45 protein-coding genes and 1 tRNA gene (1 of these 46 cut by a window edge) are annotated in these 57,671 nt (G+C 55.5%); 20 read left to right on the forward strand and 26 right to left on the reverse strand.

Annotation, left to right across the window (positions count from 1 at the left end; genetic code table 11):
- The 3 genes from HALO_RS06530 to HALO_RS06540 form a co-directional block, all read left to right on the forward strand.
- Nucleotides 1-789: the 3' portion of a FecCD family ABC transporter permease gene (locus tag HALO_RS06530; RefSeq protein ID WP_050714129.1), read on the forward strand. Its footprint begins 309 nt before the window's first position; 789 of the gene's 1,098 nt are visible here — the last part of the coding sequence; its start codon lies beyond the left edge, outside the window; the stop codon is at nucleotides 787-789.
- Nucleotides 786-1,601: an ABC transporter ATP-binding protein gene (locus tag HALO_RS06535; RefSeq protein WP_035584993.1), complete on the forward strand. Its 816-nt coding sequence runs from the start codon at nucleotides 786-788 to the stop codon at nucleotides 1,599-1,601. The genes HALO_RS06530 and HALO_RS06535 overlap by 4 nt, the downstream gene beginning before the upstream one ends.
- Nucleotides 1,602-1,688: 87 nt before the next feature.
- Entirely contained in the window at nucleotides 1,689-3,518 is a 1,830-nt protein-coding gene (locus tag HALO_RS06540; protein WP_050713203.1) for an ABC transporter ATP-binding protein, read from the forward strand.
- A gap of 31 nt (nucleotides 3,519-3,549) precedes the next feature.
- On the opposite strand, the gene HALO_RS06545 is transcribed toward HALO_RS06540, so the two are convergent.
- Nucleotides 3,550-4,140, reverse strand: a complete 591-nt coding sequence (locus HALO_RS06545) for a hypothetical protein (RefSeq protein ID WP_035584989.1) — start codon at nucleotides 4,138-4,140, stop codon at nucleotides 3,550-3,552.
- 112 nt (nucleotides 4,141-4,252) lie between these two features.
- Between HALO_RS06545 and HALO_RS06550 the strand changes: the two genes are divergently transcribed.
- A tRNA-Ile gene (locus HALO_RS06550) sits at nucleotides 4,253-4,329 on the forward strand.
- Nucleotides 4,330-4,439: 110 nt separating this feature from the next.
- Here HALO_RS06550 and HALO_RS06555 read toward each other — a convergent pair.
- Together HALO_RS06555 and HALO_RS06560 are read right to left on the reverse strand one after the other, a co-directional pair.
- A complete protein-coding gene (locus HALO_RS06555) occupies nucleotides 4,440-4,751 on the reverse strand; it encodes an AzlD family protein (RefSeq protein WP_035584979.1) in 312 nt (103 codons plus the stop codon).
- On the reverse strand, nucleotides 4,748-5,470 hold the full coding sequence (locus HALO_RS06560; protein WP_050713204.1) for an AzlC family ABC transporter permease: 723 nt from the start codon (nucleotides 5,468-5,470) through the stop codon (nucleotides 4,748-4,750). Before HALO_RS06560 ends, HALO_RS06555 begins: the two co-directional genes overlap by 4 nt.
- A gap of 174 nt (nucleotides 5,471-5,644) precedes the next feature.
- On the opposite strand from HALO_RS06560, the gene HALO_RS06565 reads away from it, so the two are divergent.
- The 5 genes from HALO_RS06565 to HALO_RS06585 are packed head-to-tail and all read left to right on the forward strand — an operon-like array spanning nucleotide 5,645 to nucleotide 10,544.
- Nucleotides 5,645-6,781: a C4-dicarboxylate TRAP transporter substrate-binding protein gene (locus tag HALO_RS06565; RefSeq protein ID WP_035584972.1), complete on the forward strand. Its 1,137-nt coding sequence runs from the start codon at nucleotides 5,645-5,647 to the stop codon at nucleotides 6,779-6,781.
- Nucleotides 6,782-6,837: 56 nt separating this feature from the next.
- The gene (locus HALO_RS06570; RefSeq protein WP_022522413.1) at nucleotides 6,838-7,467 is read left to right on the forward strand and encodes a TetR/AcrR family transcriptional regulator; all 630 of its coding nucleotides are present in this window, start codon (nucleotides 6,838-6,840) and stop codon (nucleotides 7,465-7,467) included.
- Nucleotides 7,464-7,964 carry a TRAP transporter small permease gene (locus HALO_RS06575; RefSeq protein WP_035584970.1) on the forward strand — a complete coding sequence of 167 codons (501 nt, stop codon included), beginning with the start codon at nucleotides 7,464-7,466 and terminating at the stop codon, nucleotides 7,962-7,964. Before HALO_RS06570 ends, HALO_RS06575 begins: the two co-directional genes overlap by 4 nt.
- Nucleotides 7,965-7,974: 10 nt before the next feature.
- Complete coding sequence (locus tag HALO_RS06580) at nucleotides 7,975-9,282, forward strand: TRAP transporter large permease (protein WP_022522415.1); 1,308 nt, start codon at nucleotides 7,975-7,977, stop codon at nucleotides 9,280-9,282.
- 35 nt (nucleotides 9,283-9,317) lie between these two features.
- A complete protein-coding gene (locus HALO_RS06585) occupies nucleotides 9,318-10,544 on the forward strand; it encodes a metal-dependent hydrolase family protein (protein WP_035584969.1) in 1,227 nt (408 codons plus the stop codon).
- Nucleotides 10,545-10,662: 118 nt separating this feature from the next.
- Here HALO_RS06585 and HALO_RS06590 read toward each other — a convergent pair whose 3' ends face one another.
- Together HALO_RS06590 and HALO_RS06595 are read right to left on the reverse strand one after the other, a co-directional pair.
- Complete coding sequence (locus HALO_RS06590; RefSeq protein ID WP_035584967.1) at nucleotides 10,663-11,376, reverse strand: Crp/Fnr family transcriptional regulator; 714 nt, start codon at nucleotides 11,374-11,376, stop codon at nucleotides 10,663-10,665.
- Nucleotides 11,377-11,574: 198 nt separating this feature from the next.
- Complete coding sequence (locus tag HALO_RS06595) at nucleotides 11,575-12,285, reverse strand: Crp/Fnr family transcriptional regulator (protein ID WP_050713205.1); 711 nt, start codon at nucleotides 12,283-12,285, stop codon at nucleotides 11,575-11,577.
- Nucleotides 12,286-12,859: 574 nt separating this feature from the next.
- Here HALO_RS06595 and HALO_RS06600 point away from each other — a divergent pair.
- Nucleotides 12,860-14,908 carry a TonB-dependent siderophore receptor gene (locus tag HALO_RS06600; RefSeq protein ID WP_035584960.1) on the forward strand — a complete coding sequence of 683 codons (2,049 nt, stop codon included), beginning with the start codon at nucleotides 12,860-12,862 and terminating at the stop codon, nucleotides 14,906-14,908.
- A 69-nt stretch (nucleotides 14,909-14,977) separates the two neighbouring features.
- Here the strand turns inward: HALO_RS06600 and HALO_RS06605 are convergent, their stop codons facing one another.
- The 9 genes from HALO_RS06605 to HALO_RS06645 form a co-directional block, all read right to left on the reverse strand.
- Nucleotides 14,978-15,700 carry an amino acid ABC transporter ATP-binding protein gene (locus HALO_RS06605; protein WP_035584957.1) on the reverse strand — a complete coding sequence of 241 codons (723 nt, stop codon included), beginning with the start codon at nucleotides 15,698-15,700 and terminating at the stop codon, nucleotides 14,978-14,980.
- A complete protein-coding gene (locus HALO_RS06610; protein WP_050713206.1) occupies nucleotides 15,693-16,343 on the reverse strand; it encodes an amino acid ABC transporter permease in 651 nt (216 codons plus the stop codon). The genes HALO_RS06605 and HALO_RS06610 overlap by 8 nt, the downstream gene beginning before the upstream one ends.
- A 10-nt stretch (nucleotides 16,344-16,353) precedes the next feature.
- Nucleotides 16,354-17,019 carry an amino acid ABC transporter permease gene (locus HALO_RS06615; RefSeq protein WP_050713207.1) on the reverse strand — a complete coding sequence of 222 codons (666 nt, stop codon included), beginning with the start codon at nucleotides 17,017-17,019 and terminating at the stop codon, nucleotides 16,354-16,356.
- A gap of 3 nt (nucleotides 17,020-17,022) precedes the next feature.
- A complete protein-coding gene (gene lhpI, locus HALO_RS06620; protein WP_035584947.1) occupies nucleotides 17,023-18,816 on the reverse strand; it encodes a cis-3-hydroxy-L-proline dehydratase in 1,794 nt (597 codons plus the stop codon).
- Between the two features lie 84 nt (nucleotides 18,817-18,900).
- On the reverse strand, nucleotides 18,901-19,713 hold the full coding sequence (locus tag HALO_RS06625; protein ID WP_035584945.1) for an ABC transporter substrate-binding protein: 813 nt from the start codon (nucleotides 19,711-19,713) through the stop codon (nucleotides 18,901-18,903).
- A 356-nt stretch (nucleotides 19,714-20,069) separates the two neighbouring features.
- Nucleotides 20,070-20,735, reverse strand: a complete 666-nt coding sequence (locus HALO_RS06630; protein WP_050713208.1) for a GntR family transcriptional regulator — start codon at nucleotides 20,733-20,735, stop codon at nucleotides 20,070-20,072.
- Between the two features lie 140 nt (nucleotides 20,736-20,875).
- Nucleotides 20,876-22,162: an NAD(P)/FAD-dependent oxidoreductase gene (locus HALO_RS06635; RefSeq protein WP_050713209.1), complete on the reverse strand. Its 1,287-nt coding sequence runs from the start codon at nucleotides 22,160-22,162 to the stop codon at nucleotides 20,876-20,878.
- Nucleotides 22,163-22,227: 65 nt separating this feature from the next.
- On the reverse strand, nucleotides 22,228-23,175 hold the full coding sequence (locus tag HALO_RS06640; protein WP_050713210.1) for a dihydrodipicolinate synthase family protein: 948 nt from the start codon (nucleotides 23,173-23,175) through the stop codon (nucleotides 22,228-22,230).
- Nucleotides 23,176-23,254: 79 nt separating this feature from the next.
- Entirely contained in the window at nucleotides 23,255-24,190 is a 936-nt protein-coding gene (locus tag HALO_RS06645; RefSeq protein ID WP_035584938.1) for a 4-hydroxyproline epimerase, read from the reverse strand.
- A gap of 349 nt (nucleotides 24,191-24,539) precedes the next feature.
- On the opposite strand from HALO_RS06645, the gene dctP reads away from it, so the two are divergent.
- The 3 genes from dctP to HALO_RS06660 all read left to right on the forward strand — a co-directional run bounded on the left by dctP (nucleotide 24,540) and on the right by HALO_RS06660 (nucleotide 27,520).
- Nucleotides 24,540-25,613, forward strand: coding sequence for a TRAP transporter substrate-binding protein DctP (gene dctP / locus HALO_RS06650; RefSeq protein WP_231896841.1), 1,074 nt, complete (start codon nucleotides 24,540-24,542; stop codon nucleotides 25,611-25,613).
- Between the two features lie 83 nt (nucleotides 25,614-25,696).
- On the forward strand, nucleotides 25,697-26,200 hold the full coding sequence (locus tag HALO_RS06655; RefSeq protein WP_050713211.1) for a TRAP transporter small permease subunit: 504 nt from the start codon (nucleotides 25,697-25,699) through the stop codon (nucleotides 26,198-26,200).
- Nucleotides 26,201-27,520 carry a TRAP transporter large permease gene (locus HALO_RS06660; RefSeq protein ID WP_050713212.1) on the forward strand — a complete coding sequence of 440 codons (1,320 nt, stop codon included), beginning with the start codon at nucleotides 26,201-26,203 and terminating at the stop codon, nucleotides 27,518-27,520.
- A gap of 215 nt (nucleotides 27,521-27,735) precedes the next feature.
- Here HALO_RS06660 and HALO_RS06665 read toward each other — a convergent pair whose 3' ends face one another.
- The gene (locus HALO_RS06665; RefSeq protein WP_050713213.1) at nucleotides 27,736-28,572 is read right to left on the reverse strand and encodes an ABC transporter ATP-binding protein; all 837 of its coding nucleotides are present in this window, start codon (nucleotides 28,570-28,572) and stop codon (nucleotides 27,736-27,738) included.
- A 283-nt stretch (nucleotides 28,573-28,855) separates the two neighbouring features.
- Here HALO_RS06665 and HALO_RS06670 point away from each other — a divergent pair, with 283 nt between their 5' ends.
- On the forward strand, nucleotides 28,856-30,994 hold the full coding sequence (locus tag HALO_RS06670) for a TonB-dependent receptor (RefSeq protein WP_035584930.1): 2,139 nt from the start codon (nucleotides 28,856-28,858) through the stop codon (nucleotides 30,992-30,994).
- 85 nt (nucleotides 30,995-31,079) lie between these two features.
- Here the strand turns inward: HALO_RS06670 and HALO_RS06675 are convergent, their stop codons facing one another.
- From HALO_RS06675 to HALO_RS06700, 6 genes are all read right to left on the reverse strand, one after another.
- Nucleotides 31,080-32,117 carry a FecCD family ABC transporter permease gene (locus HALO_RS06675; protein WP_035584929.1) on the reverse strand — a complete coding sequence of 346 codons (1,038 nt, stop codon included), beginning with the start codon at nucleotides 32,115-32,117 and terminating at the stop codon, nucleotides 31,080-31,082.
- The gene (locus tag HALO_RS06680; protein WP_035584926.1) at nucleotides 32,114-33,118 is read right to left on the reverse strand and encodes a FecCD family ABC transporter permease; all 1,005 of its coding nucleotides are present in this window, start codon (nucleotides 33,116-33,118) and stop codon (nucleotides 32,114-32,116) included. Before HALO_RS06680 ends, HALO_RS06675 begins: the two co-directional genes overlap by 4 nt.
- Complete coding sequence (locus tag HALO_RS06685) at nucleotides 33,112-34,092, reverse strand: ABC transporter substrate-binding protein (protein ID WP_035584924.1); 981 nt, start codon at nucleotides 34,090-34,092, stop codon at nucleotides 33,112-33,114. Before HALO_RS06685 ends, HALO_RS06680 begins: the two co-directional genes overlap by 7 nt.
- A 72-nt stretch (nucleotides 34,093-34,164) precedes the next feature.
- Entirely contained in the window at nucleotides 34,165-34,500 is a 336-nt protein-coding gene (locus tag HALO_RS06690; RefSeq protein ID WP_035584923.1) for an AzlD domain-containing protein, read from the reverse strand.
- Entirely contained in the window at nucleotides 34,497-35,219 is a 723-nt protein-coding gene (locus HALO_RS06695; protein ID WP_035584922.1) for an AzlC family ABC transporter permease, read from the reverse strand. The genes HALO_RS06690 and HALO_RS06695 overlap by 4 nt, the downstream gene beginning before the upstream one ends.
- Nucleotides 35,216-35,746, reverse strand: a complete 531-nt coding sequence (locus HALO_RS06700; RefSeq protein WP_035584921.1) for a helix-turn-helix domain-containing protein — start codon at nucleotides 35,744-35,746, stop codon at nucleotides 35,216-35,218. The genes HALO_RS06695 and HALO_RS06700 overlap by 4 nt, the downstream gene beginning before the upstream one ends.
- Nucleotides 35,747-35,875: 129 nt before the next feature.
- On the opposite strand from HALO_RS06700, the gene HALO_RS06705 reads away from it, so the two are divergent.
- Nucleotides 35,876-37,180, forward strand: coding sequence for an MFS transporter (locus HALO_RS06705; RefSeq protein ID WP_050713214.1), 1,305 nt, complete (start codon nucleotides 35,876-35,878; stop codon nucleotides 37,178-37,180).
- Nucleotides 37,181-37,249: 69 nt separating this feature from the next.
- Here the strand turns inward: HALO_RS06705 and sstT are convergent, their stop codons facing one another.
- The 4 genes from sstT to HALO_RS06725 form a co-directional block, all read right to left on the reverse strand.
- Entirely contained in the window at nucleotides 37,250-38,470 is a 1,221-nt protein-coding gene (gene sstT, locus HALO_RS06710) for a serine/threonine transporter SstT (RefSeq protein ID WP_050713215.1), read from the reverse strand.
- A gap of 260 nt (nucleotides 38,471-38,730) precedes the next feature.
- Entirely contained in the window at nucleotides 38,731-39,051 is a 321-nt protein-coding gene (locus HALO_RS06715; RefSeq protein ID WP_050713216.1) for a hypothetical protein, read from the reverse strand.
- A 145-nt stretch (nucleotides 39,052-39,196) separates the two neighbouring features.
- The gene (locus HALO_RS06720; protein WP_050714131.1) at nucleotides 39,197-47,800 is read right to left on the reverse strand and encodes a GH36-type glycosyl hydrolase domain-containing protein; all 8,604 of its coding nucleotides are present in this window, start codon (nucleotides 47,798-47,800) and stop codon (nucleotides 39,197-39,199) included.
- A gap of 153 nt (nucleotides 47,801-47,953) precedes the next feature.
- Nucleotides 47,954-48,580 carry a CDP-alcohol phosphatidyltransferase family protein gene (locus HALO_RS06725; RefSeq protein ID WP_035584910.1) on the reverse strand — a complete coding sequence of 209 codons (627 nt, stop codon included), beginning with the start codon at nucleotides 48,578-48,580 and terminating at the stop codon, nucleotides 47,954-47,956.
- Nucleotides 48,581-48,874: 294 nt separating this feature from the next.
- Here HALO_RS06725 and HALO_RS06730 point away from each other — a divergent pair, with 294 nt between their 5' ends.
- From HALO_RS06730 to HALO_RS06750, 5 genes are all read left to right on the forward strand, one after another.
- On the forward strand, nucleotides 48,875-50,506 hold the full coding sequence (locus HALO_RS06730) for a DASS family sodium-coupled anion symporter (protein WP_035585709.1): 1,632 nt from the start codon (nucleotides 48,875-48,877) through the stop codon (nucleotides 50,504-50,506).
- A gap of 126 nt (nucleotides 50,507-50,632) precedes the next feature.
- Nucleotides 50,633-51,778 carry an exonuclease SbcCD subunit D gene (locus HALO_RS06735; protein WP_035584907.1) on the forward strand — a complete coding sequence of 382 codons (1,146 nt, stop codon included), beginning with the start codon at nucleotides 50,633-50,635 and terminating at the stop codon, nucleotides 51,776-51,778.
- Nucleotides 51,775-54,840 carry an AAA family ATPase gene (locus HALO_RS06740; protein ID WP_050713217.1) on the forward strand — a complete coding sequence of 1,022 codons (3,066 nt, stop codon included), beginning with the start codon at nucleotides 51,775-51,777 and terminating at the stop codon, nucleotides 54,838-54,840. The genes HALO_RS06735 and HALO_RS06740 overlap by 4 nt, the downstream gene beginning before the upstream one ends.
- Before the next feature lie 105 nt (nucleotides 54,841-54,945).
- Entirely contained in the window at nucleotides 54,946-55,686 is a 741-nt protein-coding gene (locus HALO_RS06745) for a tellurite resistance TerB family protein (RefSeq protein ID WP_035584902.1), read from the forward strand.
- Nucleotides 55,686-56,189 carry a phosphatidylglycerophosphatase A family protein gene (locus HALO_RS06750; RefSeq protein WP_035584899.1) on the forward strand — a complete coding sequence of 168 codons (504 nt, stop codon included), beginning with the start codon at nucleotides 55,686-55,688 and terminating at the stop codon, nucleotides 56,187-56,189. The genes HALO_RS06745 and HALO_RS06750 overlap by 1 nt, the downstream gene beginning before the upstream one ends.
- Nucleotides 56,190-56,278: 89 nt before the next feature.
- Here the strand turns inward: HALO_RS06750 and HALO_RS06755 are convergent, their stop codons facing one another.
- Nucleotides 56,279-57,661: an NAD-dependent succinate-semialdehyde dehydrogenase gene (locus tag HALO_RS06755; RefSeq protein WP_035584895.1), complete on the reverse strand. Its 1,383-nt coding sequence runs from the start codon at nucleotides 57,659-57,661 to the stop codon at nucleotides 56,279-56,281.
- Nucleotides 57,662-57,671: the final 10 nt, after the last annotated feature.

Raw genomic sequence — 57,671 nt, forward strand, 5'->3', positions numbered from 1 at the left:
ACCGGGGCGGCCTTCGCATTAGCGGGTATCCTAATGCAAACCCTGGCCCGCAATCGCCTGGCGACGCCCGGGATTATCGGCATTGATAATGGCGCAACGGCGTTTGCGGTGGCCTCCATCGTGGGTATTGGCGTTTCTATCGCGCCGCCTGCCATGGCGCTAGCCGGGGCGACCACCGCCGCGGTACTCACCTTTGGCTTAGCCGCGGGCAGCGGTACCCAGGGCTATCGGTTTATCGTCGCGGGCATTGGCGTGGGCGCGGTGTTTGGCGCGATAACGCAACTGATGCTGGCGCGAGTCGCGATTGATACTGCCAATACCGCCTATCCATGGACAGTGGGGTCGCTCAATGCCCGCCCCAGCGGCGCGCTTCAATTACTCATGCTCGGGTTGGCGTTAGGGCTTGCTGCTGCCATGGCGTTAGCCCGTTCGCTAACGCTACTGCGTTTCAAGGATGCTACTGCCAGCGGGCTAGGCGTGAACGTCAAGCGGCGACGGTTGGAAGTGCTGCTGCTATCTGTCGCGTTAACTGGTTTGGCGGTAGCTGTGGCAGGCCCGGTGGGCATGGTGGGGTTGATTGGCCCGGAGATTGCCCGGTCAATGTCGAGCTCTCGTAGCGTGCCGGTTTTGGCGGCAACGCTGGCGGGGGCGCTGGTCATGGTACTCGCCGACTTGGCCGGGCGTACGCTGCTGGCGCCGATCGAGATTCCGGTGGGTATCGTTACCGCCGTAGTCGGCGGGCCCTGGTTACTTTGGATATTAATGCGTCCCCAACGGAGTTTTACATGAGCCAATTCCCAGCGTCGCCAATTCCTTCTCTGGCTACCCAGGCACTGGGCATGAGTTATGGCACCCGGCAGGTGATTGATGGCTTGGATATCAGCCTGCCCAGCGGCCAAGTTACCGCCATTGTGGGCCCTAACGGCTGCGGAAAATCAACGTTATTGGCCGGTCTTGCYCGGTTGCACAAACCCGATAGCGGTGCCGTATTGCTGGATGGCGCCGATATTCAGCGCCTGCCCACCCGCCAACTCGCTACGCAACTGGCGCTACTGCCTCAGGAGGCCGTCGCGCCGGAAGGGCTCACCGTGACCGAGCTGATTCGCTTTGGCCGCCAGCCCCACCAAGGCTGGTTGCGCCAGTGGTCAGCAGAAGACCAGCGCGTGGTGCAGCACGCGCTAGCGGCGGCAGGGCTTGAACAACTCGCTGACAGACCGATTGATGCGCTCTCCGGTGGCCAGCGGCAGCGCGCCTGGATCGCCATGACCATCGCCCAACAAACCCCGCTGTTGTTGCTGGATGAACCCACCTCTGCGCTGGACCTTGGCCACCAGATTGAAGTGTTCGAGCTGGTACGTGACCTGGCCTGCCATGGTCGCACCGTTGTGATGGTGCTCCACGATCTCGCCAGCGCCTGCCGCTATGCCGACCATCTCATCGCCATGCGCGAAGGGCAGATTGTGGCGGAAGGGCCGCCCGCTCAGGTGGTGACGCCCGATCTGGTGCGTACGCTCTATCAAGTAGAGTGCACGCTGCTGCTAGATCCCGATACCGGCAGCCCGCTGTTGGCCAATGTGCGCCGGTCCCCGGCGCCCGCTTAACTCCCCAAGCATTAACGCGTTGAGCCTGAGCATTGAATTCATTACGCTAGCGCCTACCTAATTGGCCTACAACAACCTCAGTAAGGAATGCTCGTGGCTCCTTCTCCGCCCCGTTCTAAGAATCAGAGCTTTCAAGCCCTGGTGCGACTACTCCGCTACGCCAAAGGCTATCGACGGCGCATTATTGCTGCCACTACCTGTTCAGTCATCAACAAGCTGTTTGATATTGCTCCGGAAATTCTGATTGGTGTGGCCATCGATGTAGTGGTCAACCAAGAGCAGAGCTTTGTGGCCAGCCTGGGGTTTGAAACGCCCCAACAGCAGATCACCATGCTGGCGGTGCTGACGTTTGTTATCTGGGCGGGGGAATCGCTGTTTGAGTACCTGTTCCAAATTCTTTGGCGTAACTTAGCCCAACGCTTACAAGCGGATATGCGCCAAGATACCTACGAGCACGCTCAGCGGCTGGATATGGCGTTTTTCGAGTCGAAAAGCTCTGGCCAGTTGGTGGCCACCATGAACGATGACGTCAACCAGCTTGAGCGTTTTCTGGACGGCGGGGCTAATTCGATTATTCAGGTGGTGGTCACCGTGGTAGCAGTGGGCGCAGTCTTCTTTGTGCTTTCGCCATTGATTGCGCTGCTGGCGTTTACACCTATCCCGCTGATCATTTGGGGCGCGTTCTTCTTCCAGCGTAAAGCCGGGCCGCTGTATAGCGATGTGCGTGAAAAGGTCGGGGATCTAGCCAGCCGCTTATCCAATAACCTGAGCGGCATTGCGACAATTAAAAGCTTTACCAGCGAAGACCGCGAAGCCGAGCGCCTGCGTGATGCCAGCGAAGCCTATGTAGACGCCAACAGACGGGCGATCAAGGTTAGCTCCGCGTTTATTCCGGTCATCCGCATGGCGATTTTGGCCGGTTTTCTTGCCACCTTTACCGTTGGCGGCATGATGGCACTCAACGGCTCGCTAAACGTGGGGGCATACGGCGTGCTGGTGTTTTTGACCCAGCGCCTGCTCTGGCCGCTCACCGGCCTGGCTCAAGTGATCGACCTGTTCGAACGCGCTATGGCCAGCACACGACGGATTCTCGATCTGCTCGAAGTGCCGATTACCGTTAAAGATGACAGCACCACGCCGCTCACCCAGCCGGTGCGCGGCGAGGTGACGGTAGATAATGTGAGCTTTCACTATGCCACCAGCGGCGTCGGGGTGGATGGCATTCACCTGCAGGTGCCCGCAGGTAATACCTTGGCGCTGGTGGGAGCGACTGGGTCGGGGAAATCCACCCTGATCAAACTGCTGCTGCGCTTTTACGACCCTGAAAACGGCCGCGTGCTCATTGATGGGCAGCCCATCACCGAAGTGAGTATGAACTCACTTCGCCAATCGATTGGCCTGGTCAGTCAGGATGTTTACCTGTTTGAAGGCAGCATTCGTGACAATATCGCCTACGGTAAGCCGGACGCTGACGAAGCCGCGATTACCGATGCCGCCAAAACCGCCGAAGCGTGGAGCTTTATTGAAACGCTGCCCCAAGGCTTAGACACACCGGTAGGCGAACGGGGCGTGCGGCTTTCCGGCGGCCAGCGCCAACGGCTTTCACTAGCCAGGGCGCTGCTTAAAGACCCGCCTATTCTGGTGCTGGATGAGGCCACCAGCGCAGTGGACAACGAAACCGAAGCGGCCATTCAGCGTTCGCTCAAGCGCATTGCCCATGGCCGTACGGTGATTATGATTGCCCACCGGCTCTCTACCATCGTGCATGCCGATGAGATCGTAGTGATCGAGAAAGGCCAAGTGGCCGAGCGCGGTACTCATTCAAGCCTACTGGCAGCTAACGGCCACTACGCCGCCCAGTGGCGGGTGCAAACCGGTGAGGCCCAGGTGGGGGATATGGAAGTACTCAGTCGTTAATCTTTAACAGTTAATGACTACCGATTAACTATTACCTATTAACTAGGAGCGCATTGAGGGTGACGGGCACATGCTCGTCAATCTCCTTATAGCCCAGCAACGATAGTACGGTGCGCACCGTGGTGTTGGCCATCAGCGCTCTGCCGTCCATCGCCATGGGCTCGGCGTGTGTTACACGTATCTCGTTCAAGCCTTCACGGGTGAACCGCAGCGGCACGGATTCCTGCTGGTTAACCATGTCTGATTGAACGCTAAAGGTCAGCGTCTCTACCAGTGATTCGCCAATATCCAAACCGTCCAACCGCTCTGGCGGCATTTGCGCCTCTAGCGTCACCAAGGTGGTGTTCGCCAGCAAACCTATCCACGGCGGCAGCTCGCCAAAGCGTTCCAGCACATCCGTTTGGCTGAGCTTTAACGGCAAACGCAGGGTGCCATCGCTGGAGATATCACCCTGCAGATCGCGCACCTGATGGTGATGAGTTTGCGGTGCTTCGCCGTTTAACTGCGTAATCGACGCCTGCACCCGCGACTGGCCAGGATCAAGCTGCCAGTCAGCGTGCACGGGCAGCGCCAACAATAAGGGGAATAGAGCAATCAATGCTTTCACAGCGCGTCTCCGCATAAAGAACTACTCACCAGACTGCCCAATCCCCATAAAGTGCCGTAATGACATCAAGATAGCGCAAAGGGGCTAGCCTCACTCGGCCACATTCGCTATGATATGCACGCTTTTCGGGCCTATAGCTCAGTTGGTTAGAGCAGGGGACTCATAATCCCTTGGTCGTAGGTTCAAGTCCTACTGGGCCCACCATTTCTATATTTACCTATTTCAAAAGCAGGGAGTAATTAGTCTCTGGAGCTGCGGTATATCTGATTCTAGTGACGCCCTGCGCACGTCTAAAACTTTCAAGTCCCCCAATATTACCCAACCCACCAGCGCCAACCCGCAGCGCAAAGCATACCCATGGCAATCGATACCAGCGGGCTTCTCAATACTACCGCCACCGTGCCAGCGGCAATGGCCGCGAGCCGAACGCCGCCGTCACCATGCACGATGATGGGCGTAATAACGGCAATCAGAACTGAGCTAGACATGGCATCGACGAATCGCCGAACGCGTGGGCCTAGCGGCACACGTGACATGATTAGCAGCCCCAGCACTCTGGAGCCATAAGCAATCACCACCATTAGCGTGATGGCTATCAACGACTGCCACACTGATGATGAGCTCATAAGGCGCTTTCCCTTAACCAGCGCCCGGGTAACAATACGGCCACTACGCCACCGGTAATGGCGCCCACCATCACATGTAGGTAAGGCGGCAGCCACCAGTACGCCATTAATGCACTCGCCGCTGCTGCCAGCCAGGGTAGGGCCATTGCTGCTCGTGGGKTTCCACCGACAACGATCATCAGCAGAAAGCACAGCATGATCACATCAAGGCCGAAGCGTTCAGGTTCGGTAATGCCTCCACCAAAGGCTAGCCCTATCGCAGTGCCTCCGACCCAGGCGCCCCACAGCGCGATACCGCCACCTAGAAGAATGCCCAGGTTTCGCTCGCCGCGTTGATACTCGCCCAGTGCCATTGCCCAGTTGGAGTCGGTTAGCAGAATCACCATAGCGAATTGCTGGCGTTGAGGTAATGCCTTGAGCCAGGGGTAGAGCGCCGCACTCATCAGCATGTGCCGGGTATGAATCGCGAGTGTGACCGCCGCCAGAGCAAGCAGTGGCAGAGGCGAATGCCACATCTCGAGGGCAGCAAATTGCGATGGAGCTGCGAAGACAAACAGACTCATTAACATTGCTTCCCAACCTGCCAACCCTTGGTGCACAGCGGCTACGCCAAATGCCAACCCAAAAGCGATCGTAAAAACCGCCAAAGGTAGCATCATACGAATCCCTTGCCAGGTACCCGCAATATCCAGCCGAGTAGGATTTTCTTTTATTTTCATTGCTTAACCTTTCTGCGTGAAGCTGGCCGTATTAAAAACAAACAGACCTGCTTGTTTTTTTATTATTTGAAGTCTAGATTGAATTATGTACACGCGCCACATCGGGTGACGTGTCAACAATACAAAGCGATACAACAGAAAAAAACAGCCGATTAAATCGGCCCGGGAAACTATATGAACTTCACTCGTAATACGCTGACACTCGCCGTTGGAGCGCTGGTCTTGCCTGTCGTTGCTTCTTCGGCCCATGCCGCAACTTCCTTTATTGCCAATTCGTTCTACGACCAGCAACACCCCCACTCCCGTTACGGTTACATCGAGTGGGCAGAAATGGTCAAGGAACTCTCGAACGGTGAACTGCAACCCGAGGTTTATACCGGCACCGTACTGCTGGCACCACGCGCTAACCTGCAGGGTATCCAGGATAACGTGGTTCAGGTTGCTCACCACGCGGCTATTTACACACCTTCTGAAATGCCGGTAGCGAATGCCGTGCAGGAGTTAGGGTTTAACTATGATGACCCGCTGATTGGCATMCTGGCGGTGACAGACTTCAGCCTTAATAATCCCACTCAGCTAGCCGAGTGGGAGGAGCTGGATATTGTCTACCTGGGCGCCTATAACACGCCTTCTTATGTGCTGTTCTGCCGCGAACCAGTCCGCAATCTTGAAGAGCTGCGGGGTAAGCGTATTCGTACCGCAGGCTCGACTGTTTCTGCCTGGGTCGAGCAAGCTGGGGGAACACCCGTCAATGTGCCTTCCAGTGAGATGTACAGCGGCCTCGATCGTGGCTCGTTGGACTGCGCCTCAAATGCAGCTAACGACTTGATTGACCGCTCATTGTGGGAGGTTGCCGAGCACACCACACTGCTGCCGACCGGTATGTATTGGTCTGGCCCTCAGTGGGGTTTCAACTCGGGCTTTTGGGCTAGCCTCAGCGATGAGGAGCGCGATGTCTTCAAAGAAGCGACGGCCAAAGCAATGACCCGCATGATTGTCCAGTATCTGGGCGCTTCTGAAGCCGCACTGGAAGAAGCCGCCTCCCACGGCAACAACATCTACGAGCCCGAAGAGGATCTGATGGCTTCCGTGGAGGCTTTCCGCGATGAGGCCTTGGCCAATGTCTACGATAAGGCCCGCGATGAGTATGGCGTTGAAGACCCCGAGGCGCTGATTGATGATTTTATCGCGACCTACGAAAAGTGGGATGCCTTAATCAGCGAAGTTGATCGCGAAGACGAAGAGGCCCTGGCCGAACTGGCCATGGAAGAGATCTACAATAAGCTTCCTGCTGACTACGGAATCTATTAACGCTGCAACACTGAGGCCGCCGCATTGAGGCGGCCTAGGCCAAATAAGGGTTCGCTATGACGAAGCGACAGAATCAAGAAGAACGCTCACGCCAAACCCAGGCTCGGGTGACGCAAGCGACTATCGAGTGCATTCTCGAGAAGGGCATTCGTGCCACTTCAACCGTGGATGTCGCACGTCTGGCGGGCGTTTCCCGTGGCGCTTTAGTTCACCACTATCCTTCCAAGACATTATTGATGCAGGCGGCGCTTGAGGACTTGCTGAGTCGCGAAGTCGAAAGCGTAAGAGAGATGGCCGTGAAGGTTAAAGCAGGCGAGCTTAACTTTGACAACTTACTGAAAGCACTGCATGAGCACTTCAAGGGTGACCTTTATATGGTGACCCTCGAATACCTCACTAACGCGCGTACCGACCCCGACATAATGAAAGTGTTAGTGCCGCTGGCAGCCAATTTCAATGACTCTTTGGAGCAGATTTGGGAGCAGTTAGTCGCCAGCGCCAAGCACACGTCACATCAGAATCGCGTCGCCCTGAATGCCACCTTGTGCATGATGCGGGGTATGGGGGCGCAAAGCATCTGGCGAGATGACCCCGAACTCTACCGCGACATGCTGCTGTTCTGGAAAGAGACCCTGTTAGAACTGGGCTTTTCTGCCCCGGATGCGCAGAGGAGTGAGCCCGCATGATGGCCAAACACTTCGAATCACTGAGCCAGTGGGTTGCCAAAAGTGCCATGGTGCTGGCGGCCCTCTTTCTGGTGCTTATGGCACTGCATGTCTCACTCGATGTTGGGCTGCGCTACTTATTCGGAAAGTCGTTTACCGGCACCTTGGAGTTTGTGTCTTTTTACTACATGGTCGCCGTCGTCTTTCTGCCGCTCGCTTATGTCGAGCTTAAGCGGGAACACATCAGCGTGGATGTGCTGGTGGGAAGGCTTCCGCCTAGCGTCCAACTGGTGCTTTACTTGTTTGCCAGCACCCTTGGGCTCCTCTATTTCGGCATGCTCTGTTACCAGAGCTATCTAGATGCAGTGCGCGCTACGGTTCGAATGGAAACGGCCATGGCCAATTTTACCTTCTATCTATGGCCCAGTCGCTGGGCGTTACCGGTTGGCTTCGCAGCCATGTGCCTGGCCATCATCGCCAACATGATTAAGGCGCTGCAACAACGCCAAGCCCTGTAGGAGTTTCCTAATGAGTAATATCGAGATAGGCGTGGCAGGCATTGCCATCGCCTTGGCCCTGATCGCCCTGCGCGTGCCAATCGGCGTTGCACTGGGTTTGGTGTCGATCATTGGCATTGGTGAAATGACCAGCATGCGTGTGGCCTGGGGGATGATTTCTGCCACTCCTTTTGACTTTGCAGGTACCTGGGAACTGACCGCTGCACCTATGTTCCTGTTCATGGGCTATTTGTGTACCAGCACTAATATGACCCAAGGCCTGTTTCATGCCATGCGCCTTTATCTGGCGCGCTTGCCAGGCGGCCTGGCTGTTTCCAGTGTCATGGCCTCTGCCTTCTTTGCTGCAGCCTCCGGCTCTAGCGTCGCAACATCGGCGGCCATGTCGCGGATTGCCGTGCCCGAAATGCTCAAGCATAACTACGACAAGGGGCTGGCCACCGGTACCGTCGCCGCATCTGGAACACTCGGCTCGCTGATTCCCCCAAGCGTGTTGCTGGTGCTCTATGGTGTTTACGCCCAGGTGTCGGTGGGTCAGCTGTTTATGGCGGGTTTCATTCCCGGTGTGCTTTCAGCGCTGCTTTATATCGCCATGATCATGGTGCGAACCAAGCTTAACCCCAGTTTGGCGGGCAACACGGATGTACGCTCTAGCTGGGACGAGAAGTGGGATGCCTTTAAGCATATCTGGCCGTTGCCGTTGCTGATCGGCTCAGTTCTTGGCGGGATTTTTCTGGGTGTTTTCTCACCTACCGAAGCAGGGGCGGTGGGTACCTCCATTGCCGCTCTGATCGCCTTGGCACGTCGCACGCTAACCTTTTCAGCCATTCGGGAAGCGCTGATTCGCACTGCGGTGAGCACGGCAAGCATCTTTATTATTCTCATTGGGTCGCTGTTTTTCACCCGCTTTCTAGCCATGAGTGGCGTGCCTGCTGCTTTCTCCGAAATAATCCTCGGCGTCAGTACCGAGACCTGGTGGATCATTCTTGCTGTGGCAGTGATCTACCTTGTGCTGGGTATGTTCATCGACTCCATCGGCTTACTACTACTCACTCTGCCGCTAATCCTGCCCTTAGTAGAAGGTGCAGACCTTAACTTGATCTGGTTCGGCATCATCGTCGTCAAGCTGCTTGAAGTGGGTCTGGTTACCCCGCCTATCGGGCTCAATGTTTATGTCATTAAAGGTGCCCTGGGCAATAGCGTCACACTGTCTGAAGTGTTCAAGGGCGTCGCCTGGTTCATCGTCATGGATATTGTTGCCCTATTGCTAATCGTGCTGATTCCAGCGCTTTCGCTTTACCTTCCGCAAAAGATGTTTTAACGCCACTCTCACAAGAACTCTCACAAGGAACACTCATGACAACGACACGCTTTATAAATGCCAACGTTATCGACACGCGCAACGGAAAAGTACTCGCCAACCAGCAGGTACGCATTCAGGATGGCCGTATCGTCGATGTGAGCGATTCGACGCTAGAGGGCAGTGATGATCACGTCATCGATATTCAGGGCCACTTTCTGATGCCCGGTCTGGTTGATTCACATGTGCACGTCACAGCAATTACACCCAATTTTGCTCTGCTTGAGACGCTTTCTCCTTTCTATGTCGGTGCCAAATCAAGTGAACTATTGGAAGCCATGTTGATGCGCGGATTCACTACCGTGCGCGACGCTGGCGGTGCAGATTACGGTCTAGCCAAGGCTGTCGATGAAGGTGCTCTGGTCGGCCCGCGCATCATGTACGCCGGGAATGCACTCTCCCAGACCGGCGGCCACGCCGATATGCGCGGCCCAGGCCAACAAACCTTTGAAGGCTGCTTCTGCTGCGCTGGTTTAGGTCGTGTTTGCGATGGTGTAAGCGAAGTACGCCGGGCCGCACGGGACGAGATCAGAAAGGGAGCCACCCAGATCAAGATTATGGCGTCTGGAGGCGTTTCTTCACCTACCGACCGTATAGACAGCACTCAGTTTTCGCTTGAGGAAATTGATGCCATTGTGGAAGAGGCCACCGCCGCCAATATTCATACCATGGCCCATGCTTATACGGCGCGCGCTATCAACCGGCTTATCCCCAGAGGCGTCAAGACCATTGAGCACGGCAACCTCATGGACGAGGAGAGCTGCCGATTATTTCTTGAGCACAATGCCTACCTAACGCCGACTCTCTGCACTTACGATGCCTTAGCGAAGGAGGGCGTTGAAGCGGGCATGGCCGAGCACCTACAACGCAAGGTTTATGATGTGCTGGATGCTGGCGGTAAGGCACTGGAAATGGCTCAACGTCATGGGGTTAAAATGCTATACGGCTCTGACTTACTCGGTCGGATGCAGCGCCATCAGCTTAACGAGTTTAATTTACGTAAAGACGTGGTGCCCACCGACGAGCTGATTCGTGCAGCGACAAGCCACGCCGCCGACGCTTATGGCCATACCGGTGATTTTGGCGAGATTATCCCAGGCGCAAGGGGGGACGTAATCGTGCTTAAAGACAATCCTTTGGACGACATTAATGTTCTTACTCAACCGGATGAGCAGCTCATGCTGATTATGAAAGGGGGAGTGGCTTACAAAAACGTACTTTAGTCGGGCTTAATGCTGCGTAATAAAGAGGCCAGTTAATGGTCTCTTTATACATAGTCAATTGACGCTAAAGAGGGGGCTTACTTATTATACGCTTGATCGAGGATTAGGTTTTCTTTGTCTATAGCACCGGCAACATTTTGGCGTATAACGCACAATCATCGCTATAGCACTCGCAGGAGGCCTCGATTAGGCCTAGTCGATCAAGCACAGTGATGGTTCCACGCTGGTAGCGGATTAGGCCACGGGCCTGCAGGGCTATCGCCGCCAGGGTAATGCCTGCACGTCTAACCCCGAGCATCATAGCCAGAAACTCATGAGTCAGATTCAACTGATCGGTACCAGCGCGATCCTGAGTCATCAGTAGCCAGCGGGCGAGGCGCTCTTCAATTCGATGAAAATGATTACACGCCGCAGATGTCGCCAGTTGCTTCATCACGACATAGATATATCGCTTTAGTCGCTGATGTAATACCGGAGTGCTAAGGAGTAGTTGTTGAAAGGCTCCAGCGTCAATACGTAGGGCCGAACCTGCCCCTTGAACCAGCGCGAGTAGTGGCGCCTCATCAATGCCTAGCACTAAGGAGCTGCCCAGCATTCCTTCCCGACCCGCCATCGCGACTTCCAGCCGTTTGTCAGTATCGATGACGACAATCAGTGAAATGAAGCTATCGATGGGAAAATAGACGTGGGTAAATGTCTCTGTGGGCTGTAGCAGCACTTTACCAAAGCTAAGCTCCACGGTGTCGCAGGCAGCCATAAAGGCATTTCGCTCGACTTCCGGCAGCTCAACAAGCAGTTGATTGGCAGCGGGAACGTTCAAAATAGACGTCATGTGCCTCTCCGGTTATAAGAACCTGGCAAACGGCACAATGAAGGTGTAAATCATTTCGATGTCGGCTGCAGATAGGCCATCATCAGCGTTATTGACGGATTATCTGCATATTAACATTGGGTAAATCAGTCGTCGGCACGCTAGCGTACATAGCATGGAATGTTGGTTACAGGGAGGTTGATGGTGTGGGCTGAAGGATTACATTACGTTATGGTGGTTGAGTAGGCGGTCGTACTCGCGCTTAACCACCGCGTAACACTCACAGACCCGCTTCTCTAGCCCAGGCCTGTCAATGACAGTGATATGCCCGCGGTTGTAAGAGATCAATCCTGCTCGCTGGAGTTTCCCTGCGGACTCGGTCACGCCTTCACGCCGCACACCCAGCATATTGGCAATTAACTCTTGGGTCATAATCAGTTTGTCACCCGGTAGCCGGTCGAGGCTGAGCAGCAGCCAGCGACATAGCTGCTGATCGACGCTGTGATGGCGATTGCATACCGCTGTCTGTGCCATCTGCGTCAGCAAGGCCTGGGTATAGCGCAGAAGTAGTCGCTGCATGGGGCCAGCGCGATAGAATTCGTTTTTGAGTAATTGCCCCTTAAGGCGGTAAGCCGTCCCTGCACTCTGCACAATCGCTCGGCTGGGGGTGGKCTCTCCGCCCATGAACAACGAAACACCCACTACGCCTTCATAACCCACCACGGCGATTTCCGTTGAGGCGCCATTTTCCATTACGCACAGCAGCGAGACGATTGAATCTACTGGAAAATAGACATGGCTCATTTGCCGTCCGGATTCGCTGAGTGACTGACCCAAGGTCAATGTAACCTGCTCAAGATGAGGCAAGAGAAGTGCCAGGTCTTCTTCGGGTAACAAGCCAAGCAGAGCGTTCTGCTGGGGTTCTAGCATCGTGCATCTCCCCCCTGTTGCTGGCTGACGCGCAGCTATTGATCACAATTGTCTGAGTAAGATGTTCTTTTTTGGTGCTTTTTACTGTCATCCCAAATCTTTATACAGATATCGTTCAAGTATAGGCTATAGAAAGGCAAGCTCTGTACGTTAACGCACATAAGCCTCTTGGGGCAGGCGTAGAAACCGCGCCTTGTATAAGAGAGAAAAGTTAAAGAGGGGGCAAGTGCGGGAGCTGTTCACCCGTGTTCTCCAGCGCACAGCCAACTGCTAGCTGATTGTTTTAACGTAGCTATAAATGTGGCAATTGAAATGTCTCAACAAGATGTTGCGCTTTGCGCTGCAGGGAACGCAGCGCTTCTCTTCTCAAATCTCAACTGCTAAAGCATCTAAGCAGTTGAGATGCATTGGGTACAGTCTGTTGGTGTCGTGCTCAGTCAGCGTTGAAAACCCCCGTATTAGGCCATTGAAAGCATCTATTCAAAAGCGCTATCATGAATGCTAATAACAACGATTATCATGATTCTTATTTCTCTGCTTCCTCTTTGCTCCTAATTCCAACTGAGACTCTATCATGCCTCGTCTGCCGTTTGCTCGTCGTCCCTTGGCGCGCTCAATTTCCGCGTTGATTCCCGTTACCGCGGTGCTCTTTTGCGCATCCGCCTATGCGCAAGAAGAATCCGTTAACAACGACACCGTTGTCGTTACGGCCACTGCTCTTAAGGTCGATACTCCGCTGGTGGAAACGCCTCGTCCCGTTTCAAGCGTTGACCGTGAAGAGCTGGAAACCCGCAACGTTCAGCAGCTTGATGAAACCTTCCGCTACCGTGCGGGCGTGCTTTCGGGCCATTACGGCAGCGATAACAACACCGATTGGTTCAAGGTGCGCGGGTTTGATCAATCGACGTATCAAGATGGTCTACGTATCTACCGCGAAGGGTTTTATCAGTGGTTGCCCGAGCCTTATGGCTTGGAACGAGTGGATGTCTTCAAAGGGCCCTCATCGATTCTTTACGGCGAGGCGCCATCCGGTGGACTGATCAATGCTGTTAGCAAACGCCCCACTGCTGAGGAACGTGGTGAGATCGAAATTCAGGCCGGCAACCGGAATCACCGCCAGTTGGGGGTCGATACTTCGGGGCCGGTCACCGAAAGCGGCGATGTGCGCTATCGTTTTGTAGGGCTTTATAAGGAGCGTGATGGTGATCTGGATGGTACTGATAACGAGCGTTATTACTTTGCGCCGAGTCTTGAGTGGGATATTTCCGATGACACCCAGGTGACTGTGCTAGCCAGCTTTCAACGGGATGATGGCATTCCTGTTAATCCGTTCAAGCTGAGCTATGGCACGGTGCTTGATACGCCCTTTGGTAATGTGGATCCTCACACCAATTACGGTGCGCCGAACTACGACAAGGACGAGCATACCCAAGCGGCCATCGGTTATGAATTCAAGCATCAGCTTGATGATACTTGGAAATTCGAGCAGGATTTTCGCTACAGCCATCTCGACCTAGATTTACGCAGTACCTACATGATGATGGAAACTGGCGATGGTCAGACTGCTTATCGTGGACATCTACAGCGCAATGGAGATATTGATAGCTTCACTATCGACAACCGAATGGTAGGTAAGTGGTATACTGACCGCACGGAGAATACGCTACTTCTCGGGCTGGATTACCAGGATCTCAGTCTCGAGGGTAAAGAGTTCGATAACTACTTCTACGATGTCGTCGATATCTTCAATCCTCAGGGGGATATCGTCCCGGTCCCCGGCGATCAACTGACTCGGCGCCGGATCGATAAGGATCAGTTGGGTCTATACGTACAAAACCAGTTGCGTATCGACGACCGCTGGGTGCTGCTGGGTGCGGGGCGATATGACAGTGCTGATGTTAGAAACGAGTCCGAGCGTGATAACAACACCGTAGATGAAACGCAGGCCGCGACTTCCTGGTCCGGTGGCATCATGTACCTCGGCGACAACGGCCTCAACCCTTACCTCAGCTACACTGAATCCTTCCGACCAGCTGCACAAACCAATCCTGACGGTGCCATCTTCGAGGAGATAGAAGGTGAGCAATGGGAGCTGGGCGTCAAGTTCGCTCCGTTTAACTGGGATGGCTACGTCACGGCGGCAGTCTTCGATATCAACGAATCCAACTCCTATGCAACGGCGCCCGGCGGATACCAAACGCAGGAGGGTGAGACAGCCTCCAGTGGGTTTGAACTTGAAGGTGTGGGGTATGTCACGGATGCTCTCAAGTTAACAGCAGCCTATACTTACACAGATGCGCGCGATGTGTATGACAATCGTAAAGCGCTGATTCCCCGCCATATGACTTCCGCATGGGTGGACTATGACTTTGGAGGGGGGGCTCTGAATGGCCTGAAAGTTGGTGCAGGCGTTCGCCATGTAGGAGAGACGGTTGATGGGAGTATAGTCGTGCCTGACTATACCGTTGGCGATGTTATGGCTAGCTATGACATCAACAGTAGTTGGACGGCACAGCTCAATGTTAACAACGTAACTGATGAAGAGTACGTTGCGAGCTGTGATTTCTGGTGCTACTACGGCGAATCCCGCAGTGTGATTGGCAGTGTGAAATATAGCTGGTAAGACTTTCGATCTAGGTAAAACACCCACGACCTGTGGTTTGCGCAGGTCGTGGGTGGGGTTAATAGCCGACTAAACTACCGACTTTAGAAAAGCAGCGGTTTCTGGTTTCTGTGGGTTATCGATCACCTGGTCGGGAGGGCCAATCTCGTGAACTAAGCCTTCACGGAAAAAGGCCACGCGATCTGATACGTCTCGTGCGAATGGGATCTCATGGGTAACCAGAATCATCGTCATGCCGTCTTCAGCCAGTAGGCGCATGGTGTCGAGTACTTCACCTACCAGTTGTGGGTCTAGCGCAGAAGTGGCTTCGTCGAAGAGCATATAATCAGGCGTCATAGCCAGCGCCCGGGCAATCGCCATGCGCTGCTGCTGGCCACCAGAGAGCTTGCCGGGAAACACTTTGAGCTTATCAGCAAGGCCCACATGGGTGAGTTGCTTCACAGCTAACTCTTCGGCTTCAGCACGGCTTTTGCCCTGAACTTTGCGCGGCGCCAACATAACGTTCTCTAATACATTCAAGTGGGGAAAGGCGTTCCACTGCTGGAAGACAATGCCAATTTTCTGGCGTAACTGATTGATGTCAGTGCCCTTAGCATGCACCTCGGTGCCGTCGACTTTAATCGATCCACTTTGGATATTTTCCAAGCCGTTGATGCACATCAGCAAGGTTGATTTCCCCGAGCCGGAGCCTCCCACTATGGAGACCACCTCGCCTTTTTGTACCGTCAGGTCAACCCCTTTGATCACTTCTAAATCTTTAAAGGATTTATGTACTTTTTCGATCTCAATCATTCTGCTGCCACCTTTTTTCCACTTGGGCACCTAGGCGGGATACCACCAAGCTAATGAGGTAATAAATAAGCCCTGCGATGCATAGCACCAGCAGTGGCTCCTGAATGCGCGTGACGATGGCTTGGGAGGCACGTAGTAACTCAATGATGCCGATCCACATCACCAGCGCCGTATCCTTCATGGCTGAGAGGGAGAGGTTGAGCCAGCCGGGAAAGGCCACCCTGGTCGCTAGCGGCATTACCACGTAACGCAGGTCTTGCCAGTAAGTCATGCCCAGCGAACGGCTGGCTAACCGTAGGTTCTGAGGTACCGAGAGCACACCGCTGCGTACAATCTCGGKGCAGAAGGCAGCCACATAGACCCCCAGTACCACACAGCCAACTGTGAAGGCGCTCCAGTCCAGCCCCACAATGCTCTTGAGCGAGTTGAACAGTACAAACTGGATGAGCAGAGGTACGCTACGAAAAATATCCAAAAACCAACCCAGCGGGATAGAGGCTCGAGGCAGTAAGGCGCGCAGTAATCCGCAGGAGACGCCCATAAAGGTACCTAGCAGCATCGACCAGAAGGTCAGTAGCAGAGTGACCCAGGCCCCTTGAAGAAGAAATAGCAAGTCGTTCCAGGTGAAACTGGTTGAAAACATAGTCAGGCCCTCAATAGCGGAATAAGCGCCAGGCCAACAGCCGGGCTATCGCTACGATTAGTTTGGCGATCAGGTAATAGATCACCGCTGCCAGCGCAAACAGTTCAAAAGTGCGGAACGTTCTGACGTTGTAATCCTGGGTCACCCCGGTGAGGTCGTTATTTAGGCCAACGATTACCCCTAACGACGTCATTAATACCGCCCACACCATCTGGTTGGTGATGGGGTAAAACACGATCCGCAGTAGTTGCGGCACCACCACCAGGCGATACGCCTGGAAGCTGCTCATTCCCAAGGAGCGGGCCGCACGGACTTGGGTATCGGGTATTGCTTTGAGGCCGCCACGAAAATTTTCAGCCAAGTAGCCAGCGTTATTGAAGGTGATACCGGCTAACAGGGCAGCCCAGGAACTGACATGCAAACCGATAGCGCCTAGGCCGAAATAGACGATGTAGATCTGGAACAGCGCAGGGGTGTTGCGAGCGATTGMCACCCAGGTACCTGCCAATGCCCGCGTAGCAAGGTTGGGGGTCTCCCGCATCGCCAGCAAGGCAAGAGCGATTAAGACACCGAAGATCATCGATAGCGCCGCGGTCTCAAAGGTGACAACAGCGCCTTCGAGCATATCCGGCAGGGCTCTTAAGGCAGTACGCCACTGGAAGGTGTAATCAAACATGGCTCAGTGTGCTCCTTGACGAGTTGCAACGCCTGTTAGCCAGGTAGGTAGCCGGCCACTGGCCTCTCCGCTGCAGGCGGTTTCGACACACTCAGCAAGGTTGCCGAAGTGCACCTGACGACCGACTAACCCGGGGGCGTAGTGGGCATATTTCCCCGAGTTAGTCATTAGGGTGCGCGCCGTTGGCGGCACCACAGGCTCACCCAGCATGCACCAGCAGGTATCGTTGATAAGCTGGGCACCGAAACGCTCCAGGGTAGTGACGTACCCCGCCGCGCTAGCGTCGGCATAAACTGCCCGCCCGAGCGTTACTGCCATGGCGACATCTGGATGTTTATGGCGTCCAGCACAGAGCTCCGCCAGCGCCGCGCATTCGCTTAGCGAAAAGTGCGGATTGCCCAAGGAGACAAGGCCGACCTGACGCGCCTCAGCGTGATCCAGTTCATACCAGCTAGTGAGTAGATCCGCGGGTTCAACAGTTAGCTGTCGTAAAGGGGGTAGTTCCCCCAGGGCCTGGGATTCACTCATCGCTTCAGGGGTAATCTTGCTGATGTGGAACATCGGTGCAGCGGAGGTAGTAGCGAAGGCCGCACCGAATGCTTTGAGATCATCGCGGCTGGGAGCTGTCTCTTCCAGTCCGCAAAGCAGGGGAATCTCACTGCCGCAGAGCAGTCCGACGTGATACCCCAACAACGGCCAGAAAGCGTCATCCAGTGTATCGAGTGGCTTAATGTCAATACGCAGCGTGGCAATACGCCCCTGGTCTCGATGAGCGCCAATATAGGGAGCCCGCCCCGTTAAGGCGATGCAAATATCCAGATAATCAGGGTATTTCAGCGTTCGTGCCGCGAGCACACTGTTGGCATAAACGACGGCGTTAGACTCGGCCCAGACGATCTGTTCGCCTGCCTTAGGGGCGCTGTCGAGTAAATAGGGTGCGCAGGTGTAACTGAGTTGCGCGCCCATGGCCATATAGGCGTTGCCTAGCGCACTGGCAGGTTCGCCGAAAGCGGGGTCGATGCCCTGGGCCCGCCAGCGGCACTGGTCAACAGAAATAGCATTGAGGGTGGTGGGAACACTCACCTGTGCCCCCCATTCAACTAGCTGCTCAGCGAAACGCAAACTGGCGGGGCCGGTGTAAATACAGCCATCTATATGCGCTTGGCTGATGTCTATCAGTTGGTCTGCGCCCTGAAGCTCAGCCATTCGTAACACTATGCGCATCGCCTCCTGAGCCGCTTTGCCATGATGACCACTAAGGAAAGCCTGGTCGCTTTCGCTGAGCGATACGCGGGAGAGGGTTGGGCTGAAGGGCGCTGGTGTAGATGTGGGAGAGTCGGTGTTGTTCACCTTTGCCGCCCAATCTCCTAAGGGAGGAGTATCGAAAAAGCTTATTGTTTCATTTTCAATACGCGCAAAGCGCCTTTGGCGCAGCGTGGTAAACAGTTCTGGGCCGACGCACACTACTGGAATCGAGGATTTAAACAGTGTTTCGGCGATGATGACCCCTAGGGTCAGGATCTCTTCTTGATCGGCGAATATTAGCGCGGCGGGGGCGTTGTCGCCGGTAAGCAGTTCAAGTAGCACGCTGCTACCGGTGCAGGAGCCGCGTCCACTAGGCAGTGCGAGTATGCGCCCGGCAATACACTGGCCTCTCAACGGGTGATGACAGTCAATAATCTCGCCACTGAACGGATCGACACCACCCCAAAAGCTCAAGCCAACGTCGGTATACAGTAGTTCGCCCTGGGCTGAACCACAAACCAAACTACGACCGGTGAGCGAAATATCAGACATAGCGTCATCTCGTTCGTTGGAAAGGGCGCGCCGCTCGGGCGGCGCGCGATACATGGTTGTGATTGGATTTGTGTTACGTGGCTATTAGTAATAAACGCCGGGTACGGTCAGGTCGACGGGTTCGCCGCCCACCCACTTGTCGTAGAGTTCCGCATAACGCCCAGTGCGTACTTGCTGGTTGACGAATAGATTTAGGTAATTCAGTAGGCCGTATTCGGTGCGATTGGCTGCCAGTGATACGTAATCAATGACATAGGGCGCTTCGCCAGCAATTTTAAGACCTTCATATTTGCCGGACTCAAGGGTCGAGGATGCCACTGTGTTGGTGACCACGGTTGCATCAATATGGCCTTGGGCGACAGCGAGAATAGTATCGTTCTGGGTTTGATAAGCACGGAAGCTGCCATCACCCCACTCATCAACATCTTTCTCCAGTGCCATGGCTTCGTAGGTACCGCTGGTATTGCCAACAGGGCGACCCTGCAAATCATCATATTGATCGATACCAGTGTCGTCACGGGTTAGGACGACCATCTGGAAAGCAAAGTAGGGAATGGACATGCCAACGGTTTTGGCGCGCCCCAAGGTGTCAGAAGTGGAGGCCACGATCACATCAGCACGCCCGGAGACCAGCGCGGGAATGCGGTCGGGGAAGGGGGTTTCAACTATTTCAGCATCGACTTCGAGGACATTGGCCAGATCGTTACAGTAGTCGACATCGAAACCGGCAGGCTGGTTGTCATCGTCTCGAAATCCCATGGGGGGAAAATCCAGGGTGACAGCACAACGTAGGGTGCCTGAGCTAATTATTTCATCGAGTTTGTCAGCCTGCGCCTGACCGATGACGGATACACTCAAGATAGCGGAAAGCGCTAATGGGGCTGTCTTGTTTATCATTCTTGACCTCCTAGGTGGGCTTTGCTTGGCTGTAAGAAACAGCAAACTTAGTATTTATTATTTCGGATACGATTTGCAAGTTTTGCAGTCATTAATTATTATTTATAACTAAAGTGTTGTTTTCTTTGTTTTAAATAGAAATTTCGAGTAACGGTGCAAGGTGGGGTGATCATGATAATGAGGTAATAGGCCGCTATATCACCGCTTTAGAGCCGCAGCGTTGAAACAGATCACGCAAGAATCAAACACAAGATACTGCCGGGTTGGGCAGCGAGAGTATCGCTGCCCTTATTAGTTGAATTCAGGGATTAAGAGGGCGGGGGTTTGTGATCCAAGCGTGGCTGAAAAGTCAGCGGCTATTCGGCAAGTCGGTTAGGCAGGTGATCGTAAAGTGTCCGACACACACCGATGATATGGCGTTCAACCAGTGCCGCTGCTTCGTCGGCGTCGCCTGTACGGCAAGCGGCAATAATCGCGCGATGCTCAGTGTCGGCACGAGCCTTTCCCTGGGATAAGCTTAGCTGTAAGCGAAGGTAGCGCTCCACCTTATCGTGGATAGATCGAATCAAACTCATCATAAAGGGGCGCTGCGCAGGCTCGTAGAGACAGGCGKGGAACTCCCAATTTAAGGCGGCCCAGCGGCCCACGTCGTCCTCACGGTTGAACTCGTCGCAGATGCGTTCGGCATTATCGAAGGTTGCCAAGCCCATGTTGGGTACCGCGAGGCGGATGGCCTCTACTTCCAGCAATACACGTACTTCGAACATCTGGGCAAGCTCGGGTTCGGAGATTTTGGTTACCACGGCGCCTTTGTTGCGCTGGAACAGTACCAAGCCCTCCGCTTCCAGGCGTTTGAGCGCCTCCCGTACCGGGATTTTGCTAACATTGAACTTGTTGGCTATGTCATCCTGGCGAATCGGCTCCCCCTCTTCGATTTGGCCAGCAATAATGGCTTCGCGCAGGTGTTTGACGATCACCTCAGAAGTTGAAGGGGTAATGCCAAGGTTAGGTGCGTTAAACATGGTAAATGACAACTATAAGAATCCGTAGGTGAGAGAAATATATGAGATATTGTATACCAACTTAGCATTTTGCAATTCTTTTTCGCCTCAACTGCGTAGCTTAATATTTAAGCTGTTTGGAATGTTGACGATTTTTCCTGTCAGGTAAAACGGCTTAACCGGTAGGGCGATAAGTTAGCCACCGGCTGAGAATGAGAGCACGCTGCCAGGTCGGCAATAATCTCTGCAGTCAGCGCTGCCTGGGTTAAGCCAAGGTGGTGATGCCCGAAGGCCAGTAAAACCTTGCCATCTTTGACGCTGTCGATGATCGGCAGGGAATCGGGCAGAGAGGGGCGAAAGCCCATCCAGGGTTTGGCCCCAGTGGCATCCAGCTCATTTCTAAATAGCCCTTGGCTGAGCTTATGTAGCTGCCAAGCGCGCTGCATATTGGCTGGTCGTTGAAGCCCAGCAAACTCAACTGTCCCTGCCAAACGTAGCCCTTCATCCATTGGCGTCATGATAAAGCGACGCTCCAACGACGTAACCGCCACCGGTAGGCGTCCTCGTTCATTTGGCAGCATCAGGKGGTAGCCCCGCTCGGTATCCAGCGGAATACGTATACCCGTTAGTGCGGCGGCCAACTTGGCCGAGTGGGCGCCGCAGGCTAACACTACTTTGCTGGCCGTCATGGGCGATGCGTTGTCAGTCTGTAGAGTGACGCCTTGATCATTGACATATCCCGTTAGCACCGTGGACTGCCTGAACTCTACCCCGTTCGTTTCAGCGGCCTGCACCAGCCAGTTAACTACCTGCCAGGGGTTGATAACATGGGCGGTACCTGGGAAAAACAGACCCCCTTGCATGGAGTTAGACAACTCGGGGGCAACGTCTCGAATGGCACTGCCTGACCAGCTTTCTACCGGGRCTTGCTGCTCSGCCATCCGTGCCCGCAGCACCTCCAGTTCGTGGGCAGCGTTGGCCTTTTCGTATACCAGGAAAGAGCCTTCTTCTTTCAATAAGTGTCTGCCATTGATGCTGTCGAGAAGTCGCTGCCAGGCAGTCAAACTGTGTTCATTCAGGGCGCTAATGCCCGCCACGCTAGTTTGATAAGGGGCTTGGCGTAGATTCCAGAGTAACCGAGTGAACCAGGGCAGCGCTTTAGGCATATAGCGCCAATCCAGCCGCAATGGCCCCATGGGGTCGAGCAGCATCTTAGGCAGCTGTTTTACGATGGCGGCATCGGCAATGGGGAAGACCTGCTCCGTTGCCATATGCCCAGCATTCCCATAGGAGGCTCCCATCCCAGGGAGCTGGCTATCCAGCACCACGACGCGCAAGCCTTGTTGACTTAAAGCCAAGGCGCAAGCGGTGCCGATAATACCAGCACCAATAACGACGATATCAGCCGCTACATTGGGATGGCTTACTGCCTGTGGGTTTGTTTCCATGGAAATTCCCGGTTTTTACGAAAGAGCGCTTCGGCTGGATACACAGCCAACGTGTGGCTAGGTTATTAGCGATTATCTAGCGAAGCAGACCAGCTCGAATACCAACTACGGAAGAGCGCGTACTGGGACTCCACATAGTGACGTTGTGAATCGCTGAGCGCGTCGGTTTCATTAAAGTGCAGGGCGTATTCGCTATCGCCATTGAGCACCATCAGGKGCTTGTAGTAGAGAACCAGGTCGCCGCCTTCGTCAAAAGAGGAGAGCACGCCTAGTGCTTCCTCTAGCTCCATGGCCAAACGCCGTGCTTTGACGTCCCCTTTCGCGGCCTGTTGGCTGAGCGAGACAAGTTGCAATACCTCTCGGGGCAGCGCATTGCCGATACCGGTTATAGCGCCCGTGGCGCCACAGTTGACGAAACCATGATAAACAGTGGTGTCGACACCGACCATCAGAGTGACATCTTCGTCTTGAGAGGTAATGTTTTCCGCCGCATAGCGGAGATCATCAGCGCCGCCAAACTCTTTGAAGCCAATCAGGTTGGGGTACTTGCGGCGTAGCTCAAAGAATAAGTCGGCACGTGTGGCGAAGCCGTAATAGGGGCTATTATAAATCACCGCCGGTAGCTTGGGCGCCGCGTCCAAAATGGCCGAAAAGTGTGACTTCTGCGCAGCCGCCGAGGTGCCTCGTGAAAGCACACGCGGAATCACCATCAGCCCTTTGGCACCTACTTTAGCGGCGTGAGCCGCATGGGAAACAGCCTCCCGTGTGTTGATTGCACCGGTACCCACAATCGTCGGAACGCCAGCCTCAACGAGGCGTGCGACGCCTTCCTGGCGCTGCGATTCGCTGAGTAACGGCCAGTCGCCCATGGAGCCACAATACACCACACCGCTCATACCCAGATCTACCAGTGAACGGCCTTTAGCTACCAGGGCGTCGAAATCAGGTTGACGGTTAGCGCTGCAAGGCGTCATTAGCGCCGGTATACAGCCGGTAAAAATGTTATCGCTCATTGTTGTTCCTCTTCGTTTGGTGGTATTGGCCGTGGGAGTTGGTGTTGCGTTCAAGAGCAGGGTGGCCGGTATAGAATGATTACGAGGCAGTAATTCCCCAGGCGAACGGATCTTGCTCATCAATCAACAGAGTGGTGTCGGCGCTTAAATAAGCACGACCTTTAATGTAGGGGCGAACACGGTCACCTTCCCATTCGTAGTGTGCTTCGAACTGACTGCCGCAAATACTCGCCTGTACCCAGGGTGTGCTGGGTGCAAGTTTGCCATCCGCCGCTAGGCACGCCAGCTTGGCGCTGGTGCCGGTACCGCAGGGGGAACGGTCATAGGCCTTGCCTGGGCAGAGTACGAAATTACGGCTATCGGCCACAGCGTCGTCAGCAAATAGTTCGATATGGTCAATCTCGCCACCGTCATCCCCGGTGATGGCCGCCGCTTCTAGCGCCTGGCGAACGGCCCAGGTGAAATTCATCAGCGCCTCGACGTTATCCAGGGTCAATGATTGGCCATGGTCACTAATCAGGAAAAACCAGTTGCCGCCCCAAGCAATATCGCCGTGTACCCGCCCGAAGCAGGGTACCTCAAGGGGAACTTGCTGACGGAAGCGATAGGCGGCTACATTACGAACGGTAACCGCCCCATCATCATGGAGCGTTGCACTGATTGGGCCGACCGGGGTGTCGATCTTATGATCACCGGGGCCGATCAAACCTAAGTGATGCAGAGAGGCCACTAGGCCGATGGTGCCGTGGCCGCACATGCCCAGATACCCCGTATTATTAAAAAAGACCACCCCGCAGGTCGCATCCGGCGACTCGGGTGCGCAGTAAAGCGCACCTACCAGTACATCATGGCCCCGTGGCTCTAACATGCAGGCGCGTCGCCACTGATCATGGGAGGTTCGTAGTGCATCGCGCTTCTCCGCCATGGTGGTGCCAGGGAGGTCGGGGAAGCCCTCTATGACCAGCCTTGTCGGTTCCCCCCCCGTATGAGAGTCGATGACGCGTACCTGTTTCATGGGACACCTTTGGTTTATGCCATGTGTTTTATGTCATGGGTTACTAATGCTGAAAATAGCAGTCTGCCTAATCATGCCTGATTTTTTATATCTTATACAATATCCAAAAAGCTTTGTGAAGCTACCCATGTTCCCTCTATGAGGATTGTCGGTATAGCTAGGACGTCGCATTGGTTTGGTTTTTATCTCAAGAAAATCTTGCAATGCACTTTGGTATATCTTATACCAAAAAGAGAGGCGAAAACTGATTAGAGAATTTAGTGAGCTGGTGGCTTACCCGGTTTTGGTAGCGTCCAGCCTGTCTCAGGGAGAGATGAATAAAACCAACACACAGCAGGGGTGATTGATCATGAATATTATGAAAAGTAATTTAAAAACAACGAAGTGGATTCCATCAGTGCTAGCAACAATAGCGCTTTCCTCTCCCTTATATGCAGCAGAAGTCGAGTGGCGAGTGCCTACTTCAGTGCCAGGAGGTTCTCCTTTTTATGAAAACTTTCTTGAGAGGTTCGCTGATAATGCAGAGAGGCTAACAGCAGGCAGAGTGGAGATTAGCCCTTTCGGCGCAGGCGTTATTGTGCCTGCATTGCAGGTTTATGATGCGGTAAAAGAGGGCACCGTTGAGGCTGGCCATTCCACTCCTAGCTACTTAGTTAACCAAAATCCCATCAATGCTATTTTTGCTGGGTTTCCGGGAGGCATGGGATCGCAGTCATATATTAACTGGATTTACGAAGGGGGTGGCCAACAAGCGCTGCAAGAAGTTCGCGCTAGCGAAGGGTTGCACTCACTCATTGTGGGGATTGGGTCTACTGAAATATTTGCTCACTCCAATGTGCCCATTAATGGCCCAGATGACCTTGATGGCTTGAAGTATCGAACTTCTGGGCCTTGGGCTGAAGTCGTGCGCGAGTATTACAATGCGGTGCCCACTGTGGTGCCACCCGGTGATATTTATACGTTACTACAACGCAAGGGTGTTGATGCCATTGAGTGGGCAACCCCTTCCAGTAACTATCCAGAAGGCTTTCATGAAGCAGCCCGCTACATCATCGTGCCCGGCGTGCACCAACCCACCTTTCTCTGGGAAGTGGTTGTCCGTCAGGACACTTGGGATCAAGTCCCTGACGATCTAAAGCAACTTATTGAGTCCGCTGCTAAGTTAACCACTTACGAAGGGCTTACCAATTTTTATCATAACGATCTAATCGCTATGGAAAATTATCGCGCCGGTAGAAACGAAGTGATTAGTTTGGACGAAGCGTTTGTTGAACAGCTAGCGGAAAATGGCCGTGCTTGGATCGCGGCCCGAGCAGCGGCAGAGAGTGATGCAGGCAMCCCAGCCATGGAAGAAATTTTAGAAGATTACCAAGCTTATCAAGCGCGTTGGAATGCTCAGAAAGACTATCTCATCACTGACTAATATAAACCTGCCAAGGGAAGGCGCCTAAGCCTTCCCAGGTAGTTATACCTATGAGCAATGTACCGATATGAGTGATGCCTATCATGTTTTTTAATTTAGTGGATCAGCTGGCTAAAATATCGGCTTGGCTAAGTAAGCTGGCGCTCATCGTCTTGGCAGGTGCGATGTTATACGAAGTAGTAGCGCGCTACGTTTTTAATGCCTCCACCATCTGGGCTTTTGATATCTCCTATATGGCCACTGGCGTTGCTTTTATGCTGGGTGTCGCCTGGACAGCGCAGGTGGATGGTCACGTCAAAGTAGATGTTCTGAGTAGTCTTATGCCAGTGCGCATCTCACGTATTATAACGGGAGTGGCTTATACCATCGTGTTGTTTCCCACCCTTTCACTTGTTGCTTGGTTTGGCTGGAAAAAATCGCTATCAGCCTTCACAACCAATGAGGTTGAAATGGTCAGTACATGGGCACCTAAAATGTGGCCGTTTTACACCTGTATTGCCTTCGGCTTGACGCTTCTTGCGCTACAAGTTCTGGTGATTKGGCTGCGCTCGTTGATTGATAATACCCATCATAATAGGGCCAACTAAATGGATACCATGACGGCTGCCCTGATGTTCCCAGGACTGTTCTTATTGATCTTTATGGGTATTCCTGTTGCTTTCTCACTGATTACCGTCTCATTGGTGGCTGGCTGGTTTGCCTTCGGACCTATTATCTTTCAGCAACTTTACGGCAGTATTTATAGTGCTTCATCTAATTACGTTCTTTCCTCAATTCCACTCTTTGTGCTTATGGGCGCGATACTTGAGAAGTCGGGCATCGCCAAAAACCTCTTCGATGCTATTCAGATGTGGATCGGCCGACTGCCAGGCGGGTTGGCACTGACCACGATCGCCATGGCAGCAATATTTGCGGCTGCCTCTGGGGTCGTTGGCGCGGTGGAAATAATGATTGGGTTAATGGCTATCCCTGCCATGCGAGCTTACCGCTATAACAATTCGCTGATTGCGGGGACTATTTGTGCGGGCGGATCCTTAGGCACGATCATTCCTCCTACCGTTATAGTGGTCGTCTACGCGGCTCTTGCCCAACTATCTATCGGTGCACTTTTCGCTGCGATTATTTTTCCCGGCATCTTGATGTTGTCTCTTTTCGCCCTTTATATCGTCGGGCGTTGTTGGTTGCGTCCTCAAGATGGCCCTGCTGCTAAAGCCACCAATGATGATAAAACGCTGGGAAGGAAAATCAGCATTACGCTGAGAGCGTTACTGCCCCCTCTGCTATTAATGTTTGCGGTACTTGGATCGCTCTTGGGCGGCATCGCTTCACCTACAGAAGCCGCTGCCGTTGGCGTGGCAGGCGCAGTAATCTTAGCGGTCATCAATGGCGGCATCACCCTGCCTTCATTGGTTGATTCTCTGTCACTGACGGTGCGTATTACAGCGATGATTCTGCTGATTGTAGCCGGGGGCACGATGTTTACTGGCATCTTCGCAGTCAATGGTGGCGGTGAGATGGTGTCCGCAATAGCTAGTGGCTTGGGTGGTGGTACAACAGGCGTCATCCTATTTTTTCTAGCCGTCACATTCTTWCTGGGGTTTGTACTTGACTGGACATCGATTGTTTTGATCTGCGTGCCAATATTTACCCCTATCATCAAACAGCTGGGTATTGATCCTATTTGGTTTGCCACGCTCGTGTTGGTAACTATCCAAACCAGCTACCTGACGCCGCCTATGGCATCGTCAATCTTCTATTTAAAGTCGATTGCACCCAGCGATATTACCTATGGGCAAATGTGTAGAGGTGTCTTGCCATTTATCGCGGTGCAATTGCTAACGTTGGCGGTGGTGGCGTTATTCCCTGCAATGGCTACATGGCTGCCTGACAAGATAGTGGGTTTTTAAGGAAACATTATTAGTAATAAATGGTGGGTTACCTATTTCATGGTGTGCTATCAATGTTATTAGCGAAGAGGATAGGTGAATAGCGACTATTACAGTGCGTAATGTAGATGATGAACTCCTGAATTCAAACATTAAGCGCAGCCCCGCATTTAAGCGGCGAGCCATGGTCACTTTATGGAGGAAGAGGTGCGGCTATTCTTTCTCGATCCGCAGCGTTATTGCACAACTGTTTCCGTTTTCGCAATGGATTGGCTGCGTTTCCGCGGCACGCAAATCGGGCTGCCGCTTTCAGGGTCGTGGATTACATGGGCATCAAGGTCAAAGACGCGTTTGAGATTGGTCGTGGTAAAGACCTCGCTAGGCGCGCCGCTGGTGACGATACGGCCATCGCTCATCATTACTAAATGATCAGCGTAGGCGGCGGCCAGATTTAGATCGTGGAGCACCAGTAGCAGGGTGCGGCTTTTCTCATGGGCCAGGCGCGAAAGCAGTTCCAGCAAATCCACCTGTACCTTTAGATCCAGAAAGGTCGTAGGTTCATCAAGCAGGATCAGGTCGGTTTGCTGGGCCAGCACCATGGCAATCCAGCAGCGCTGGCGCTGGCCGCCGGAAAGCGCATCGACATTGCGTTCGGCAAACTCTGTCACGTGGGTATAAGCCATGGCTTCACGAATAGCAGCGGCGTCTTGCTGAGCATTTTTTTGCCACAACCCCTGATGTGGAAAACGGCCCATCCCCMCTAACTGCTTTACGCTCAGCCCCTCAGGCGCTACCGGGCCTTGGGGCAGAATCCCCAGGCGCTTGGCGACCTCCCGCGTCTTGCTGCGATGAATATCCTTGCCATCTAAATACACATGCCCGCCACTCGGTGTGAGCGTGCGGGCAAGCGTTTTCAGCAGCGTCGACTTGCCACTGCCATTGGGGCCCAACAGCACCGTGAGCTTGCCTTCCGCAATGGCGATATCCACACCATCCAACACGCGTCGGGTGTCGTAGCCTGCGTGCAGGCCTTCGCCTGTCAAACGAGGAAGCTGGTGAGAAGGGYGTGTCATGGCAGGGCTCATTGAGGTTGTTAACGCAGGCAGAACCGTAAGACAAAATATTCTCATTTTCAATATCTGCCACAGGTAAGTAAATCATTACTTGCCGCATAACTGTGGCCTTCACGGAGGAAAGGAGAAATGAATGAGTGGGTTAGTCGTGTCGTAATAGTGAACGAGGCGTTCCAGTTGAGTAGATCTTTGAGTATCATACGCATAAATTAATTATTATCATTTAGATGTAGATTTGTTTTTAGAGCAAGGGTTCACTCAAAAGCAAGGGGATAAAAAGTAGATGTATATTAAGAAACATTGGGTATTTTGGCCTACGGTAACGCTCGCCGGTTTGGTGGCTGCCAGCCACGCTTATGGGCAGGTGTCTGAATCTGTAGAGGCTCAAAGCGACGCCGATGACGCCGACTCTACTATGGTGGTAACCGCCACCCGCAGCCACAGCGAAGCGGGTCAAACGCCACAGCGGGTAACGATCATCAGCCGCGAACAGATCGAGCAGCAGCTAGCGATTACCGATGACCCGGGCCAGGTGCTCAGCAATCTGATTCCCTCTTACTCACCCAGTCGCCAAAAGCTCTCCAATGCGGGCGAAACATTCCGCGGCCGCGACGCGCTTTTTCTGATTGATGGTGTGCCGCAGTCCAACCCGTTGCGGGACAGCTCCCGGGATAGCTATACCATTGACCTTTCCATGGTGGAGCGTATTGAAGTCATCCACGGGGCCAGCGCCGAGCATGGTTTAGGCGCTACGGGGGGCTTGATCAACCTGGTGACCCGGCGTGCCGAAGGCGGGGGCATTAGCCAACACGCGGGCATTAGCCTGACCATGGATGATGATCTCCAGTCGGATGGGCTAGGCAACAAGCTGGACTACCGCATTAGCGGCCAGCAAGGCGACTGGGATTTCGTTGCCGCAGCGACGCGTCAGGAGCGCGGGGTTTTTTACGATGGCAACGATGAGGTGGTCGGTATTGCCTACCCAGGCGAGCTGCAAAACTCGGAAAGCTACGATCTTTTCGGCAAGCTCGGCTACTGGATCGACGACAACCAGAATGTTGAGTTCTCGCTGAATCACTTCGATTTGGAAGAGGGCAACGACTACGTACCGGTAACAGGAGACCGCTCTGCAGGTGTTCCCACCACGGCACGCAAAGGCCGTCGTGACGGCGAGCCTGGATTTAATGAAGTGACCTCCGCTCGGCTTTCCTACTCCCACGCTGATTGGTTTGGCAACGAGCTGGACGCCCAAGTATATCGTCAGCGCTTCCGTGCACGCTTTGCCACTACGCCATTTTTCCCTTATCTGGATAGTGCAGGGGATACCCTGTATGACCAAACGCGGAATGAATCTGACAAAATGGGCGCCAAATTCACCTTGAACCGTGATGGTATGCTGGATGACCGTTTGGGTGTGACGGTTGGTTTGGACGTATTGGAAGACGAAACAAGCCAGATGCTGGTGCATACCGGGCGCACCTACGTGCCGGAAAGCCGCTATCGTAATTTGGCGCCTTTCCTGCAGGGCCAGTTTAAGCTCGCGGATCCTCTCACGCTGCATGCCGGGGTGCGTCACGAGCATGCCGAGCTTGAGGTGGATACCTTCCAAACGATTGATCGCAGCAATGTCACCCAAGACAACGTCACCGTGGACGGTGGCAAGCCCAGTTTCGATGAAACGCTGTATAACGTCGGCTTAACCTATCAAGCCACCGACTGGGCCCAGCTGTACGCCAACTATTCGGAAGGCTTTGGCATGCCCGATGTGGGCCGGGTGCTACGCGGCATTGGCACGGCGGGCCAGGATGTGGACACCTTGCTGCAGCTTCAGCCGATTGTTACCGATAACCGGGAAATAGGCGCGCGTTTTGACTGGGATGGCTACGGGCTAGAGATTAGCTACTATGAGTCCAATTCGGATTACGGCCAGCGGCTTACCGAGCAGAATGGCACCTGGGTCGGTAGCCGAGAGAAAACCGAGATCCAGGGCGTTGAGATTACCGGCGACATGCAGGTGGCCGACAAGCATGACCTGTCGCTCTCTTATGCCCACACCGAAGGTAAGTCGGATCAGGATGGCGACGGTAGCGTAGATACCAAACTCACCGGTATCAATATTGCCCCGGATACGCTCAAACTGGGCTGGAGCGCTACCTGGAACGACCGCGTTTCCACGCGCTTGCAGGGTAGTTACTACTTCGATCGAAGCGTCGATAACCCTGAGCTTGATTTTGACGGCTACGGCTTAGTGGATGCTTCATTAGCCTATCGCCTGCCCACCGGCAGGGTGTCAGTGGGTATCGAAAACCTCACCGATGAAGATTACCTCACTTACTACTCTCAAGCCGCACGCATCAGCGATGAGTACTACTTCACTGGGCGTGGCCGCACTTTCACGCTGAGGTACCAGCTGGATTTCTAGTCAGCCGCTTTCTATTTTCTATGTTTTTTGCTCGATACTGTTTGGCGGCGCCTTTGGGGCGCCGCTTTTTTTTTGTCAATTCGCGCTAAAAGCGAGCTCGCGATCTATGCAGTAAGTAAACGAAGAAGGGCGCGCCTATCCCGGCAACAAAGATGCCCGCAGGTAGGTCTTTGGGTAAAAACGCCACTCGGCCCAGCAGGTCGGCGTAAAGCACAATCAAGGCGCCAACCAGCGCTGATGCTGGCACCAGGCGTGCCATGTTTCGCCCCACCAGCCTAGCGGCCAGGTGGGGCGCAATTAGTCCCACAAAGCTCAAACCACCGGCAAACGCCACAGCGGCACCTGCCAGCGCCACGCTGCAGGCCAGCAATACCAATCTGCTGCGCAGAATCGCCACCCCAAGCCCTTCGGCAACGCTATCACCCAGGGCCATGGCATCCGCATGGCGGGCGAAGAGTAGGCTGATAGGCACCGCGACGACTAACCACGGCAATAGGCCCCACACATCGTCCCATTGCGCCGCGTAAAGGCTGCCGGTTAGCCATACATAGGCGGTCATGGCGGCAGAGTCATCGCTGATCACGATTAACAGGGTGGTGCCAGCGCCCATGGCCGCGGCCAGGCCAATGCCGACTAGCACCATGCGCGATGGGCTAACACCGTTTTTCCAGGCCAAGCTCACCACCAGCAGTGCAGAAACCAGTGCTCCCAGCATGGTCGCAACGGGCAGCCAGTGAATGCTCAAGGTCGTGCTCAATAGCGCTAGAAATAGCACCGCCGCCAACGCTGCACCGCTGGTAATGCCGATCACGTCTGGGGAGGCCAGCGGGTTGCGTACGATGCTCTGCAGAATCGCCCCCGCTATTGCCAGGGCGGCACCGACCAGTATTGCTAGCGTGATGCGAGGAAGGCGCAGCTCCCAAATAATAAAGGCGATATCGCTGCTTTGAGGGGTTGTTAGTGCGTCTAGTACCTGCAGAGGTGGCGTGGGAAAACCGCCTAAACAGAGCGACAGCCCGGCGCTTGCTAGCAATAAAAGGCTTAGCATCAGCAGGTGACGTAGTAAGCGATTACTGTCGCTTTTTGCTCCGCTGTTAAGGGTTATCGTGGCGTCTGTTCTCATTGGCCAGCCATCTTGCGCCGTGCCAGATAGATAAAGAAGGGCGTGCCGATCAGCGCGGTCATCACGCCGACAGGTATCTCCTGGGGTGGCATTAAAAAGCGCGAGCCTAGATCGGCCAGCAGCAGCAAACAGGCACCCAGAAGAGCGCAGGCCGGCAGCAGCCAGCGATGGTCGATGCCAAATATTCCCCGTGCCATGTGGGGCACAATCAGGCCGACAAAACCGATCATGCCCGCCAGCGCCACGGAGCTACCTGCTAGCACAATCACAATTAAGCCGAGTAGTAGCTTGATGGTGGTAGCCTGCATGCCGAGTCCAGTGACCATGTCATCGCCTAGCAATAGTGCGTTGGCGTGGCGTATCAGCAGTGCGCTGAGCAGCAGTGCTCCACCAAAAAGAGGCAGTAAGGGCGCTACCAATGAAAGATCGCGTCCCGACACTGAGCCCGCCAGCCAGTAAAGCACGCTTTCAAAACTTTGCTGGTCAATGACCAGAAGTCCTTGGCTGAACGACACAAACATCGCCGTTACCGCAACGCCTGCCAGCACAACCCGTAGCGGTGAAAGCTCACCGTGGCAGCCGCGGCTAAGCACCACCACCAGTACGGCCGCAACGAGTGCCCCCAATAGCGCGGCCCATACGTAGTGCGCGGGGGTATGTAGCGGTAATAGCGAAACCGCGACCACCACAAAAAACATCGCACCTGCATTGATGCCCAAAATGCCCGGCGACGCCAACGGGTTGCGCGTCATGGTCTGCATCAGCGCCCCGGCAATGGCTAAGCTGGCGCCCACTAGAGCGGCAATCACCGCACGGGGTAAGCGCTCAGTTAAAAGAATGATGTGGGCGATGTTGGTAGGGTCGTAATGGGCGAGCGATCCGTACAGAGCGGAGAGGGGGATATCCGTTGTGCCTAACATCACGCTGGCGAAAAAGGCGCCTAGTGCCACCAGCACGCCAAGTAGCAGGCCAATACTCTTTGCGGCAGTACTGTTTAGCATGAAGTAGGTTCCCCACGGCCGCTGGTGTGAGGCAGGCAAGCCTGATGCGGTGCCGCTTCGGGTTGCAACAGCCCATAGTGGCTATACAGATCATCCAGCATGGCGTTGGCCGCCAATATGCCGCCACCCATCATCCAACTCACCGGCTCAACTTCAAATACGCGCCCACTTTGTACCGCTGACAGCTGTTGCCAGAGTGGGTGGGAGGCCCAGTGTTGGTAATTATCTGCAATAGCGGGGTCATCGGGCTCAAGCAGAATAAAGAGGGCATCGGCATCCAGCACTGGAATGTTTTCAGTACTGGAAAGCTTCATTCCCCAACTCTGGCTTTGCAGTGTATCCGGCTGAGTAAAGCCCAGCTCATCAAGAATCGAGCCTGCAAAGCCGCTGGTATAGATGCGCACGTGGTCGCTTTTAAACCGCACCACGGCCACTTTTTGCGGCCACTCGCTGCTCAACTTGGCGGCGATCTGCTGGCGAAAGTCGGCGACACGATCATCCCATTGCTCAAGCAGCTCATTTGCCTGCGCTTCGCGGCCAGTAGCATTGGCCACCATATTCAGCGTGGTCTTGAAGTTAAACACTGTCGGGGCAGATACAGTGGGGGCGATGGCCTCCAGTAGCGGCGCTATTCGCGCATGGCGAAAGTCGCTGGCAATGACCAGGTCTGGATCAAGCCAGGCAATCTTTTCCAGGTTGGGTTGGGTTTCCAGCCCCACATGCTCGACGCTATCAAGTGGATCGCGCAGATAGCGGTACATGGGCTTTTCCAGCCAGGAATCGACCACGCCAATAGGCGTTAGCCCAAGGGCGACGGCGCTGTCGGTAGCCCCCTGGTAAAGCGTCACAATACGGGGTGATTCAGGAAGGCCGTGTAGCGCGTTACCCGTCGATATAGCGGGAAATAGCGCCGCCAGTGTTATCAGCAACACACTCATTAAAACGTTCTTGCCATGGGTGTGTGCTTTTAACATTACTGTCACTTTACGAGGGGCTTGGAGTGAAGAGCCAGGATGATGGCACGACGTAAAAGCTAATGCAAAGCATTACCAAATGAAGGCCGCGACCTCTACTATCCCAAACACCGCGACCCCGGCCGCCACCGGCCAGCCCAGTGAGCGTACTCGCGACCAGACCAGCAGCGTAACGGCAAGCCCGATGGCGGTGGCGATCCAGGAAACAGCGCTTGGATTCACCGGCACAATGGACACCCCCAGCACGGCGGCTATCATTAGCGGGCCCAGAATACCCAGCCACTGGGGCATGTTATTAATGCCGGTAGCGCTGTTGAGCCGGCGCTGCATCCATAAAAACGGCACTACCCGCATCAACAGGGTGCCAATGGCAGAAACCACGACCGCTAGCCAAAGTGCGGTGCTCATTGTTCACACCTCCTGTTTTGGAATTTCAGCGTATAGAAGCACAACGCACCGCAAGCCGCCGCGAGAGGAATCGCCACGTTGCTCCAGCCGACCAGCGTTAAACCGAGTGCTGCTAGAATGGTGCAGCCCATGGCCACTGCCCAACGCTTATCAGTGAAGCGCGGTGCCACCATGGTCAAAAACAGCGCAGGCAGGGCGAAGGGCATAATCTCACCCAGCAGTGGCCAGCGGGCGGTAAATGCTTCCCCTGCGGTGGCCCCCACCGCGGTACCGATGATCCAGGCGCCCCAAGCCAGTAGCGACGCACCGACAAACCAGCTAAATCGCTTTGCCTCGGGCAATTGAGGCAGCCGGGTTAAGGCCAGGGCAAATACCTGATCGGTGAGGCCGTGCATCAGCCAGGGCCAGTGGCGGCTACGCGGCAGTAGCGCTGCCAGGTTAGGGCCGTACACCACATGGCGCACGTTAATCAGCAGCGTCATCGCCACCACCAGCCACAGCGGGGCGCCTGTAGCGATCATACCGACAAATAGAAATTGCGAAGCACCGGCGTAAATCAGCGCTGAAATAGCCGTGGCCTCCAGCGTGCTGAAGCCTGCCTGGGTGGCGACTAAGCCGAATGACAACGCCACTGGAATGTAGCCGCCCAGTAGTGGGATGGCCTCACGCACGCCTTGCAGCGCGCTACGAACGGGAGAGTGGCTGGCAGCTTGGCTCATGATGTTTGGCCTTCTGCACCATAGGTGATGGTCATCATCAAAGTGGCCTCCGCTTCGTGGGTACGGTAAAAGTGCGGTTGGTCGGCGGCAAAGGTGATGGTCTCTCCCGGTGTTAGCACCGTGGTGGCGCCCTCTGGCCCTGCTTCCAACCAGCCGCTAATCAGCGTGAGTGATTCACGGGTGCCGGGTGTATGGGCTTCAGCGTGGCGCAATGTATGCGGTGCGCAGCGCATCCAATAGGCGTCCACCTGAGGGGAGTCCTTGCCTTGATCGATTAGGCGCACCTGCACGCCATCTTCACCCAGCGGCACGTTGATTGGCGCGACCAGCGTGCCGAAAGGCACATTGAGCTGCACTGCAAGCCGCCAAATGGTATCCAGGGTCGGGTTGCCGTTGCCCTGTTCAAGGCGACACAGGTTGGATTTGGCAATCCCCGCCTCATTGGCCAACTGCGATAGCGACCAGCCCCGCTCAAGGCGAAGTGCTTGAAGGTGTTGGCCTAGGGTGTTGAGTGAGGGCTTATCCATCTTGTCATCTCGTGTTCCTTTTATAGAACGTTCTATATAAAGAACGTTAGCCTGTCAATGATTGTGACAACCGCTTTCAGTGGCACTCTTTATGCATGACCTTTAGGTTGGCTGCTGCGAGGAAGCGCAATGCGTTCATTGGCAATGCTCAAACCGGTTAAATCGATCCTATACAGTGTGGCGTTACTGCTGCTGGGTAACGGCTTACTGAATACGCTGCTAACCCTGCGTGGTACGGGGGAGGGCTTCTCCAGCGCGGTGCTGGGGATGATTATGTCCGGCTACTTTGTTGGCTTTATCTGCGGTACCTGGGTGAGCGGACGCTTAATTCGGCGCATGGGGCATATCCGTACCTTTGGCTTCTGCGCCTCTATTTGTGCATCGGTGGCGCTGCTGCACCTAGTGTTTATCAACCCCTGGGTATGGCTACCATTGCGGGTGATCTATGGGCTTTCGTTTATCACCTTAGTGACCGTGATTGAGAGCTGGCTGAATAGCCAAGCCGCCAGCCATGAGCGGGGGCGTATTTTTGCTGTCTATATGGTGGTCAACTTGGGCGCTCTAGCCACGGCTCAGCAGTTGCTGCGGCTCTCTTCACCCGACGGGTTTTTACTCTTTGTGGTGATCGCCATTTTGATCAGTTGGGCGCTGTTACCCATTACCATGACCCGTCGCGTGCAGCCCAAAATACCTGAGCGGCCCAAAAGTAGCCTGCGCGCGTTGTTAGGCTTTGCTCCTTTGGCGGTGGCTTCTGCCGCGTTGTCGGGGCTTGCCATGGGCGCGTTCTGGTCGATGACCCCGGTCTACGCCACTCAACTGGGGTTTGATATTGGCGGGGTCGGGCTGGTGATGAGCGTGGCGATTATTGGCGGGGCGCTGCTGCAGATTCCCATCGGGCGCTTCTCTGATAAACACGACCGCCCTATGGTCATGATCTGGGTGGTGCTGCTTGCGGCCTTGATAGCTGCGGCCATGCCCTTTGCGCCCAGCCACGAGGTGCTGCTGGGGCTCTATTTTATCTGGGGCGGTTTGGCGTTTTCCCTCTACCCGCTGGCGGTAGCGCAGTTGATAGACCAGCTCCACCCGGATGAAATTGTCTCCGGCTCGGCGGATATGCTGGTAATGCACGGCGCGGGCTGTGCCGTGGCACCGATAGCGGCGGGGTCACTGATGRGCGCCGTGGGAGGGCATGGCTTGCCGCTCTATATTGCTTGCGTATTCACCTTGCTAGGTATCTACGCGCTGTATCGCCGCCGCCGCGTCAGGGCAGTGGTTACTCATACCGCACACTTTGAGCCGATGGTGCAAAGTAGTGCAGAGGTGTTGGAAATGATCTTTGATGATACCCAGCGAGACTTATTTAATGACCCGAGTTTTTATGAAGAGGATGAACGGGAGCGTTTGGCGGGGCTTGTTAAAACATCCACGAGTTAATGTGGGAAAGTACTGGGGGCAAGCACTGGGGGAGCGGCTGTTATAAGCAGCCGCTCCCCAGGGGGGCTCTTAAGAGCGCTTCGCCTCTTGCGACTGGCAAGCAGCAGTGAACAGCACATCGGTAGAGGAGTTGAGGGCGGTTTCGGTGGAGTCCTGTACCACGCTGATCACAAAGCCAATCGCCACCGCTTGCATGGCCACTTCCGTGGGAATACCAAACAGGTTGGCGGCCATGGGAATCAGCATCAGTGAGCCGCCCGCCACGCCTGAAACGCCGCAGGCCGCCAGCGCTGAAACCACGCAAAGTAGCAACGCCGTAGGGAAGTCGACGCTAATGCCCAGCGTATGAGTGGTTGCCAGAGTGATCACCGTAATAGTGATGGCCGCACCGCACATATTGATCGTCGCGCCCAGCGGAATGGAAATGGAGTAGGTGTCAGGGTCGAGCTTTAGGCGGCGGCATAGCTCCAGGTTCACCGGGATATTCGCGGCCGAGCTACGGGTGAAAAAGGCGGTAATCGCACTGCCGCGCAGGCACGTAAATACAAGGGGATAAGGGTTTTGCCGGGTGGTGAAGTAAACCAGCAGCGGGTTGCTCACTAGCGCTACAAACAGCATGCAACCCACAATCACACCTAGTAACTGGGCGTAATTAAGCAGCGCCGCAACGCCGGATTCTGCCAGCGTGCCTGCCACCAAACCAAAGATACCCAGCGGCGCTAAACGAATCACCAGCGTCACAATGCGGGTGACCGCCGTGGATAAGTCGCTTAACGCTTGGCGGGTGGTGTCGCTGGCTTGGCGCAGGGTCAAACCCAGGCCGATGGCCCAGGCCAGAATAGCGATGAAGTTAGCCTCCATCAGTGCMCTAACCGGGTTGGCCACCGCATTCAACAGCAGGTCGCGCAGCACGCTAAAAATATCCCCGGGCGGGCTGCCGTCAACTTGGCCTGCATTCAATGAGAGTTCGGKAGGAAATAAAAAGCTGGCCGCCACGGCAATTAATGCAGCGATTAACGTGCCCGCCACATACAGCATCAGCACGGGTCGAATGTGGGTTGGCTGGCCTTTTTGGTGAGCTGAAATCGCTGCCGCCACCAATACAAACACCAAAATGGGAGCTACCGCTTGTAAGGCAGCGATAAATAACTGGCCAAGCAGCGCCACATCGCTAGCAATGCCCGGTGAGAAAAGGGCAAGCAATACCCCGGCAACGATACCGATTAAAATTTGCGAGATAAGGCCCAGCCGTAAAAGTGGCCGGAATACTGCGTGGGCGGTGGCGATCATTGCGCAACTCTCAGGTAGTCAAAAGTGGGGGGTGGCGTTGCGGTAGGGCCCGCTAACGCACCTGAAAGGGGCAGTATTCTATCAGCTGATGCCTTCTTCCGTGACGCTGATATTTACCTAGTCGAGGAGATGGCTATTTTGAGGGGTAGCGATGGCACGCCGCATTGATTCAATAAAAATGCCCCAACCGCGTAACCAGGTAGGGGCTTGATAGAGGGTGCTTTTTTGCACAGGCAAGTTAGCCGTGCAGAATCAACCGATTAGGCCGCCACGACGCCGAGGGCTGCTGGAGCAGTTTGTTTCGGTTTGCGGAGGGGTTCGTCGTTATCTGCGGGTAGCTCACTTTCACCCACGATCTCCGTATACCCACGCTGAGTTAAAGCCAGTACTTCGGGTGAAGTGCCCCACTTCATCAGCATCTCATCCAGCAGTTGCTCAGCTTTTTCAGCTTGACCCCAGCGGGTTAGCAGTTGGGCTACGGCGTAGTCGCACTCGGGGGTATCGAACAGTTCATCCTTGATGTCTTGAATGGCGATATGAAGACCCGCCTGGGAAAGGTCGTTTGATGTTTCGCTATGCATATCACGGCTCCGTGTGATTGCGAATGGGACGGCGGTTAAACTGGCAGAACCACCTGAAGATAAATGGCACGCTTAGCGTGCGAGATTGAGACTAATATAGCCGTGAGTAAGAAGCAAATGTGAAAAATGGCTGACAAACAGTTAGTTAACATGGGTTATGTGATCGATGAATAAACACCTCAAGCTGGTGGTGTTGGCCATCCAGTGGGACACGTACCTCTCCCTGCTGGAGTGTGAGGTGACGGCCATCAAGTTGTGCGTTAAGCGCCTCATCGGTGGTGGTAACCTTAACCGCGTAGTGGGTATCGGCAACGTTCAGCGTTGCGCTAAAACCTGGCCAGTCATGGGGAAGGCAGGGGGCAATCACCAGCCAGCCACCTTCCCGACGGATACCCAGAATGCCCTCAATACCGGCGCGGTACATCCAACCCGCTGAGCCCGTGTACCAAGTCCAGCCGCCACGCCCCGTGTGAGGCGCAACAGAATAGACATCCGCGGCGACCACATAGGGTTCGACGTGATAACGAGCGGCTTCTTCGGCGGTGCGGGCATGATTGATCGGGTTGAGTAGCGCAAAAAGCGCATGCGCTTTGCTGCCCTCGCCGAGCTTGGCAAAGGCGAGAATTGCCCACATCGCGGCGTGGCTATATTGCCCACCGTTTTCGCGCATGCCGGGTGGGTAGCCGCCGATATAGCCAGGGTCGCGCTGGGGCTGATCGAAGGGGGGCCAAAACAGCAGTGCAAGTTGCTCATCGTGCCTGATCAGCTCGCGTTCCAGTGACGCCATGGCGAGGGCTGCGCGGTTGGGGGCTGCTGCCCCCGAGAGTACCGCCCAAGTCTGGGCAATCGAATCAATTTGGCAGGCGTCGCTCTCTTTGCTACCCAGCCAAGTGCCGTCATCGAAGGTCGCCCGTCGGTACCACTGGCCGTCCCAGGCGTTGCTTTCCAGCGCACCGCGCAACGCAGTGATATGGGCACGCCAACGCTTAGCGCGTGGTGTATCTGGTGTGGCTGAAGGCGCTTGTTTTTCGTACTGCTGGGCATAGGGTAGAAACAGTTCCAGGGTATGCACCAGCAGCCAGCCAAGCCACACGCTTTCGCCTTCGCCCGCTTCGCCAACGCGGTTCATGCCATCGTTCCAATCGCCGCCACCGATCAGCGGCAAACCGTGCTCGCCGGAAAGCGATATGCACTGATCTAAGCCACGGGCGCAGTGCTCAAACAGCGAGGCGGTTTCCGCTGCAATCATCGGCTGGAAAAAACTGTCGTGCTCGCCAGGGGCTAATTCAGCGCCTTCCAGAAAGCTTACCGGCTCCTCCAGCACGGCGGCGTCGTGGGAGGTGGCGATATAGCGAGCGCAGGCATAGGCCAGCCACACCCGGTCATCGGAAATGCGCGTACGCACCCCTTGTCCGGAGTGGGGCAGCCACCAGTGCTGAACATCGCCTTCAACAAACTGGCGGGAAGCGGCACGCAGTAAATGCTCGCGAGTGGTTTCGGGGCTAGTGAACGTTAACGCCATACCGTCCTGCAACTGGTCGCGGAAACCATAGGCGCCGCTGGCTTGGTAAAACCCTGAGCGCGCGGTGATTCGGCAGGCAATGGTTTGATACATCAGCCAGCCGTTAAGCATGATGTCCATGGCACGGTCAGGGGTCGTTACTTGTACCGCGTTAAGCTGCGTTTGCCAGTACGCTGTGACTATGGCGAGTTCGGCGTCAATATCCGCCTCGCGATAACGCGCAATCAGCGTTGTGGCCTCAGCAGTGGAGCTGCCTTGACCCATTAATACAACGATATCGACGCTTTCACCGGCCGCTAGCGTCACGCTGCGGTTAAGCGCGGCGCAAGGGTCCAGCCCCGCACCTTGGGTGCCGGAGAGCGGAGCGTGGCTGCGCAATCCTGCGGGCGCTGCCAAGCTGCCTCCCGGGCCGATAAATTCGCAGCGATCAGCCGTCCAGGAAGTGGGCTGAGTGCCGATATCCAGAAACGCTACCCGGCCTGGGAAATTTATATTCCAGGGGTTCTCAACCAGCAACGCGCCGCTATCGGCATCTGGGTGCGATATAAGAAAAGGGGCCGAGCCACTGCGCGAGGTACCCAGTACCCATTCGGCATAAGCCGTCACGGAGAGCATACGTGGACGCCCGGAGTGATTGCTAAGACGTAGCCGCGACACCCTAAGTGGGGCTTCTAGCGGTACGAAGTGCAGCAGCTCCAGGGCAATCCCATCCGCTTGATGCTCGAACTGGCTATAACCGAAGCCGTGCCGCGCTATGTAGCGGCCATGATCGCGTACAGGGCGGGCAGTGGCGGTGKAAAGGGCCATCGACTCTTCATCACGGACATAGATCACATCGCCACTCGGATCCACAACAGGATCGTTCGACCACGTTGTTAGCTGGTTTTCGCGGCTGTTATCCGCCCATACATAGCCGGCGCCTTCTGCTGATACTTGAAAGCCGAAGCCCGCGTTAGCGATCACGTTTATCCACGGCGCGGGTGTGGAGCTTCCCGCCTCAAGTACCGTTACATACTCGCGGCCATCCAAGGCAAAACCGCCCAACCCATTAAAAAACTCAAGCGCTGGGAGCGGTGTTTCACTGACATTGAGTGGGATGTGCTTGGGTAGGGGGCGTTTGATAAACGATTGGAGCTGGGTTGGCGCGCGGAGTGCGGGCAGCGTCAGGGCTAGCTGGTTCGCTATGCTGCCACGATGGGCCATTAACGCGACGCATGCTATCGACTGAAGCTGTGTGCGCACTTCCAAACTCATCAGGTCGGCACGTAGTGCAATTACAGAGCCCTGAGCGAAATCCTTTTTAAAACGAGGCTGGGTTTGGCTGCTAAGCACGGCGGTTTCAATGGCTTGCTGTAGATCCTGAATATAGGAGGAGGAGCGTTCATTGATAATCACCACATCCACGCCTAGCCGCTTCATGCGCCAATATTCGTGGGCGCGCAGTAGTTGGCGTACCTGGCCAATGTCATCAACGCTATCGATGCGCATTAGAATAATTGGCAGGTCGCCGGAAATACTGTGCTGCCAGAGCCGTGACTGCGGCCCGGCGCCACGCTCAATGGCCTCGGAAGGTGCTCTAAATCGGGCATCAGGATAAAGAATCGGCGCAGCCAAACGCTGAAAGTCGGCCGCTTCTTCAGGCTGAATGCCTAAATGGCGAAGCTGAACCTGTGCCTGAGTCCAGGCGAGGGKTTTGGCGCGCTCAAAAGCACTGCGGTCGTGATGTTTGTCGATCAGATCCATCAGCGCTTCGCGGGAGGAGGCGACCACCGTCCAGTAAGCGATGCGGGTGGCTTTGCCAGGCGCCACGCGCAGGCAGTAGCGCAGCGCAAAAATAGGATCCAGTACGCTACCGACACTGCTCGAAAGGCGCTGCCCCTCTGCCAGCGCTGAGGCGTGCAACATGCTTCGGCCGCGGCCTAAAAACTGGGCACGATCAGTCTCGAACTCCAGCTCGCCCACAATGTCGCCCTCTACCACCGCAAAGTGAGCCGCCCACACCTGCTCATCATCGGGGGAGCGCCGACGCCTTGTTGCGATCAGGGCATTGAATGCTTCCAGATACTCGGTCACCACAAACATCTTGGCAAAGGCGGGGTGCGCATTGTCGGCACTGGGGCTGGTCAAGACTAACTCAGAATAGGAGGTAAGCGTGATGTCACGGGGGTGACGGCTGTTGTTAGTTAGCGAAAGGTGGCGCACTTCGCTGTCGTCCTCGCCGGAAACCAGCACCTCCATGTGACTGGTGATATCGTCGTGACGATGGGTATAGCGAGCATAATCCTCGGCAAATATCGCATAGCTATGGTCATCATTATCGTCGGCTGGGTGTGCCGCCGTTTGTCCTGTGGCGGTCCACACGCCGGGGTGTTTGCTGTCGCGTAGAAAAATAAAGCTGCCTAAGTGGTCGCGGGTGGTGTCCGGCTGCCAGCGGCTAATGGCGATGTTACGCCACCTGCTGTAGCCCCCGCCGGTGGCCGTTAGCATCACCGAGTAGCAGCCGTTGGAGAGTAAATGGGTAACGGGCGGGCCACCGGCGGCCATTGAGGCGCGGCGAATGGTTTGGGCCTCGTTAATACTCTGGCTGGCCGTTGACTTCACCTCTTCCGCGCGGGGGTGGGCGATCGCCACATTACGCGGTACCCGCTCTTGGAGCAGTAGCTCACTGGCTTGAATCATCGGCTCGCGGTGAAAACGGGCGCGCATTTGGCCGTGGTGCAGGGTGTTAGCGATGGCCACGATGGTCATGCCCTGATGGTGGGCCATAAAACTACGTACAATCACTACGCTTTCCCCAGCGGGCAGCCGCGAACGGGTAAAGTCGAGCGCTTCGTAGAAACCGTAGCGGCCTAGTGCGTCCATCTCCGTTAAGCGTTTGAAATTGCGACAGGCGCCGCTGGGGTCAACCATGGTGGCCAGACCGGTGGCGTACGGTGCAATCACCAGGTCAGCAGATAGCCCCCGTTTGAGCCCTAAGCCCGGCACCCCAAAATTAGAGTATTGATAGGTGAACTCCATATCCCGGGCGTTATAAGCGGATTCAGAAATACCCCAGGGCGCGGAGAGCTGGGCGGCGTAGGTCTCTTGACGTTTCACCACCAGCCGGTTGGTTTGCTCCAGCAGGCTGCCCCCCGGAGCGCGCATTACCAGCGACGGCATCAGGTATTCAAACATCGACCCCGACCAGGAAATCAGCGCCGAGCCAAAGGTAACCGGAGTGGCAGCACGCCCTAGCCTGAACCAGTGGCGGGTGGGTATGTCGCCTTTGGCAATTGCAAATAGGCTGGCCAGCCGTGCTTCGGAAGCCAGTAGGTCGTAGCAGCTGGTATCCAGGCAGTTGTCGTCGAGTGAATAACCTATCGACAACAATTGGCGCTCGTGATTGAACAGGAAATCGAAATCCATGCCCAGTGCCAGGCGTCGCGTTGAATCGGCAAGCTGTTGCAGGCGCAGGGCGATTGCCCCCCTGTCCAAGCTTGGCTGGGTATTCCGGTCATGGCTGTGTTGAGCGACGGAGGACTGTAAAACTTCCAACCAAAACAGCAGGTCTTCGCTATAGGAGTCGCTATACGCGTTGAGGGGCTTTCGCACCAAATTTAAAGCGCTATCCATCAAAGCGGCGATATTTGCCAAGCATACCATCGACATCACTTCGCCCTTTAGCTGGGCGTCAATGGCGTCAAACTGCACGCTCAGTTGAACCGCTAATTTTTCCGGCAGGGTTGAAACCTGCTTGAGTGCCTGCCGAGCAAGGTTGAGCGTGTCAGCAATACCCGCGCGTGGGTCAGTTAGATAGCCTGCCGTTTGCCATATTTCGCAGGCATTGGCGATAGCGATCAGGTGCCCTGCCAAGTTGCCGCTATCCACTGTAGATACATAGCGGGGATTAAGCGGGCGCAGGTCGTGGGTGGCATACCAGTTGTAAAAGTGCCCCCGATAGCGGGGTAGTCCCAGCATCACACCCAGCGTTGCTTCCAGTCGTTCAAGCGTTTCATGGGTGCCAATCCAGCCGAAATCCCGTGCGGCCAGGGTGGAGAGTAGATAGAGCCCCATATTGGTAGGCGAGGTGCGCTGGGCGAGGACGGGCTGGGGATCTTCTTGAAAGTTATCCGGCGGTAAGCGGTTATCTGTGGTGGTCACAAAGGTTTCGAAATAGCGCCAGGTTCTCCGTGCAATTGCCCGTAGCTCAAGGGCTTCTTCTGTTGAAATGGTGGGTTGAACAACAACACTTGTGCTGCTGCTCAACCAAGATGCCACTGCCGGAGCAGCCAACCAAAGCAGCACCATGGGCAGTGCGATTGGCCATGTGTGGCTGGCTGTCCAGAGCGCACTGATAGCCACCGCTAGCCCGAGTACGGTGCCAGGTGCCATGCGCTGGTAGAAGCCCAATACCGTCAGCGGTGGGCTTTTCATCGATTGGGCGGCAGACGTCCACTCAAGTAGACGCCGGTGGGTGATCAGCACACGAACTAAGGTTCTGGCGATGGCGTCCAGCATGCGCCATGCCTGGTCGGGCAAAAAAATGATCAGTAGCAGAATTTGTGCGCTACCCAGCTTTAGCTCGTCAAACCAAAGGTGGTAGTGGTGGCGTAGTCTAGACCACGCCCGGAAGGGAACGAATGAGGCCGTTAGGGAAAGCAACACCGGTGCCCCGACAACGGCCAGTAGTAGCAGTGTACTGGTGATCGCCATGCTCAGCGGCAACTGCCAGCTAACCGCAAGGCTTGCCAGCACTAATAGTGGCGTTACCGAGCGGCGCAGGTTGCCGAGCATTTTCATCCGCCCGGTGAGCGGCAGCGTCGGGGCGATTAGCCAAGGGAGCAGTTGCCAGTCGCCGCGTGTCCAGCGGTGCTGACGCTTGGCGGCTACATCATAGCGGGCCGGGAAGTCTTCAATCACTTCGATATCGGAGGCGAGTCCCGCACGGGCAAATACACCCTCGAACAAGTCGTGGCTGAGCAGGCTATTGTCGGGCACTCGGCCAGCCAGCGAGGCTTCAAAGGCATCAATCGCGTAAATACCTTTACCGGCGAACGAGCCTTCACCGACCAAATCCTGATAGAGATCTGAAATAGCGGCGGCGTAAGGGTCGATGCCCCCAGGCGCGGAGAATAGCCGCTGGTAGATGGAGCCTTCGCCTCCTGTGGGCAGCGACGGCGTCACCCGAGGCTGCAGTATTGCATACCCCTCCACGACCCGACGTAGCTGCTGATCCATTCGTGGCTGGTTTAACGGATGCGCCATTTTACCGATCAAACGGCTTGCCGCGCCTCGCGGTAGACGGGTATCGGCATCCAGGGTGATCACGTAGCGTAAGTCGCTGGGCAGCGGTGGCGGGTCTATAAAGGTGGTGTCCGTGGCGCCACGTAGCAAGCGATTTAGCTCGTGCAGCTTGCCTCGCTTACGCTCCCACCCCATCCAGGTATTTTCGCTGGCGTTAAATACCCTTCGCCGATGGAGCAAAAAGAAGCGTTTATCGCTATCGAGGGCGAGAGGACAGTACCGCTTATTTAAATGCTCTACCGCTTCTTGAGCAGCCGTTAACAGCGCGGCCTCATGGGGTAGTTCCGCTTGGGGGGCATCCACGCCGTCAAGCAGTAGCGCGTAGCCAAGCGCCCCCTCACCGCTGGATAAGTGGTGCACTTCAAGGCGCTCAATCTGTTCGCGCAGCTCTTCTTCGCTGGTCAGCAGCGAAGGCACCGCCACCAGGGTTCTTAACTGAGGCGGAACCCCTTTGGCAAGGTCGAGACCTGGCAGCGGCTGAGCGTCGATAGAGTAGATAATCAAGCGGTTCACGATCAGCGTTGCGACTTCCATAATGGGCAGGAAGCCGAACGCTCCTAGCAGCATGAGCCAAGGTAATGACACGTTGCCTATCGCCAGCGGCAACGAAAGCAGTAGCCCACCGGCCAGTGTCATCAGGGTCAGTGTGATCACCGCCATCAATACGATATAGCTACGAATACCGTGGTGAATGAGCGTGCGGCGCAACCACTGACGGGAGGAGGGGGTGAACTGAACTTGGCGCTCAAGGGTTAAACGACCTGAGCCAACCAAGAAATAGCCGGGGTCTCCCCGCCGTGCAGCTTCGGCCGGGTCGCTGGTGCCAGCCGCTGCCTGGTGGGAGAGGGAGAGCGCCGCATCGACTACCTCGAGCTCACTGTAACGAGATCCTCGGGCGATCTGCTCTATGGCGCTGCGATACTGGTTGCGGGTGGGGAAGTCAAGTTGATCGAAGTGACTCTGCTGGCGTAGCCGTGTATCCACCAAACTGACACTTTCAAACAGCTCGGCCCAGTCGATGCTGGAAACAAAGCGCATGCTCGTGATGATATTACGCACGGTAACGTTGGCGGCGCCTTGGCGCTGCTGAGCGTGTTGAACCATCTCGTCGATGGTTTCACCCTTACGGCTAAGCTGCTCATCAAGCCAATCAACCAGCGGGCTGCTGCGCGGGTCTAAGCCGCGCAGCCGCTTAGCGAGCTGTGCGGTGAAGGGCTCTGCTAACGGCCCTTTATGAATATTAAGGGTGGTGGTTTCCAGGTGAAAGGTATGACGTTCCTGGGAGGTTTGCCGATCGGTGGGCGTTAACCATTTAGCCGCTAATGCATCGGCTTCGTCCCTTGCGGTTTGTTCGCTGATAATTTGGTCGGCAAGTCGGCGCAGGTTCTCGATCAGCACAATGCGAAGCGTGATTGCCACTGCCCATAGTTCGCCAATGGTCAGTGGCTGAACGCGTTGATACGCGGTGATAAAATTCTGCAAATTATCCTGGTCGATATGGCTGTCGGTGTGCGCCACAAAGGCCCAGGCGATACCGAATACCCGCGGGTAGCCTGCAAAAGGCCCGTTGGCTAACTTCGGTAGCTGGCGGTAATAACCTGGGGGAAGGTCGCTGCGTATTTCACGAATTTGCGCTTCAATTAGATGGTAATTATCGAGCAACCAGGCGGCAGCGGGCACAATTTCTCGCCCACCTGCCAGCGCTGTGGCGCTGGCGCGGTAAACGTCCAGCAGGGCGCGCGCGTTATCGTTGAGACGTCGTGTTAACGATACTACGTTGGGTGGCGTGCTGGTCACTGCTTGTTTAAGCGCCAAACTGCCTGCGTGCTGTTCAAGCCGTTCTGCGCTGAAAAGCTCTTCCCTGACCGGGGCAGTAGAGTTCCACGGCGCTGCAAACGTAGGGTGCGGGCGCACAAAACGGAGAAGTTGTTTCACAGATTCCATCCTGGTGGCAGTGCGATTTTTTAGCCGCACAAGTGGAGCTTCCTTACCAGAACAATGGTCGCGCGGAGGGGGTAAGTCTGTTCGATAGCACACATTGCGCTTATTAATTGACGTCGGTAGGCCCTGCCGGTCACTTTATTAAATACGCCAGGGTTACAAATCAGCTTTATATCTGCGCAGCGTCCAATAGCCGCCCCATAGCCTGGTCGCCGTTGTGATCAAACAAGCAGTCGCAAATAGCGTAGCTAACGTTGGAAAGTGGTCAGGAAATAGACAGAAAACCACCAGTGCCAGCACGGTCTCAGTCCCTTCGGTTAAGCCCTCTAAATAGTAGAAGGCCTTGTTAGGAAAGTTAGGCCGCTCTATTGCTTGCTGTTTGGCGGCAATCGCAAAGGCCAGAAACGAGGTGCCGGTGCCGATAAACGCAAACAGCAGTAGGCAGGCAGCGAGGGCATTTTGGGCGGGATTTGCAAGTGCGAAGCCAAGCACTACCGCCGCATAGAAAACAAAGTCGAGCCCGATATCCAGAAAGCCACCCGCATTGCTGGTGCTTTCACTCAAGCGTGCCAGGGCGCCATCTAAACCGTCGCCAAGGCGGTTAAGCACAATCGCCACCAGGGCGAGCCCATACTGCTCCCATGCCAACAGCGGCAGGGCGGCCATCCCTATCACAAAAGCGCAGAGTGTCACTTGGTCGGCGGCAATGTGCTTGTTATGCAACGTCTGCGCGATTCGTTTGAGGGGACGATGGGTCAGCGGCATTGTCCAGCGATCAAGCACTCGGTTCTCCTCATCGGGTATAGATAATTTTAAATGAATAGTCATGCCAACTTACGTAGTTCATACGCTTATGTCACCGTTAGCATTTACTAATGGTTACAACCAAAGGTTGTTAGACTTTGGTTGTAATTACGGGCAAATGACTGGACTAATTGCCTATTGCAGTTAATAAAGGGCGCCAAAGAAGGTTCCGCGTTACCCATCGGGTGGCTTATTTACCTGGATGCCGACCCTCGATGTGTTCTTTTCACTCTGACCGTAAGTGGCGCAAATTGTATGCATAAAACTGCCCTGATGACGGTATGGGATCAGCTATGGCACTCCCACTACCAAGCCAAAAACCTATTGATGTGCGCGCTGCCAACGGGTGGGGCCGCCAACGCCGCGGCTTCCAATGCCAAGCGCAACCCTTCCCCTCAACCTAAGCCGCCTGCCTACACGACTCCTCAGAAGGTTGGCTTAGTGCTTGGCCCGCTGCTGTTCGCGTTGGTTGCGCTGTTTTTTCACCCTGAAGACTTAAGCGTTGAAGGGCGCATGGTGCTGGCCACTACCTTGTGGGTAGCGGTGTGGTGGATCACCGAAGCCATTCCTATTCCCGCCACCTCTCTTTTGCCTATCGTGCTGTTGCCGATTACCGGCGCGCTGGAGGGCAGTACGGTGACGGCCGCTTATGGCAATCCGATTATTTTCCTGTTTTTGGGCGGTTTTATGATTGCCCTGGCAATGGAAAAGTGGGATTTGCACAAGCGTATCGCGCTGTCGATTATCGCCGTGCTAGGTACCAGCATTAACAGCATTGTATTCGGCTTTATGGCCGCGACCGGCTTTTTGTCGATGTGGGTCTCCAACACCGCGTCGGTCATGATGATGCTGCCTATTGGTACCGCTATCGTGTACCAGGTTAGCCAGGAACTGGCGAAAAGTGACGGCGATCACAGTGCCGAAATCGATAAATTCAGCAAAGCGCTGATTTTTGGTATCGGGTACGGCGGTACCATTGGTGGTTTAGGTACGCTGATTGGCACCCCGCCTAATATTATTCTTGCCGCGATAGTTAACGAGCTGTTTGGCATCGAGATTTCTTTCGCTGGCTGGCTGATGTTCGCTTTTCCTGTTGTGTTGGTGCTGCTGTTTAGCGCCTGGCTACTACTGACGCGGGTGTTTTTCCGCATTGAGTTTAGCCATTTGCCGGGTGGCCGAGAGCTTATCAATAAGGAAAAAGCGGCCCTGGGTAACACCAGTTTTGAAGAGAAAGCGGTGTTGGCCGTTTTCCTGTTTGCGGCCTTTATGTGGATCACCCGGTCGTTTTTGTGGCAGGGACAGATCATTAATATCCCCGGCATTAACGACACCATGATCGCCATCGTCGCGGCGCTCCTGCTGTTTTTGATTCCTTCCAAAAACAAAGGTGGCTGCCTGCTGGGTTGGGATATCGCCAAAGATGTACCTTGGGGTATTTTACTACTGTTCGGCGGCGGCTTAGCGATTGCCGCGGGCTTTGGCTCATCCGGTTTGGCGGAGTGGATCGGTGGGCAGATGAGTGTGCTGGAAGGCGTCAACTTCCTGCTGGTCATTCTGCTGGCGACCGGCATGGTGCTGTTCTTAACCGAAATCACCTCGAATACTGCCACAGCAACCATGATCCTACCGGTGCTGGCGTCACTGGCACTGGCGCTGGATATCCATCCTTTTGTACTGATGGTTCCAGCCGCGATGGCTGCTAACTGTGCCTTTATGCTGCCTGTGGGTACCCCGCCTAACGCGATTATCTTCGCTACAGGTAAAATCACAATTTTAGAGATGGTGCGTACCGGCTTCTGGATCAACATCATTGCAATGCTGCTGATTGTGGCAGCGGTATATTTCATGCTGCCACTTATGTGGGGGGTTGACCTCACCAGCTACCCTGACGCCTTCCGTCGTTAGTAAGATTTTATAGCATCGCCTAGCCCCGCCCGTGTGCGGGGCTTTTTTATGCTGAAATGGAGTTTTGTGAGTAGATAGCGTGTCGGGTTGTTATCATGCCGATACACTATTTTTGCTGAGCCTGTTATGCGTCTACTTCACACCGCCGACTGGCATCTGGGGCGGCTGTTCCACAACCTGTCGTTGCTGGATGACCAGCGCCATGTGCTCGACCAGCTTATCGAGATCATCGACCGCGAAAGCGTCGATGCGGTGCTGATTGCAGGGGATATCTACGACCGCTCGGTGCCGCCCTCGGCGGCGGTAACGCTGCTGGACGAAGTGCTCCACGCGCTCTGCGAAGAGCGCAAACTGCCGGTGATTATGATCTCAGGCAACCACGACGGTGCCGAGCGTCTACGCTTCGGCGCCCGCCACCTACGCCAAGCTGGGCTGCATATTCTTTCTGACCTCGCCGATTTCGCCACCCCCGTCACGCTGACGATTAAGGGCGTTGAAGTCGATGTATTCGGCATTCCCTACGCCGACCCCGAGCATGTGCGCAGCCAGTTTGATGTCGATGCCCGCGACTTTGACGGCGCCCACCGCTATTTAGTCGAGCGCATTAGCGAGCAGCGCCACCCCGCACGCCCCTGTGTGTTGATGAGCCACTGTTTTGTGGATGGCGGCAGTGCTTCTGACTCAGAGCGCCCGTTGACCTTGGGCGGTGCCGAAAGCGTTGCCTGGGAGCCTATGCAAGGCTTTGATTATGTAGCACTTGGCCATCTCCACGGCCCCCAGTATCGCGGCGGCGAGCATATTCGCTACAGCGGCTCGCTGCTCAAATACAGCTTTTCCGAAGCCAACCAGCGTAAAGGCGTAACGCTGGTGGATATCGACGCGTCTGGCGTCACCCAGATTGAACAGATTCCACTGATACCCAGTCGCGAAGTGCGCATATTAGAGGGCGAGATTGATGCATTGATCGCCCAGGGGCGAACAGACCCGAACGCTGATGACTATCTGCTGGTGCGGCTTACCGATCGCCACGCCATTCTCGACCCCATGGGCAAGCTGCGCGATGTGTATCCCAACGTCCTGCACCTGGAAAAGCCCGGCATGTTAGACGCCCGCGGCAGTCAGCAGCTTGATCGTGAGCGGCTGCGCTTTGATGCGCTGGATATGTTCAGCGACTTCTTTAATCAAACCAGTGGGGAAGCCATGAGCGAAGAGCAGGCAAGCGCCATGGCGGCGTTAATTACTCAACTGCAGCGCGATGAGGCCCAGCAATGACGCCGTTAACCCTCACCATGCAGGCGTTTGGCCCTTTTGCGGGTAGTGAGACCATCGATTTCACCGCGCTGGGTAGAAGCCCGCTGTTTCTGATTAACGGCCCCACTGGTGCTGGTAAAAGCTCGATTCTCGATGCGCTCTGTTTTGCCCTGTATGGCCAGACCACCGGCAATGAACGCGACCCTTCACAGATGCGCTGCGATCAGGCCGATGCCACGTTGCTCACCGAAGTCACGCTGGATTTTCGTTTGCGAGGGATCGGTTACAGGGTGCGTCGCGTGCCTCAGCAGGAGCGCCCCAAAGCGCGCGGTGAAGGCACCACCACCCATAACGCGGAAGCCCAGCTTTGGCGATTAAAAGCCGATGGAGAGGTAGAAACCTGCCTGGTGGCGCGCAAGGTGAACGATGCCACTACGGAGCTGCAAACCCTGATTGGCCTGGATGCCAACCAGTTTCGTCAGGTAATGGTATTGCCCCAGGGAAAGTTTCGCGAACTGCTGTTGGCAGGTTCCAAAGAGCGCGAAGTGATTTTTTCCCAGCTGTTTCAAACCCAAATTTTTCAGCGTATTGAAGAGCGCCTGCGTACCCAGGCCAGTCAAATCGAGCGGGCGGTGAATGACCATCGCCAGCATATTAGCGGCATTCTCGCCGGTGGTGAGCTGGAAAGCGAAGCCGCCCTAGCGCAGGAGCAAGAGTCGCTGGCGCCCCAAGTAGAAGAGGCACGGCAACGCTTTGACACCGCCCAGCAGCAGCGCCGTCAGGCCGAACAGCAGCGCGACGAAGCTCAGGCGCTGCAGCGCCAATTTGCGGCCCGGGAGTCGCTAGCCGCGGATAAAGCTCGCCATCTTGAGCAGCAGGCCCACATAGAAAGCATTAAAGAGCGTTTAGCGCAAAGCGCCCACGCTCAGGCGCTGCGCCCGCAGAACACTGCGCTCGCCCAAGCGCAGCATTTGTTCACCACCGCTCAAACTGAGCAGCGCCAGGCACAAGCTGTGTTAACCACCCAGCGCGCCCACGCCGAACAGGCGCAGCAGGGGTTAGAAACCGCACGGCAACGCCAGGCAGAACTTCCCGCGCTGCGCGAGCGGCATCGCCAGTTGGGCGAGTTTATCCACAAGGGGCAGCAGCTAAGCGAGTTGCAGGCGCGTTTTCAAACGGCGCAGGCCGCCTGGCAACAAGCCGATGGGGCGCTCAAACGTGATGAAAAGCAGCTAGACAGCATTCGCCAGCAGGGGGAAGCCATAGGCATCAATCTGGAGCGTTTACAGACAGAGTTTCAGCAACTGGCCAGCGCCCCCGCGGAGCTAAGCCGCCATGAGCGCCTACTCAACCAGCGCCAAGAGCTGGATGAACTCACCCGGCAGGGGCGGGCGTTAACCACTCAACAGCAGCAGGCAACGGAAGCGCTCAGCCGCCAGCAAAGCGAAGTGGCGCAAGCGCAGCGTCATGCCACTGAGCAGGAGATGCGCTGGCACCAGGGGCAGGCCGCACTATTAGCGCTTAGCCTTGAAGTGGGCGCCGCTTGCCCGGTGTGTGGCAGCCTGGAGCATCCAGCCCCGGCGGTTCAAAACGCCGATGTCGTTACCCAGGCGCAGGTAGAAACGGCGCGCTTAGCGCTGGAAAACCACCGTCAGGCGCTGCAAACCGCTGAACGCCACACTCAACACCTCGCCCAACAGAGTAGCTACAACGCGGAGCAGGTTCAGCGGCTTAACCAACAACTGGGTGAGTGGGCCAGCCAAGCGCTGATGGCGCTGCAAAATGCCTGCGAAGGATTGAGTCGCCAAGCGAAGCGGCGGGAAAGCGTTGAGAAAGAAATTAGCCAGCAAACCGCCGCCCGTGATGCGCTGCGCCGGGAGTGGGGCGCGTTGGACAAGCAGCTCAAAGCCCAGCGGCCCGCGGTCGAGAAGGCCAAAGAAGACGCGCTGCGCCTGGAGAGCCTGCGTGATCAATTGAGTCAATCGCTGCCGGAAGATGCCCGCGACCCTGAGGCCATGCGCCGAACCCTTGCTGAGCTTGAACAGCAAATCGCCCAGCTTGAAAAAGCCTGGGAGAGCGCTCAGCAGGCGCTATCGATCGCTCAAACCCAGTTGGCACGGGCGGAAGAGCAGTTACGTGGTGCTAGCCAACGAGTCGAGCGTCACCAACAGGAGCATGAACAGGCGCAAACCGAGTGGCAAACGGCGCTTCAGGCCAGCCCCTTCGACGATGACGCAGCGTTTCAGGCGGCGCAGTTGAATGACCCTCAGCGGGGGGAGCTGACTCGCCAGGTAGAAACGTATCAACATCGCCTGGCTGAGCTGGAGGGCGCGCTACAGAATTACCAAACCCAGCTTGCGGAAAAAACGCCGCCAGACCTTGAGGCCTTGACTCGCCTGACCGAGGCCGCCCAAGCCGAGGAGAACACCCAGTTAGAGGCGTGGCGAACGCTTGACGGAAGGTTAACCACGCTCACAGGCATTCACCAAAAGCTTGCCGCGGCACACGCCGCCCAGGCTGAACTGGAAGCCCAGTACCAGCTGTGGGGTACGCTCAGCGAGGTGGCCAATGGCCGCACCGGGCATCGCATCAGTTTGCAGCGCTTTGTGTTGGGCGTACTGCTGGATGATGTTCTGATTCAAGCCTCCGAACGGTTGGTGCGCATGAGCCGCGGGCGCTATCAGCTAGTGCGCCGGGAAGATCCCTCCAAGGGCAACAGAGCGTCAGGTTTGGAGCTTGATGTAGCCGATACCTACACCGGCAAAAACCGCTCGGTGGCGACGCTTTCCGGCGGCGAGTCTTTCATGGCCGCMCTCTCGCTGGCGCTGGGGCTTTCCGACGTGGTGCAGGCGTACGCTGGCGGCATTCAACTGGATACGCTATTTATCGATGAGGGCTTTGGTAGCCTGGATCAAGATGCCTTGGATCAAGCCATCGCCATGCTCAGCGAGCTGCAAATGGGCGGTCGTATGATCGGGGTGATCTCCCATGTCAGCGAACTCAAGGAGCAAATGCCAGTCCGTATAGAGGKGCATGCCAGCCGACACGGGAGCTCGGTGGAAGTGAAGGGCGCACTTCTTTGATGTCTGAAGTGGCATTAATTCATGCTGCGTTCATACGGCATGTTTTATAACGTGAGTAGGTCGTCAAGCGCGCACTCAATATACTGTCTTCTTAGGAGTACAAGGATGAACGCAAGCAAGATTTTACAGCAGCTTATGCAGCAGGCCGGCGGTAGCCAGAAGGGCAGCAGCAGCGGGGTCGATGTTAAAGGCATGCTGAGCGGACTTTCAAAGCAGTTGGGCGGTGGCAGCAGTCAAGGCGGTGGTTCCTCCAGCGGTTTTGATATGAAAAGCCTGCTCGGCGGTGGTGCCATGGGAATGTTAATCGGCTCCAAGCGCGGTCGCAGCATCGGAGGCAAAGCGCTCAAGTACGGTGCCATTGCAGGTGTCGGTGCGCTGGCATGGAAGGCGTGGCAGAGTTCCCAAGCGGCTAAAAACGGCGGCGCGCAACCGTCGGCTAGTCAAGCCAGCGCAAGCGAAGGCGAGCGGATAGAAGCGCTTAGTGGCGAGTACCAAGAGCGTCGCAGCCTGGAACTGCTGCAGGCGATGATTATGGCCGCCCGGGCCGATGGCCATATTGATGAGCAGGAGCAGGCGCTGATTACTGAACAGATTGACGCCCTAGGTGCTGATCAAGAGATGCATAACTGGGTGGAGCAACAGCTACAAGCGCCGCTCGATGCCCAGGCGCTGGCCCGGGAAGCTGACTCTCCCCAGGCGGCGCGGGAAATGTACCTGATCAGCGTGGCCGTGACTGACGCTCAAAATCCTATGGAGCGCGCTTGGCTTGACCAGTTGGGCAGTGCCCTCAACTTACCCAAAGAGATGACCGCTGAACTTGAGCGCCAAGCGCAGCAGGCGGGTTAATGCTCGATACGGTTAATTTTTGGCTGGCTACCGGCTTTGGGCTGGGGCTAGCGCCGGTGGCGCCCGGTACTTTTGGCTCGCTGCTGGGCATTCCCTTGGCGTGGTGGCTGTTGAGCCGCCCGCTGGTGCAGCAGGGCACCATCATGGCAGCTCTGCTACTACTTGCGGTGCCGGTTTGCCACGTTGCCGCCTGGCACTATGTTGGACTGGGGCATGAAGAATTAGATCATGGCAGTATCGTTGCCGACGAATATGTGGCGTTCCCGCTGGCGGTAATCGGGTTGCAGGCCGCCCGCCACCCGCTGGTTATGGCGCTGGCATTCGGTGTTTACCGCTTTTTCGATGCACTGAAGCCGCCGCCGATTCATCTGGCAGAGTATGTTAACGGTGGKTTTGGCATCGTGTTAGATGATGTGATTGCGGCGCTGGTGACCTGGGTGGTAATGGCGATTGGGCTAAAGCTTTGGCAGCGTCGAGCATCAGGGCAACAGTTAAACTCGTAAGAGTGCGCGCAACGAAACAAGCGCCGCTAGCCTGATGAAAAGCTAGCGGCGCTCTTGGTTATCGCTCACGATTTTGAGCGTTTACGGAATTACTCTTGCACGACAATCACCGACTTGGCATTGACGAACTCAAGCATGCCGAAACCGCCATGCTCACGGCCGTAGCCGGAGTTTTTGACGCCGCCAAACGGCATCTCTGGGGTAGCAACACCAAAGCCGTTAATAAACACCATACCCGTATCAAAGTACTTACTGGCAAGTTCGGTGGCGCGCTTCACATCTTTAGAGATAATGCCGCCGCCCAGGCCATAACGGCTGTCGTTGGCAATGCGCATGGCGTCTTCGTCATCTTTGGCACGAATCAACGCTGCTACAGGGCCAAATAGCTCATCGTCGTATGCTGGCTGACCGGGGGTCACGTTATCCAGCACAGTGACCGGATAGAAAGCACCTTTACCTGAAGGCTTTTCACCGCCGCAGAGAATTTTCGCACCTTTACGAACACTTTCTTCCACTTGTTCGTGAAGCCCATCGCGCAGATCAACGCGAGCCATGGGACCAAGGTCGCTGCCTTCTTGAGTTGGGTCGCCTGCTTTCAGCGCCTGCATACGTTCTACGTAGCGCTGTTTAAACGTTTCGTAGTTCTTTTCAGTCACTACAAAACGCTTGGCGGCAACGCAGGTTTGCCCACCGTTGTAGACGCGCCCCTGCACGCAGGTGTCGATGGCCACATCCATGTCGGCGTCATCGAGTACCAGGTAAGCGTCGTTGGAGCCCAGCTCAAGCACGGTCTTTTTAAGGTGCTCCGCGGCCTTGCCGGCCACTTTGCGGCCCGCACCATCACTACCCGTGAGCGTTACGCCCCGCACTGCAGAGTGAGCAATCACTTCGTCAGATATGTCGTGAGAGATCACCAGCGTACGGAAAACGTTTTCGGGAAGCCCTGCTTTACGGTAGATTTTTTCAAGAAGCAGGCCGCTGCCGGTCACGTTTTCAGCGTGTTTTAGCAGTACGCCGTTACCCGCCATAATATTGGCGATGGAGTAACGTACCACCTGATACGCGGGGAAGTTCCAGGGCTGAATGCCGTAGATCACACCCATTGGTGAGTAGGTCACGAAACCACGCTCGCCGTTGCCAGGCTGGCGCTCTTCGTCAGCCAGCTTCTTGGGGCCGTGTTCAGCGGTGTAATCACAGATGCCGGTACACAGATCCACTTCCTGGCGGGCCTGAGAAGGCAGTTTGCCCATTTCCTTGACCATCAGGTCGGCAAGCTCTTCTTTGTGCTCTTGCATCGCTTGGCCAATCGCTTTGACTGTTTTAGCGCGGCTTTCCAGAGGTTCTAAGCGCCAATCGAGAAAGGCCTCGTAGCAGGCGTCCACGACCTGCTTGGCTTCTGCGCTGCTCATCAACGCATAGGTTTCGAGGGCTTCACCATTGGTGGGATTGATCGTCGTAATGCTGTTGCTCATAAGATCTCCT

Origin of the sequence: Halomonas sp. R57-5, assembly GCF_900070345.1 — a bacterium.
Lineage (GTDB): Bacteria > Pseudomonadota > Gammaproteobacteria > Pseudomonadales > Halomonadaceae > Vreelandella > Vreelandella ventosae_B.

Excerpts from the sequence above, each read along its gene's own strand:
- HALO_RS06745 (WP_035584902.1), top strand. The coding sequence starts at position 54,946 with ATGAACGCAAGCAAGATTTTACAGCAGCTTATGCAGCAGGCCGGCGGT.
- HALO_RS06670 (WP_035584930.1), top strand. The coding sequence starts at position 28,856 with ATGTATATTAAGAAACATTGGGTATTTTGGCCTACGGTAACGCTCGCC.
- HALO_RS06585 (WP_035584969.1), top strand. The coding sequence starts at position 9,318 with ATGACAACGACACGCTTTATAAATGCCAACGTTATCGACACGCGCAAC.
- HALO_RS06540 (WP_050713203.1), top strand. The coding sequence starts at position 1,689 with ATGCTCGTGGCTCCTTCTCCGCCCCGTTCTAAGAATCAGAGCTTTCAA.
- HALO_RS06580 (WP_022522415.1), top strand. The coding sequence starts at position 7,975 with ATGAGTAATATCGAGATAGGCGTGGCAGGCATTGCCATCGCCTTGGCC.
- HALO_RS06645 (WP_035584938.1), bottom strand. The coding sequence starts at position 24,190 with ATGAAACAGGTACGCGTCATCGACTCTCATACGGGGGGGGAACCGACA.
- HALO_RS06570 (WP_022522413.1), top strand. The coding sequence starts at position 6,838 with ATGACGAAGCGACAGAATCAAGAAGAACGCTCACGCCAAACCCAGGCT.
- HALO_RS06700 (WP_035584921.1), bottom strand. The coding sequence starts at position 35,746 with ATGGATAAGCCCTCACTCAACACCCTAGGCCAACACCTTCAAGCACTT.
- lhpI (WP_035584947.1), bottom strand. The coding sequence starts at position 18,816 with ATGTCTGATATTTCGCTCACCGGTCGTAGTTTGGTTTGTGGTTCAGCC.
- HALO_RS06590 (WP_035584967.1), bottom strand. The coding sequence starts at position 11,376 with ATGACGTCTATTTTGAACGTTCCCGCTGCCAATCAACTGCTTGTTGAG.
- HALO_RS06545 (WP_035584989.1), bottom strand. The coding sequence starts at position 4,140 with ATGCGGAGACGCGCTGTGAAAGCATTGATTGCTCTATTCCCCTTATTG.
- HALO_RS06685 (WP_035584924.1), bottom strand. The coding sequence starts at position 34,092 with ATGTTAAAAGCACACACCCATGGCAAGAACGTTTTAATGAGTGTGTTG.
- HALO_RS06695 (WP_035584922.1), bottom strand. The coding sequence starts at position 35,219 with ATGAGCCAAGCTGCCAGCCACTCTCCCGTTCGTAGCGCGCTGCAAGGC.
- HALO_RS06575 (WP_035584970.1), top strand. The coding sequence starts at position 7,464 with ATGATGGCCAAACACTTCGAATCACTGAGCCAGTGGGTTGCCAAAAGT.
- HALO_RS06735 (WP_035584907.1), top strand. The coding sequence starts at position 50,633 with ATGCGTCTACTTCACACCGCCGACTGGCATCTGGGGCGGCTGTTCCAC.
- HALO_RS06680 (WP_035584926.1), bottom strand. The coding sequence starts at position 33,118 with ATGCTAAACAGTACTGCCGCAAAGAGTATTGGCCTGCTACTTGGCGTG.
- HALO_RS06555 (WP_035584979.1), bottom strand. The coding sequence starts at position 4,751 with ATGAGCTCATCATCAGTGTGGCAGTCGTTGATAGCCATCACGCTAATG.
- HALO_RS06730 (WP_035585709.1), top strand. The coding sequence starts at position 48,875 with ATGACGGTATGGGATCAGCTATGGCACTCCCACTACCAAGCCAAAAAC.
- HALO_RS06600 (WP_035584960.1), top strand. The coding sequence starts at position 12,860 with ATGCCTCGTCTGCCGTTTGCTCGTCGTCCCTTGGCGCGCTCAATTTCC.
- HALO_RS06675 (WP_035584929.1), bottom strand. The coding sequence starts at position 32,117 with ATGAGAACAGACGCCACGATAACCCTTAACAGCGGAGCAAAAAGCGAC.
- HALO_RS06690 (WP_035584923.1), bottom strand. The coding sequence starts at position 34,500 with ATGAGCACCGCACTTTGGCTAGCGGTCGTGGTTTCTGCCATTGGCACC.
- HALO_RS06715 (WP_050713216.1), bottom strand. The coding sequence starts at position 39,051 with ATGCATAGCGAAACATCAAACGACCTTTCCCAGGCGGGTCTTCATATC.
- HALO_RS06625 (WP_035584945.1), bottom strand. The coding sequence starts at position 19,713 with ATGATAAACAAGACAGCCCCATTAGCGCTTTCCGCTATCTTGAGTGTA.
- HALO_RS06755 (WP_035584895.1), bottom strand. The coding sequence starts at position 57,661 with ATGAGCAACAGCATTACGACGATCAATCCCACCAATGGTGAAGCCCTC.
- HALO_RS06605 (WP_035584957.1), bottom strand. The coding sequence starts at position 15,700 with ATGATTGAGATCGAAAAAGTACATAAATCCTTTAAAGATTTAGAAGTG.